This is a genomic window from Halorubrum sp. ARQ200 (genome assembly GCF_005435115.1).
Taxonomy (GTDB): Archaea; Halobacteriota; Halobacteria; order Halobacteriales; family Haloferacaceae; genus Halorubrum; species Halorubrum tropicale.
In genome coordinates, this window is sequence record NZ_SGTZ01000019.1 from 1 (window position 1) to 52,722 (window position 52,722).

The following is a 52,722-nucleotide window of genomic DNA, read 5'->3' on the forward strand; positions in this document are numbered from 1 at the left end:
CGACCGTCACACCGACTGTGTCCTCAAAGCCCTGGACGACGTCGCGAAGCCCCTCGATCGACTGCATCCCCTTCCCGGTCGGCTCTAGTGGGATCACAAGCGAACGCGTCGCGGCGATTGCGTTGTAGAGGTGTGGGCCCGCGGTCGCCGGCGGATCGACGACAATTGTGTCGTACTCGTCGGGGATGCCGGCGTCGAGTAGCACTTCTCGGAGCCGGTCCCAGCGGTCGAACTCCTCGCCGAGGTCCTCCGCCATCGACTCTGCCCGGCCGAGGAGATCGCCGAGATTCTCCAGCATGTTGTGGCTTGGTACGAGGTCGAATCCGTATGCTGTCTCCTCGACGAGCTCATGGAAGTCGCCCTTCGGCCGGTCGATAAGATGTCGGGCGATGTTGTCGGCGTCGCCGTCCTCACGTGGGGTATCGACGCCGAGGAGGTACGTGAGCGAGCCGTTCTGTGGGTCAAGATCGATCGCGAGGACATCGCGACCGTGCTGGGCGTGGGCGTCTGCGAGATTCGACGCGAGTGTCGTCTTCCCGACGCCCCCAGCCTCTGAGTACGTCGTGTACGTGAGCATGTTATACTAGTTGGACTGTCTGATAATAAAGACACGTCAGACAAACTATCTGGTCTAACTAGTTGTACTAACTAGTACAACTATATGGGAAAACAGTACAACTACTTAGTACAACTGTTCAGACTAACTGATTAGTGTGACTACTTCTGCTATGAATAGTGAATTGCCACTCTCACATTCGCTATCTCAATAGCAAGTCGTATAGGCTGTTCTGGCTCTGTTGAAATCCTATTCTTCAAACATATTTTCACATGAAACAGCAGGTTGATGAGATCCTCAAAGCGATCACATCTCGAACTGGGATAAGAACTATGCTCACAGGAACGGTCCGTTGAATATGGTCTTCGTACCGGATGAACTCCCGGATCAACTCCTAGTTGATTACGAAAACGCGACCGTGTATGGGGATTTGGAACAGGAGAAGGTGCTTCACCAAGGCAAGGTTCGTGTTCTCCCGAACGGGTGGGTTGCGTTGCCCACTGACCGGCTCCTGTCTCCCGATGCAGTACACCACATCGATCCGTAGAGGTCCTGTACTGAGCGATCAATGCTGTGAAGATATCAACTTCTGAGGATTTCAACAGAGCCGCTGTTCTTTAGATCATATCTACTGATGAGTGCGCCGCTGCGTGACATCAGATTGGTTCGTAATGGTGAGCAGCAGCGCGCTCCAAACCTCATCGGTCTCGACGAATCAGTTACCACGGTTGATGGAACACGATACACTGTCGTGGTCGCTGTTCGTACCGCCCGAGAGAACGATATCTCCCTTCTTCGGGCTCTGATTGATAATGACCTCTACCCGTTTGAGCACAAGTCATCGTCACTGCTCCGTTACGGCGGTGTCTCTCCACAAGGGCGTGCTACACGGGTTCAAGGACTTATTGAGGATCTTCGACATCTCCCGGTTTCTTGGAGCGCTATCCTTTGGGAAGGTCCGCATCGGGCTGCTGAACTCGCAACATGTGCGGTTACTGCTGCGAAAAAATCGATTACCAATCCACTGCAGACTGGAGACATCGCGCATGGATGTGGTCGGACAGCCTTTCTTCATGATGGTATCGAAGATTCTCACAGTAACTACTTCGAGCAACTGAAGCTACAGGTGCCCTCAGCATTCGACACTAGCTTCCAGCAGTCTATCTGCCCGGTCTTGCTGACATTCATGGAGAATGCTGATCGAACATATCCCGCGACGAATACTGCGGACTACATCGCTGGCCACATTGCCCACCAGCTGGAAAGCAGTCAATCTGACCTCCCGTCTCAAGTTCTTGAGTTCGACCCGTCATGGGTAGATCCAGCCCCCCAAGCAGAGGTCCCCTACCGACTCGACTCAGTGCGACCAATTCGCGAAGAAGGTGGTCGTTCCCGTGTACTCGCCTGGATTCTGGGAAAGGGCATTCCTAGAAACCCATCACCAATAAACAGAGACCCATTCCGAGACCATGTGGAACAAATTGCGGATGACGCTGTCCGATCGTATCTACTTGAGGAGTTTTAGATACAAAGACCGGATGTCGTCGGACCGTGAGCCACTACCTCACTATCCTAGCCGGGAGAGGCGGCGCGTTACGCTAACCCCCTCTCCCGCATCCTCACGTGTAGATACCCCGGTCTGAATAATAAGCATTGCGGCTTTGTTGAAACTATCAGCAGCTGATATTTTACACTACCAATCGCTCAGTACAGGGAATTCAGAGCCTACAATCCCTATTAATTACCTGGAGTGATCTGTACCCGAGTACAGCAGTTCAGTCACTCGTCGTGGTCAATATATCGGGCTTCCCATTCAACCCGAGCTTCAATCTCTCTCGTGCCTCGACGGGTGGTGCTGTACTCGTTGGTCCGTCGATCGCGCTGCCCCTTTTCGATGAGTCCCTTCTCAACAAGCGTATCGAGATTTGGATAGAGCCGACCGTGATGGATTTCTTTTTCGTAGTAGTCCTCGAGCTCGTCTTTGATCGCGAGTCCGTGGGGGTCATCAAGTCCGGCAATGACGTACAGTAGGTCTCGCTGAAAGCCAGTGAGGTCGTACATATCATATGTTACGTGTTCGAGTTTTGAAACACTATTGGTCTGGAGACCGCGTGTTCTGGAACCCGTCTCACACCCTCTAGGCGGTGATTTTGTCCGTTTGCTCTCACACTTGAGTCGGAGAATGAGCGTATTCCCGTCGCTGTCGTCGGGTGGATGCTACAACGTGGACCGGAACTCGGTAGAGAGCGTTTTCAGGTCTACCGTAGCGATTTTGTCAGTTGCGAGAAGCCGAAGGCGTGGGCGGCCAACATCTATTGGGACTTTTTCAGTCTCGATGAGGTCAGCGTCTTCGAGTGCTGATTTGGCCCGTGAGAAGGTTGCTTTCGAAGCGATACCCGCATCTTCTCCCCATTTCGAGATGTCGTAGAGGAGGGTCTCGTTGCGGGCTGCGAGGATGAGTATAATTTCGACGATACTGAGGTATTCGTTCCTCTTGGAAATGTCTTCAGCGTGTGCGAGGACTTCGTTGAGTTCGTCTGCGACGTCGTCGCCGATCTCTTCTCGGAGCGTTTCTTTCACTACTGAGAGTGCAGGTGTCCGGAGGTGATACTGCTCGGCGGCTTCGAATCTGGAGTCAAACTCACTGTAGACTGTTGAGACCAGTTCGGGGTCCGAGCTCGAGATACTGTGCTTGTCCATCACAGGAACGACAACCTCAGACTCGGTTGTGAAGATGGTATTCTGGACTGGCTCCGTGAGTGTCCGGAGGCTGAGTTGCTCCCGGTGGATGAGTTCGGCTATTTTTGATGCCGTGAGGAAGCTGTAGAGGGCGTCTTTGATTTCAGCTGAGTCTGCGAGGAGCCGGACCTTGGGCTGGTCCTCAACCGTTACGGCTTCCTCTGCGAAGGCTGCGATTTGTTCAGAGCGGGGGTTGATATAGAGTGCTGGCTCGTCTCGGTCGGAGATCATCTGTGTGAAAATATGTTGTTTGGCCATTTTCTGTTACTTTGCCGAGATATACTTAATAGATATGGTATCTGAGTGTTGGACTCTTTCGCCAGTTACGAGATGGGGCTGACTATCCTGTTTCGAGTACGCTCACAAGAAGCAGATTGTTGGTCGAAGTAGTGAACCTCGATCCGGGGTAGTAGACTCCGTGGTTCGACTACAAATCACGGTCTGAAAATCTAAACTGCTCGCATTGAGACGTGGTTTCACACGGTTGTCCGTAGGCTCGGCTCGCAAAGGCTACATCTCAGCCATCTGTTCACGCTCTACGTACCACTCGCGACGGTCGAGAACGTTCTGTACCGTCGCCACCGGGACATCGACTTCGTCCGCGATCTCCCGGCGGCTCTTCTCGGCGTTGTCAAGTTGGAAAATCTCCGTCACCGTGTCGAACTCTTCACCGGGCACCTGGTAGTGGCCGTTCGCGTCGTAGGTCATCCCAAACCGTGGTCGGCCGTGGTCGTACCCCTGCTGTTTGCGCCGCTCGATCGCGCGGCGAGACTTTTCGATCTCCTCCTCTTTGGTGTCGCGTTCGATTCTTCTTTTGAGATCGAAGGTGAGATCGTCTTCGTTGACCTCACCGGCGTAGACGATCTCGGTGTTACCCTGTCCAGCGGCGTATTGAATCACGCGTAGGTACTCGTCACGGCAAACTCGGCGATCGTCGAGTGCGATCAAATAGTCGAATCGACCAGACCGCAGCTCGTCGATGCGCTCGGTGACGCGTTCGTTCTGGTCGAGTAGGCCCGACTCGTCATCGCGGGTCATCGTCGAGAAACCAGTGTGGACCCCGAGATCAAGCTTTTCCACCTCGTCGGCCAGCTCGGCAGCGAGACCTGGCACGACCTCCCGCTGTTCTTCAAGGCCTATGTCGTCATCATCATCCTTCGACTTTCGGATCCACGCGAGGGCTCTACTCATCGACCACGGTCACCTCTAACGAACTCCCAGATTTGACTTTCCACTCAAGCCGTTTCCCATCGAGTTCCATCGCCTCCGCGAGTCCCTTCGGCACCGTCACTTTGTACTGCCCGTTCGCCCCCTGACTGACTCGCGTTTTTGCCATCTCAGTATAGGTCTATAGTTAGGCCTAGACTTAGTTCTAATTGTGGTGTTCAGAAAACCCCGGTTTTCTGGACACCATTTCCCGATCAGTTTCTACACCTACTCCTTCTCATCCTCTATCACTTCTTCATGTTCTGAATAATCCTGACTCTCAAGCAGTTCAATTGCCTCTCCTAGGTCGGAATCCGGGATTCCTGCTCTGAGATCTACATCTTTACCCAGATAAGTGATCTCCAGATCTGGAGTAGAAAACAAACTACCTTGTTCAGGAGTTCTAACTATTCCCCCTTGTTCAAGGGAGCTCACAATGTCACGCAGGGCCTTCTCATCTATCCCAGTAAGATAGCGTAATTCATTGAATCGGATCTCTTCATGTTCAGTTATTATGTCGAGAACTTCAGTATACAGCCGATGATCAGAAAGTTTTGAATTAGGTCCTGTATTGATATTTTTCGCCATGTCACCAATTGAGTCACTAATTCCCTCAATCCCCTTTCTGATCTTTTGCTCCTCGCTATCCCGGATGATCTGAGATTTGTTATCTATGAATGATAGAACGTCCAACTCAGATTCATTATAGTACTCCTCTCCAAACGGATTCTCAAAATCTGCCTCGACAACTACAATCCCCTCAGAATCGTGTTTCTCAATAAGATCTTGTATTTGATCCGTATTTAGTAGAAAACCGTCGCCTTCTCCGCCCTCTTGCGGAAGTCCAAACTCATACTCATCATCTGTTGATAGTACAGGAATGTGAAATTCGTAGGGCTCAACATCTGTATCCTTGAAATAGACTTTCCCGTTTACATTGTGTGCCGGGCTATTTCCTGTGTTTTGAATTAGAACGGTCATGTTGATCGGGCCGATGAGACCAAAACCACCCTTTACGACTGGTTGATTGCTTACTTTCCGTGTCTTTTCCATTTCTTCTGTCTGATCCTTGGTGAATTTCGTATATGCCAGAGTCACAGCGACCAGTGCCCCGGAGAAAAGAAGCTGGCTGAAACTCGCTGGGTTGTTCACCACCCAATTCCAGAGCCCACCGATGAATTGCTGAATCGAAACCAGAAACGTTCCAGACATACGTACGAGTCAAAGTCCTCTTGATTAAAACATACTTGTTAGATGATTTGTTTTTGATACTTACTTCTCAAACGCCGTCCACATGACTACGTATAGATTTTATTTGATCATGCGAAGCCACGACCGCCTGTCCCTCGTCTGACTTCCTCACTGTCCCCACCACCTGTTGGGACCTCTTCGCTGTCTCCTTCAATTTCTTCCAAGAATGAACCGAAGGCATTGATGAATTCGTCTTCAATTTGAGGAGCGTAGTGCCTGATCTGATTCACACTATCGTCGTACGACTCTATTGAGAGAGAGTCTGGGAAGAGCCTAGTATAAATAATAAATCCGTTGAGCAGATTCGTATCGCTGTATGACACCCAGTCTAACCGAACATTAACGTCGTCGATAATCTGCTCAATCTCTTCCATAGCTGCTCGTGTGTTTTCGTCGTCAAGGTCGGGGAGTTCTTGACGCAGATGTAGGTCTAGCGCTTCTGTTTCGTTGATATTCTGATTTACATTGCTCTGATGCTGTTTATGAATCTGTTCTAGACCGTCTTCATCAACAGTTCCCTGTGTCCTTGCTGCCAGAGTACTACTTAACTCAACACTGAGATATCCCGATTCCTGCGGCGATACAATAGAGATGATATTGTTGCTTCGGCTAATCTGAAATCCCTTATACAATTTTCCACCAGCTTGAAATTCGCGTGATTGGCGGATAGTGTCGTCGGAGGATAGGATATACGAGGCTACTTCACCGAGTGTTTCATGGTATTCGTCCATGTACGGTCTTTGATACTATCATACAAACATGTTTTCCATATATACTGGATGCTTGTGAAGGGCTTTTCTTCCTGACTTTGTGACTCTATTAGTAGACTCCAAAACCCGCCTGTTACGCCTCTTGGGGTTCACCCTTCCGGTCATGTTCTCGTGTAGGCCGATTTTGTTTATACCAGCACGGGTTTACACAGTTTTGCGAGAACCAGTACCTTTTGGAAACTGAATTTATGTGATTATGAGATAGTTTTGGGGACAACCCTCTCTGAATCTCCGGGATCATTCGCACTCATACCCAGCTACCGGATACTCTCAATTTGCTTTTCCCTATCAACTAAGTGGTGTGGCTGGTTCAAAATGTTATATGACTCTCCGTACCGACGGGAGGGGAGCGTCCCTACCGTCGCTCGACTCAACATTTCCTCACGACGAGGTTTCGATGGCGCTCACTAGATGCGGGCTTCTTGTGGATAGAGCAGAGACGCTCGCTCGGCTGTACGCCCAACATCGGGACTGGACTGTCGTCGAAGAGAAATGGATCAAAGAACGTTTTGACGAGCGCAGTACGCGTGGAAGTTCGAAGGGAATCTACCGCGCTCTCAGTTCCCGATTCAAGACCGCTGGTAGCGAACTGCCGTCTATTGTCCAACTACCCTCCGTCCTCGACCAGTGTGAGACGGAGCGCGACAAAGCGCAGGTACTGTACTTCTACTTGTTGGAAGACGACCCTCTTGTCAAGTACACCGTTCACCGGTACGCCGACCGGCTTCAGGAGTCCGGTGCCGAAGGATTGGATTTCGAACAAGAGACGATCGAGCGCCTCCTGAACGAGTTTCACTACGACGATGGGAGCGAGTTTGATTATGCAGAATCGACGACCCGGCGATGGGGAGAAGGGCTCCGATCGGTAATGCGAGAGATCGGTGTTCTCGACACACAGCAGGCGCTTCACGGACAAATCCCCAATCTCGGAACCACGCCACTACTCGTTGCGTCAGGGTACTCGTGGGAGCTTCACGGAGATGACTGGCTCTCCCAGCCAACTGGCTGGCATTACCTCTTCCAATCGGAACCGTACTGGGACTCTTTGGCCGAACGAGTGAGCGACGATCCGAACTGGGAAGCGAGCGGGATTCACGGTGAGCTCAGACTTCAGCCGGTGGACGATACATACGACTGGGCCGAACCATGGGAGGGCGAAGTGTGACTGACGAGAGCTGGTTCGCTGCCGATGTCGGGAGCGATTTCGAGGAGTCCGTCCGCATCGACCGCGAGGATAACGGTCGCGATCACCGGCTGGAGTCGATCGATACCTACCACGTGACGGAGGAATCCGAGGACTTCATGTCCGACTTCTGCTCGCGCCTGCTTGGCCGTTCCGAGGATATGCGGTCGGGTGCGAACTACTGGCTCTACGGGTACTATGGGAGCGGAAAGAGCCACCTCCTCAGCGTGCTCCGCGGACTGCTGGATAGCGAATGGCTTCGAGAGCGCGAGGATGTCTGGGGACAGTTAACTGATGGCCGTGAGTTGGACACGCTCGAGTCCACGTGGTCGTTGATTCACGATGAATACGAGGTCATCCCGATCTCGGTGAACCTTCTGAAACACCAGGGCCAAAAGAAACTGAGCTTCAGCGAGATCGTCCTCCGCAGTGCTCACACGTCGGAACGGCTCACCGGTACCGATGGGGGGCTCTCGTCGCAGCTCGACGTCGCCTTTTTCGAGGACTGGTATCGGATGACCGACGCATGGGATGACCGGACGACCAACACCCAAACGGCACTCCAGGGTACGGTTGCCAGTCCAGAGAAGTACGACTGGGAGAACGTTCAGCAGTACAACGCTCTTGCGGACGCTGTTCTTCCCACACTCTTCGAGCAGGAGACCGGCACGGTGGATGGTCTCGACGACCTGATGCCGTCCGATCTCGACCCGCAAGCGATGGTCGAGCGTCTCGAACAGTTGCGGAGCCATCGCGAAGAGGAACTCGGACGCCCAGTCAAACTCGTGCTGTTGCTCGACGAAGTCAGTCTCTTCATCGGGACGGATTTCGACCGCCTCACCGAGTTACAGACGCTCGCGGAGAGCGTCGACGAGACTGGTGACGGCGACATCCAACTGGTGGCGACGGCACAGGCCAAAATTGAGGACGTTCAGCCGCAGTTCGCGGCACGCGGGGCTGATTTCAGTATCGTCAAGGACCGGTTCCCGCACCGCTTTGGCCTTCCGAGCCGACACGTCGGCGAAATATCGACCCAGCGGTTGCTCAAAAAGACGGACACCGGAAGAGAAGACACGGAACGCGTCCTCGACCACACGAGCAACGAACCAGAAACACTGCTCGTGTACTCGGGTATCGAGCAGAACACCGACCCACCGCTCGATAACATCAACCGCGAACGTCTCCTTGAGTTCTACCCGTTCCTCCCGTATCAGCCACCGCTGTTTCTCGAGATCCTCTCGAACCTCCGGCAGGAAGCACACGACCCGGCGAAGTCGATCTTCTCGGGAACCGCACGGGCGATTTTAGCCCTCGTTCACGGACTCCTCCAAGAGTGGATCGCGGCCGGCGAGGAGACTAACGTCATCTCGCTGGTTGACTTCTATGACCTCATCGAACCGGAACTGGATGACATCACGCCACAGGATGTGGGGGTTATCGAGGAAATCGAAGAACGGCACGAGGCAGGCGAACTAGAGGCGCTCGACGTGGCTGTCGCGAAGGCCGTGTTACTCCTCCAGCATATCCCAGACACGATTCCGATGTCCGAGCGGAACCTCGCGGTCGCCGTGTTGAGTGACCTCGACGGCCCGACACAGTTCCAGATGGAGAACCGCGTCGAGGATTCGCTCCAACGGCTTCGGAAGTTCATCCGGCCGACGCACGACGAAACCGGGCCGAGGTACGCGTTCACGCATCCGGAGGAGCGCGAGATAATCGAAGCAGCCGAGGAAAACCTCGACAACCCGGACTGGCAGTCCATCATCGAGGCCGTGGACAGGTATCTCTGGGAAGACATCGTGCGCGACCTCTCACTGCCGACCTCGGCTGAGTACCCGGATACCGGCGAGCAGTACCCGGTTCGCTACAAATTCAGTATCGACGGGATCGAACTCGAAACGACCGTGGAGGCTGAGGACGCCCTCGATGTCGAGATCGCCGTCGAGGGGATTTCTCCCGCCGCAGCAGACGTTAGCTACGACGGTGACCCGCTCGAATGGACGATCGGACAGGACGGCCTCGACGATCTCCGTGATAGCCTCATCGAGTGGTGGTCGCTCAGAGCTGCCGTCGGCGACCACACGCTCCCACAGTCCGTCGAGCGTGACCTCTCCGACCGCGCAGCTCGTGTCCAGAGCAAACTCGTCGAGGCGCTCAAGAGCGGGACGTTCGATGTCAAGGATCGTGGCGACCAGATCGGGGGCATGGTTTCGGGAGTCGAAGAATATCTCGATGTCAACTACCCCGACGACTTCCACCCCGTAATGCTGCAGGTCGGCGACGAGCACTTACAGGAACTCCGGGGACTCTCCGCACAAGACCCGCTCCCGACGTGGGCCCAACAGATCGATGTCGCGACAGAAGACCCCGAAACGCACGAGGGGTCGATCCAGAACAACGTGCGCGCCTTCACCGGCCGACAGTTGAAGCAACGTGGCGGAAACCTCGCGATGGCGACAATCCTCGACGGCATCGTAAAGAAAAAGCCGATATACGAGGACGCTCGCCCCGCGCTGTGTGCGATTATTTGGGGGCTCTGCCGGAAGGGAGATTTCCTGCCCATCGACGAGACAGGTGACTCCCTCGAACTCGACGACGTAATCGATCTGAACAAACTGACGACGACACGTCTGAAGATTGCGAACGGTGACAGTGTCGGAAAGATCCTCCGCAAGGGAGGATTCATGGACTCGACGGAGACGGTTCCGGACGGCATCGTCAGGCTCCAGTCTGCGAACGACACGCTCGCGGGCCGACTGGGGAGTCTCGTGGAGGATGTCAGACTGGTCGCCGAGAGTGACATCCAAACGCGCGCCGTTCGCAACCTCCTCGAGTCGTTCCTAGAAGCGCTCGAAACCGAACAACAGAGCGCGATCGACCGACGAGAGGCCGTCAAATCACGTGACACCGACTGGGAGGCTGTCGTCGCAGCAACCACCGACGCTCAGGAGTGGTACGACGACGCCGAGGAAGTGTGGCGTTTGCGCCTCCCCGCGCTCACACGACTCGACTCGCAGTTGACTCTCGCCCAGCAGTCGTACAACTGGCTGCCCGAAGCGGTTGACACGGCCAGCCAGACACTTCGCGAGAGCATCGACAGTTACGAGGGTGAATGGTGGACACATGATGGCTGGGATCGGTTCAACGACGCCCAGACCACCTCGCCGGCGCTCGACGACGCGATCGAGAACGCATGGAATTCGTTCCGGGCGGAACCCGAAGTTGAGGCGTTCGTCGAGGCGTTGCGAGCGCATCCATGGATCCAGTCCCGAAGTGCGTTTGAGTCAAACGTTCGACCGGCCTTCGAGAGCACATACATCACACCCCTCCGTCGCGCGGCATCATGGTACGAGGATGTCTCAGACGCGGTCGCGACAGTAACCAGTGGAACGGCAAACGCCGAGGCTGACGACTTCATTCGCGCGACAAACACACTCCTCGACAGCGAACCACTCGCTGTGGTTGCCGGTAGCGACATCGATGAACTACGAGAGACGTTCGAGGAGCTACAGACACTCGTGGGAGATCAGTCTCCCACAGACATCACGGCGATCGGGGTTCTCCCGTCGGATCGCGAATCGCTGGACGCTGAACTGAAACGGCTCGTCGAACGCCATGATCTCAGCATCGAGCGGACTGAGACGGGGGTGACCATCCGATGACGACCGATCGCCCCTTCCACGACTTCACGGAGCGCCTTGCGCAGTTCGCCGACGGCCGACGCGGCATCCGAAATCCGTTCGTAATCGTCCCTGTCCAGCCGAAGTACGAGCACCGGGTTGCCGAACGACTCTCCGAGTGGGCGACGAACCCACATCGGACCAAGGAGTTCCCGGACGACGGAACCGTCCAACTCCTCCGACTGGACGAGCTGTTCGTCGACACCGATGTCTTCGAACTCGCGGTCGACCTCGGCGAGAACAGCCACCCCGCCACGATCACGGAGACGATGCAAGACCGATTGGCTGAAGAACTCGTTACGGTGATGGTCGAAAACATCGACGCACCAGCACAGCAGCGACACGTCGTTCTCCTCACGCACCTCGGGAGTCTCTACCCGTTCACGCGTGCGTCGGAACTGCTCGACGAACTTGACCGCCGTAACGTCCAGTCGACGATCGGTATTCCGTTCCCCGGCAACATCTATGGTGGCAATCTGAGCTTCTTCGGCGAGGAATCACGCAACTACTACCCGGCCCACCAGATCGAAGGCCGAATTACGGGGGACCATCTCCAATGAGCGACACACACATTCACGACCTCTTCCAGCAGTCACCGACCCGCGAACTCGAGGAAGTCCAGAAGGTCAACGCCAGAGCGCAGGCCGAAAACGATGTTCGCGAGTTCCACGAGACCGACAGCGCTCGCGACGTGCTCACGACGCTCGGGACCCTCGTCGACAAGTATCCACACGAGGAACCGCGCTTCCTCTACATTTCCGCGACGTTCGGGTCGGGGAAGACACACCTCCTGAAACTCATCGGGTTCGCTGCCGACACCCAATCGGAGTTCGCGGATCTCGGCGAGGAGCTGGCGAACAGTTGGCCGGGGTTCCTCGCATTTCGACAGAGCGTCGCTGACTCACACGTCGACCGGCTAAAGCCCGTCTTCCTGAACCTCCTCAACCGGGATGCGGCACAGGAACCGCCGCTTCCCTACCTCATTTACGAGGCAATCGGTCGTGAACTCGGGTACCCCACCGACCCGAATTGGCTACTCGAGTGGGCGTGGCAGCTCGATATGAACCACGGTGACTGCTGGGAGCAGCTACAGGAAATCGAGCACGACGGACAGACATTCGAGGATGTGTACGACGAGCGCGCGTCGCTGCGCAGCTGGCTCTACGAGGCCGTTCCGACACTCGATGACTCACCGTACACGTCTCGGGAGGCGGTCAAGCAGTCGATCGACGACGCCATCGAGGAGGTCGATCCTGACGAGTTCGACCCGGATGAGCTTGTCGAGCGCGTCGAAGCGGCGCAAGCGTCGCTGAGCACGCCGGAGACCGAAACGGAGTTGCTGATCGGGCTTGACGAGGTGGCGCTGTTCATCGGCGACGGCCGCCATCGCTACAGAGAGTTCCAAGAGACGATGGAAGCACTGACCGAGCTGGGCGTCGGGCCCAATCCGCCAGTCATCGGAACTGGACAGTATCCGATCGAGCGTATCCACGGCGAGTTCGACGATACCGCAGTCACGGAACAACCATGGTACGGTGCTCAAGAACCGCTTGAGGGGGCCGACACCGAGATCATCGTCCGAAAGCGGTGGCTACAGAAGGACGCCGCGGGGAGACAGGCCGTTGAGTCCGCACTCCAGGTGATGCCCGACCTGACGCTCGACGCATACACCGATATTGCCGGCGCCGACCCGGACGCCGTGGAGTCGTACCCCTTCCGCGAGTACGATCTCGGGTTGCTCCGGACGGTGATTCAGCAACTGATGCCGCGTGGACGCGTGACCGAAGAGGAGTACGTCCAGGGTCGGGCGTTGCTCATCCTTGTCCGCTCGCTGTTCACGCGGTTCGAGTGGGGCGACAAGCAGGTCGGCGCGCTCGTCACGTGGGACGAGTTGTACGATCTCCTGGTCGAAGAGACGACCTACATCCCGCTCTGGGTACAGGAAATGGTCGAGAACAAACTTGTCCCCTCGGCGGGCGGCGACGAAGATGCGTTCTCGGTTCGCGTTGCGAAGGCGCTGTATCTACTGAATCAGGTGCGTTCGGAGGTGCCGTCGACGCCGGCGAACCTCGCCCGGCTGATGGTCAAATCGGCTGACGAGTCGTTCGACTCCGTTAGGGGTGATGTCGAATCGGCGCTCTCCGACCTTCTCGAGGATCGGAAGGTGCTCACGGAGACGAACGACCGCGGCGACGAGGAGTACCTGCTGGTCTCCGAGGAACAGGAGGACATCCTGACGCGGGCGAAGACGCGCGCACAGCAGATTCCGTCCCATCGCCTTTCGGCCAAGTTGGAGAACTCCCTCCGGGAGGGCAGCAACCTTCTGCTCTCTGCGGGCAGTCGACACGAGGTGGACCTCAGGGGGGAGCGCAAAGTTCCACTCCGGTTTGGCTACTCTGTTCTCGATCCTATCGAGCAAGCACCGACGCCGGAGTTTGACGCTGTTCGTGTGCGGCTGGTCGCGGGCCGCGACGAAGAGGTGAGCGATCAGGTCGATGCGTGGCAGTCGACGAACGAAGGCCGGGACGGGGGCGAACACGTCCTCGTCGCCGTCGAGCTACAAGGGTCAACGATTGATCGCCTGCGGGACGTGATGGGCATGCAGGAGGTGCTGTCAGAGGAGACGGAAACGTATCCCGACTTAGAGTCCGATCACCGCGACGACCAGCGGGCGCTCGAATCGGCGATTCGCGAGCAGCTCGAGGACGCTGACGTCTACGTTCGGACGGGTGCGACGAGAGGACGATACGGGGACGTGTTCGAACAGGTCGTGGCAACGCAAGTTCGGTCCGTGTTCAGCGGGACGCGCTTCGTCCTCACCAACGGAATCACGGAAGTCGAAGACGCCACGCAGATGGCGCAGTTCTTCCGCGGCGTCGGCGACTGGCCGCTTTCGAGCGAGGACGCCGTCACGCTCGGTGTGGATACCGACCGCGCCGAACTTGCCGACGGCAGGTGTCAGGAATTCCTCAACGAACACGAAGACACCCAGTCGCTTCGCGCGGAGGACTTACTTGCCCAGACTGTCCAGCGCGGCGGCACGTATCGTGGGACACCGCAGGAATCGATTTCGGCCCTGCTGATCACGCTCGCAACGGCTAACAAAATCGCGCTACGGCAAGACGACGAGTACATCACCGAACCGGACGAGATCGGGCGAGCGGTCAGAAACAAAACGAATCTGACCGACGTACAGATTCGGTTCGAGTCACTGGACGGGATTGACCCCGACCAGATTCGGGAAACTGTCGAGACGCTGATCGGCGAGAAGCCGGACGGAACCGATCCCGACGCGTGGCTCTCGGAGTTGGCTAACTGGGTAGATGAGAACAGCGTGCTGGTGAAACGCGTTTTCCGAGGCGTTAGCAGAGAGTTCGGCGAAGGCGCTTCGCTGGGCGAACTCGAAACGGCTCTCCAGCCCGCAGTTGGCGGCGAGGCTCTCGAAACAGACGAGTTTGCGTCCGACGAAATCGCACGGCAGTCAGAGCTCTTCGCCCGGGCAAGAGATCTCTTCCAGTCGGCTGAGGATGGCGACTCCCTCTGGGAGCAGTTCAGCCAACGAACGACGGAGTTGCAACGGCTCTACCCCGGTGCGGACATCACAGGGGAGATGCAAGCGATCGTCGGCGGGGACGAAGTGCCCGATGCCGACCGGCTCCGAGAAACGATTGACGAAGCCGACGCGCACAGACGAACCGTCGTCCGCGAGCAGTACGAACGCATCACTGGAGAGTCGCCAGCGGACGAAGAGCCCGAGCGCGTGGTTTCCAGTTTCGTGACGTGGCTCTACGCTCACGACGGGAGCAGCAAGGAAACTGCCGACCGCGTCGCCGTCGAATTTGGTGGTGTGACCATCGACGACCTCTACGAGCTCTTCGAGACGGCGTGGAACGGAGACTCGTTCTCGGAGGAAGATCTCGTCGACCCAACGATCGTTCAACAAGCCAAACGGTACGAACGGGCACGGCGGCTCGTCGACGCTTCCGGTAGCGAGGCTTCGCTCTGGTTGCAGCTCCGGGAGGCATCGGAACGACTCGAGGAAGAGCGTCCGACCCACCCGGTCACAACCGACGTGAGCAAGATGCTCAGTCGATCGCAACCGCCGAGTGTTGGCGACGTAGAGCAACTCCTCGACGAGGCGGAGAACCCCTTCGAGGTCGACGAGCGGCTTGAGGAACTCGCCAGCGAACTACAGTCGGAGTATCCCGACCACGATCTCACCCAAGAGGTCGTCGATGTAGTAGAGGGAACCAGCCCATCGAGTGAGGAACGCGTGGGTGAATTGATCGAAGAGGCCGAGCAGTTGCTCGACGGGGTTGACGAGCAGCTGCGGCGGATTCGGGAGACTATGGATGAACTACCGGATGGCTCTGTGATGATAATCGAGTCGCTCGACTAACGGTCTGGTGTTGTAAAACACCGAATTCCTTTATGTTCGATTCGTAATTACGCAACATAGAGGCGTAATCACGATCGGAAATAACGTGCTTGTCTGAAATCGTACTAACCGCTTACCGGCGGCTCCAAAGGATTATCATGCGTCTGTGACTCTATCTTGACATCATGCTTAGAGTCGGGGACAAGGAAGACGTTTCCACGTTAGAAACGGTCTCCCTGAAAGACGAGGGATTTCGAGAGGACGACCTCCGTGAGTGGATCATAAACAGTCCCGAGAGCATCCTCGGTGAGGACTTCCGGCTAGTCGGTCGGGAGGTGTCTGTGATGCAGATCGGCGACGGAATTGACCTACTTGCCATCGACCGAGACGCCAACGTGGTTGCCATCGAACTCAAACGAGGCGCGCTGAAGCCGAAGGTCGATTTTCAGGGGCTCAAGTACGCCGCCTACACATCGCACTGGGATTACTCCAAGCTCCGCGACCAGTTCGAGAAGTTCAAGTCCACATCGTGGGGTCGAACGCTCTACGAAGAGGAAACCACGTTTACCGAGGTACTCGACGAGTTCTGTAACGAAGACTACACGCTCAATCAGGATCAGCGAATCGTCTTCGTCGGCGAGTCCGTCCGCGAGCGCCTGGACATCGTACTTCGGTGGCTCAGCGATAGATCGATCGACATCTCTGTCATCGAGTTCCAGCTCCTCAAGGACGACGACCGGCTATATCTCGATGCAGAGCAGACGATCCCGACGCCGGAGCACACCGTGACGGACGTGAGTCCGGACACCTCTGACGAGCCGTGGAAGGAAGACGGGCAGAGTTGGCACCTCAACGAGCGTTCAAACGAGCAAACAGCCGATCTGTTGGAAGACGTTACAGCCGCACTACAGGAACTGGAGTTCCTCAACGGGCCGGAGTGGGGACAGAAACACTACGTCGCGTTCAACAAGGGACGGAAACGTCGCATCGCGATCCGGACGAAACGGACGCTGTTCCACATCGACTTGTTCGACGTCAATACGGAATCCCTAGACGCTGCGGAGATCGCCGATGTGCTCGGGATCGACACTGAGTCAGTTGCGGTCAAAGAGGATATGCGAGGCAGTGGTCGAAGCGGAGTGAGAATCACCTGTAACCCGAATCAGGAGATCGATTTTGACGCGCTTGAATCACAGGCTCGGGAGATACTCGGCGAGACTACTGAGTGAGTCTATCCAGCATCTTGCTTTGAGAGCGAGATGTACTGCTCATTCGTAAGCGGCGAGTCGAGGTGATCGTCGTTGAAGAAGCGGAGAACAGCCCAAACATCTCGCTTGTCGTCCATTTTGATGGACATCTCTCCGTCACCGTTCTCCTCGAACTTCACGTCGGTATCGAAGTTGTCGCGGATATACGTCGCATCGTCTAAATCCATATCCTCGTACACGCCTCGTTCGTGTACCTTGTACATCAGTCTCAGCACACGGTTGTTCCCGTAAACCGCATCCTTGAACATATCAAAGTCGTGGAACGGAATATCCGTCTCCTCGATCCGGTCTAAGACGTCATCTGCGCACCGCTCATATTCTGCGAGATAATCGAATACCTTCTCGAACCGGGACTGGTCGAAAATGTACATCATTCCATCGTAGTAGATGGAATCCACGCGGTCGGGGATCGAGATTAGCGAGTCATCCACCTTCCTGTGTTTCTCGCTTCCGACCATCATACGGGCTCGAGACGTTCGACCCATAATCTGGCGGCGACTGTAGTTCAGAAAGGCGATCGCCATCTGGTCGTTGTCGGCATCTCGAATACGGATCGCTTGGAACTCGGGTTTCGGCGGCTCAGTATATGTCGTGTGACTAAATCGCTCCCCCTCGAGAAGGCGTTCGAAGTTCTCGAACTGAGGGATATTCTCCGTGGGTTCGTACTGAACGAAGGTCTGGTCACGATCTCGGTTTTCGATGCCGTAATCCGAGAATCGAATATTGTTGCTCTCGAGTGCGGATTGCTTGTTTTCGGCCTTTTCACGCACCAGACCTTCCAAATCTTCCGGGAGTTGTTGTCCTAACGGGATGCGATCAAAAGTGTAGTCATAGTCCTCGGCGCTCTCCTCGTCCAGACGAGCCAGTAGCAGGTCGATCCCAAGTTCGCTGGTATCGATGTCCTCGATCCGCTGGAGGAATGCGACCAGTTCGTCGAAGTGGTCTCGAGCGTCACCCCGGCTCGGTGAACTCATTATCTTGTGGTGATATAGACATCACTACTTATTCTTGCTGTATTGAGTGTCATATCATTCCCATCGAGTTGCTGCTTGGTGAGGAGGATTCGTCTGTCGTGCTCAGTTTCGATTTCGTAGACACGGTAGCGGAAGCCGATTAGAACCGGATTGACGAACAAGCGGTTAGAGCGGATCACGATCGCAGCGACCGTGAGAAATAGCACGAGAAATGCCGCTACATCGTATATGTTCGAGAATTCGAACACGATGAACGGGAAGATGTAGACCAAGAGGTACTCTGTGAACATATCTGACCGATTTCGGTAATGTTCTATTTCGCTCAGCTGGCCCTGCCTCGTGCGATTCATACGAATCATCAGCGCCAAGAAGACGACGCTAATCACGGTGAGAACCGAGAAACTGAGCGAAAGATAGGATAACTCAACAGGCCCGATTCCGACGGGCTCCAGTTGGTACCCGAAAATCGAGTGGGTCGAATCGTGGGCGCGGAGGGCGACGATAGCGAAGAGCGGGCTATAGGAGCTCAAGAACAGGACGATCTTCGCCCAGCTCGGAATGCGCCCCATTAGGTTCGCTATGTTCTATTCGGAGGTCAAAGTCAGTTTTGTATCCACTTTCCGGAGAAAATCACGGAAACTGACCCGGCCGCCGTCCGAGAGTGTATGGAAAATCTTCAAGACATCTTGCTGACTCTGCTTGTACCATCACGGACTCTCGTATGGACGGACAATCTACCCAACCCCGCAAGGCCCAGCTCGACAAGGAAGAACGCGAGCATCTCGAGGATGTCGTCACCGAGATGCGCGACCGCGTCGAGGCGAACGTGCGCTACCAGCTCGAGGACGAGCACGACCTCGACGAGAAGCCGGACGACGATGAGTCCCTGAGCGAAGAGCAGGAAGAGCTCGTCGAGGCTATCGAACTCGAAGCCGCCGATGGCCACAATTGGGACGAAGCCCACGAGCAGTACATCACGGGCGTCGGCTACACGATTGTCAATCGGCTGGCTGCGCTCCGCTGTATGGAAGTTCGGGACTTCATCGACGACGAGGTCACGGCCTTCCGCGACGACGGCCTCACACCGGCCGCCGACCGGCTGGTCACCGAGGAGTTTATGATCGAAGAGGAGGCCGTCCTCGAAGCGTACCGGAACGCGTGCGACGACCTCGCCGAGGAGATCGAGATTCTCTTCGACCGCTCGACCGTCTACAGCCTGATCGACCCCGACGACGATACGTTTGAAGACCTCTGCGGGATGCTCGATCAGGTCGCCGACGAGGTCTGGCGAGGAGACGACGTGCTGGGGTGGGTGTACGAGTACTACAACCGTCCCGTCGTCGAAGCGCTCGACGCGAAGAATAAGCTTGAACCGGAGGACGTGGGCCCGGCAAACCAGTTCTATACTCCGCATTGGGTCGTCCGGATGCTCACCGACAACTCTCTCGGAAAACTATATCTCGAAGCCAAAGGGCAAGAGTCGGAAGTACCCGAGCCGGAGGCACTTAGTCCCGAGGAGCGAAAGGAACGCTTGGTCACGCCGGAGGACAGCCCGTCCGTTCCCGAACTCTGTACGTACCTTATCCCCGACGAGGAGGCTGGCGACGCACCGGAGTTCGACCACCCTTCGGAACTGCGGGTCATTGATCCGGCCTGTGGGAGCGGGCACTTCCTGCTGTACGCGTTCGACGTGTTGGAGCGCATCTGGTGGGCCGAGACCGATCTCGACCGCGCCGAGATTCCGGCGAAGGTGCTAGAACACAACCTCTACGGCGTCGACATTGACTTGCGCTCGTGTCAGCTCTCGGCGTTCAATCTGTATCTGAAGGCCCGGACGCGTGCCGAGGAGGAAGACGGCCAGTTCGAGATGCCCAACGTCGACATCGTCTGTGCGGACGCCCGTGTCGCGGAGGTCGAGGAAGGCGCAGAAGTGCTTGATGAGATTACCGGCGAAGGGACTGATCTACGGGAGGCGCTCGACGAGATCATTGATACATTCCAGCACACGGAGGCACTCGGGAGCCTACTCGACGTAAGCGGGACACTCGAGGACGTGTTCGACTCCAGTAAGACACAGTCCGAGCTCACCGACTACAACGAAGGAGCTCATCAGTCGTTGCACTCCTTCTTGAAGTCACTCCGACGAGCTGTCGAAGAACGGACAAGCGATTCTTTCGGAGAACAGAACCTCAAGAGCTTCCTGAATTTGCTGGTGGTACTAACTCAGGAGTACGACGTAGCGCTGATGAATCCGCCATATGGAGCAAGTGGAAGAATGCCGCCAGATGTGCGGGACTATGTGCGAGACCACTATAAATACGCTGCAGAGTATTATATCAATTTCTTTGAAGCTTGTAACCGAGTTACTAAACAAAAAGGAAGGGTGAGTATGATTGTCCCTCGGACATTTATGTTTAAAAGCTCTTTTGAAGGGTTTAGGGAGGACTTCATTGGAGCGCAGGGGTCTTTCGATTTCTTAGCTGAATACGGTAACGACGTACTTGATAATGCAACCGTCCGAACTGCTGGAACGGTCGTCCGAGTGGGCAACTATGCCGATCAGGAATCGACAGGTACGTTCTTCAGACTTCACGATGTGAATTCTCACAGAAAGGAGGGTACGTTCCTAAATACAGCATTCGGGGAGGGAGATGACAATATCGAGCGTCTCTTTTCTCGTCCTCTGTCTGAGTTCGACAAAATTCCCGGTAGTCCGATATCATACTGGGCTCCCCCACAAATCAGATCCCTATATGCTTCTGATACTGTTCTCGACGCAGATAATGGAAGATTGGAAGACAGGAAGAGCTTGGGTGACGCAAAGCAAGGCTTGATAACTGGAGATAATGACAGATTCGTTAGAAAATATTGGGAAGTTGACAGCTACACATATTGGAAACCCTTTGCTAAAGGAGGCGAAGATGCTTGGATTCTCCCGCAAGTAAATCTCACAGTTGCATGGGGAGATAGTGGAGAAGAGATACGTAGGTATGAGGGTTCTAGGCCACAGAATACGCAGTATTTCTTCACGGAGGCTCTCACATATACATATATGAAAGAAAGCGGCCGAAGGTTTGGATACCTACATCCTGAATCAATATTTGGCCGTGCTGGCTGTGCATATATACCATCCCAGAGCCCGTGGAATGTTCTCTCATACACAAACAGCAACCTTGTTACTTATCTGATGATTTGTCAAACTCCTGACCGTCAATGGGAAGTTGGATATGTCTCGAAACTCCCATGGCGTGACGAACTAGGGAGCAACACCAAGCTCGAGAGTCTATCGCGAGAGATTGTGGGCCATCTGATCTCTAAAAGACGATATGATTTTGCATCTCCATATTACGAGTGTCCGGTCTTACTGGGCATTCTTGGAGAAGAGACACCACTCAAGAGATTTGACCACCCACATAAAGGACTTCGCGAGGAACTGGAACTCGATCAGCCTGACTTCTCCGCTAAAAAAGATAGCTCTCTGTCGAAGTTGGGGACTATAGCTGCGAAGCACCTCGAACAAGTTGAAGATAACCTTCAATCATGTGCGAGAGCAATTGATGAGGCCGTCTTTGACCAGTTCGATATTTCCGATCAAAATCGGGAAACTGTGCTTCAGGAAATTTCTCTTCGCACGAACGAAGACCCTCGTGAGCGCAAAGATCACGATCCGGAATCGATCACGGAACCTTCTGATGACTTCCCCGAACAAGTCAAAGACCTCCTTCTCCACTTCACGCTCCGAGCTATCCACGACACCGACGACGGCATCGTCCCACTCTCAGAAATCAACGGTAAAAACGACCTCCTGACCCACATCGAGGCAGAGTTTGAACGCGTCTGGGGCGATTACGCAACTGATCGCCTCGCGGAAGCCGACGAGGTACTCGGAAACCGGAGCGCAAGTGATGAGGCATATCCGAACCTTCGTGCGTGGCTTGAAGATGATCTGTTCGAGTACCACATCTCGAAGTTTGATCTGACGCCGAACCTCTGGCGGTTCTCGACTAAACGACTCGTCTCCGACCCAGAGGGCGAGGGCTTCGGTTGCCTTGTCGACTACCACCAGTTAGACGCCGGCATCTTCGACCGCCTGCAGAACCAGTACCTCGAGCCGCGACGGACGAACCTCCGCGAACGACAGGCGGCAGCAAACAGCCGTCGTAATGATGAATCGCTCTCTACCTCAGAGCGAGCTGACGCCGCCGGAGAGTACGAACGGTGCGAGAGCGGGCTTGAACAGCTCAGTGTGTTTGAAGAACAGCTGGGTGAACTTGCCGAATCCAACCCTCGCAAGTGGCCCGAAGAGGATAAGGAGCGCGCCGCCGAGGCAGCCGAACGCGTCGCGGAGTTCCGGGAGCGGACAGCGTCACGGCTGGGCACTCTCGAAGCGCTCGCTGATCTGGAGGACGTGGATATGGAAGACCTGTTCAGCCCCTCGTTCTATGAGACTGTACAGGAGAACAAAGACGAGTGGATCGACGCACTCGACGACCTACAGGCTGCCTTCGAGGCCTACGCCGGGGATGGTTCCGAACCCGTCGAAGCTCATCTCTACGACCTCTTCGAGTACTACGACGATCTCGTCGGCTCCTCCCACTACGCGAGCAACGGGATTCTGTTCATGACGTACTACTTCGACCAGTTCGAGGAGGCCGGGCAGGCACAGATCAGCGACGCAGGCGATACAAAACGCCCGGAGCTGCTCGCAGACCTCGCCGCTGACCTTGACGAGTACACACAACTGGCAAACGAGATCGCTGAAGACTGCGAGGCGGTCGCTACAGACATCCCCGCAGACTGGGAAGATCGGGCGCTCTCGGAGGTGACGACCGCGGGCTATCAGCCGAACCACAAACACGGCGTCGCGATCAACATCATGCCGCTCGCGGAGAAGAACGTCGTCCCCGAGATCGTCGATGACAAGGTATTATGACGTAGGGCCGGCGAGATCCCAAGATTGCGAAGATTAGAAAGGCAATATAAAATATTATCAATTGGATGTCCGATTTGGGACTTATGACTTCTGAAGAGGAATTCAAATCGTATGTTGAGTGGCGGTTGAACGAAAAAGGCCTCTTCGAACGTGGGTTCATCCAATCCCTCCAAGGAAGCTTCACTCAACTTTCCGTCGAACCACGTTCCGAATCCGCCTATCTCGCATCCTTCGCCTCGCTCGCTGGTGGATGGAACACCGATGTCGGGCGCACACTTATTGACGAAATCGGAGTACAGTGTATTGACGATCTCAACACTGTCGAACTGACTCCATTAACTGACTCTGCTGAGTACCATCCGCATCGGCATATGAATTATCAAGACGTCGATAGTGCAGTCGGCTCTCTGGATTCCCTCAGCTACGATGGCACTGCGATCTCCAGCATCTCCGAGTTTATCGAGCGGATGTATGAGAAAAAGCAGCTGGAGGGTAGTTCAGCAGCATTTGATGAAGCGATGTCCGGGTTACAGCGATTGGATTCTTTTGGCCGAATCGCAGCCTTCGATTACTTGGAGGTCTTGATTCGGGCTCATAATCACGATTGGATGACCCCCGACCAACTCCGGTTGTCGCACATTAAAACGAGCAAGCCCAAACAGATGTTCGAGAAGATTTACGATACTTCCGTTGACGACGCTGCCGCACAGCAGCATCTGGACAACCTACAGCGGTGGGCACAACTCGAACAAGGCATGTCCCGAACAGAAGCTGTATTTGATATTGAATCGTGCTTGTGTACTTTCGAATCAGATCTTGACGATGGCTGGTCAAGAAGTGACTGTGTATAGGATGACCGAGTACGGTAACGTCACAAGAAAACCCCGTACTTGTATCATCTCTGACTGAGTAGCAGGAACAAACTCTCGCTATGCAGGCCAAGCAAACCCTTCCAGATTCAGCGAAAGAAACTATCAGTCGAGAATTCGACCGCGCCGAGTCGTCCGACCCGATCGTCCTCTGGTGGGACGACGGAAACTACCTCGAGGACATCATCAAGCAGGCCTGCAACGAACTCGGCGTTCACCTGAAAGTCGCCGAGGAGACGCCGCTGGAACTCCGTGCTAATCCTGTTGACGGCGAACAGGTCTGGTACGTCCCACACGTCAAGGAGCCCGAAGACGCCGAGGGCAACTACGACTGGTTCCGCGACGTCGAGCACACGGGCGGCGAGGTGGAGATGAGCATCGAAGACCTCACCGTCCACGCGTTCGAGCGCGGGCAACTCAATGCGTGGGAGCTGAAAGCCGCGACGCAGGCAGACGACCCCGCAAAACGCCGTGAGATCGCGCGGATTCTCCACGATCAGCTCACCGGCGGCCAGCTTCCGACGCTCGAACAGCTCCGCACGCAGATCGTCACCGGCGGCTACACCGATCCGGTCGCGTTCGTGCTGGAGAACGGTTGGGGCGACATCGACGACAGCCCCGACACTATCGAGCAGATGCAGGACTTGCTGACCAGCGAGGGCGTTGATGCGGTCGCGAGCGAGGACGAACCGGCGGGAATCGTCGCCGCGACGCGTCGGTGGGCCGTCGCCGAGTGGCTGATCCACGCCGGCGCGGACGCCGAACGCTTCCCGAGTGAGTTCCGCGCCGAGACGGCCGGCGCTCACGACCTCCCCGAAATCAAGTCGCTGTTAAACAACACCACCTCGGCCAGCCTTCTCGCCGACCGCTACCTCGGCGAGGCGATCTGGCCCGAGCTCGTCGCGGCCGTCGACGATCCGTGGGAACTGGCGGACTGTATCGTCGACGCCGCGCTCGAACGTCGCCTCTGGGAGGAGTGGCACGCGTCCTTCGACGCCGGCGACTACGAGACGTGTCTCAAGCGCGCCGAGGAGCGGTACGACGCCCTCCTCGGAAGCGAGGACTTCCGCGGCACCTACCGCGGCGCCTACGGCCCGGACAGCCCGTGGACGCGGACGTGGGAGCAGGCCGCTGAGATCGCCCGCCTCGCGCACCAGATCCAGACGTGGGACGAGAGTGCCACCGATGATGTCGTCTCGCTGTACGCCGATCGGGACGACGGCACGTGGCAGATCGACAACGCGGTGCTCAACCTCGTCGTCGCCGGCGAGCCCGAGGCGGACCTTCCCGCCGATCATCCCGCGACCGTCGCGCTCGACGACCTCCGGATGCAGCTCCAGTCGGAATACGTCGAGTACCTCGAAGACCTCGGCGACCTCGTCACGGAGACCGTCGAAGCTGGCGCACCCTTCGTCGACGAGGATCACTCCTACCAGTTCTTCACCAAGGAGTCCGACGGTCTCGAAAGCGGCCAGACGATCGCGCTGTTCGTCATCGATGCCCTTCGGCTCGACCTTGGCCGTCGCCTCGCGGACGAATTGCGTGACTACGTGGCGACCCTCCCGTCCGATGCTCCCGAGTTTGCCATCGACGAAGACGTCTGGCTTGGGACGCTTCCCTCGGAGACCGAGTTCGGGAAGGCTGCGCTCACGCCGGGAGAAATACAGATGTTCGATGTCTCGCTAGTCGATGGCAAGTTACAGCCGATGCGAAACAACCGCGAAGTCGATACCAATCGACGCAACTCGTTGCTGGACGGCGACGGGTGGACGGTCACTCGCCAGGAGGATGACGACGGCTGGCAGTCGACACGTGTCGCCTACTTCAAGAACGACATCGACGACATCGGTGAGAAGGAACTCAGCGACCTCGAGGCGATGCTGGCGCGACGCGTCGACTCGCTCGCGGAGTTCATCGGGACGAAACTCAAACAGGGTGAGTGGGATCAGGCTTACGTGCTGACCGACCACGGATTCGTCCTGCTTCCGGACAACGCGTCGCCGGAGAGAATTTCTCGGCCGACGGAAGCGTCCGACTCTGGGCGCCGGTGGATTGCCGGAGAGGATGTGGACGAGGATTCTCCCGGCGTGCTACTCGACTCCAGCTCCCGACTGGGGTACCTCGACGCCAACGTCAGCATCCTTGCGAGCCCACTTAAGCGGTTCAGAAAGCAGGGGCTCGGTGACGCGCGATTCTACCACGGCGGACTGCTCCCACAGGAGTTCGTGCTTGACTTTATCAGCATCACGCAGGGGTGAATTCAGCTCATGACCCTCAAATCCGAAGTTCACGACGACGTCAAATCCGCTTGTAGGAGCTACATCTCATCAATAGAACAAGGTGAAGACGAAGTACCCACCGACACAGTCTACCGGCTGACTGGGACTGGATTGAGATTCAGAGAACCCAAGGAAGTAGATCGCCCTTCACTCGCACTAAGACAAAATCCGGGAGAGCACTATTCTTCCGAATTTGATTCTGTCTCCCAATATATTGCTGATGAGCTTGATTTTGAGATGGTTCCAGAAGTTGATATTGATGGTGAAGGCGATACACATGTTGTCAACGCCGAGTTATCGGGAAGGATTGAGGATAGTCTGAGAGATTTCACAGGACTCGTTATGGATTATTCCGGCAGCTTTGAGTTCACTGATGCAGCTTTTGAGGCTGCTTATGACAACCAGTTTGAACCAGATTATGCCGACAGGGAGGAGTATAAGATACTCGTTCCGCTAAAAGGTGTTCAAGCAGGATCGGACATCTCCCTAGGGACGAGTCTTCGGTTCGATAGTCAATTCGATGGCCCGTACCACATCTCGGACATAGCAGTAACAGACATTTCAGATACGGAATGGAACGGGATAGCGACATTTGACGCACCCTTCGACGCGTCAAACAACGTTCAAACTCCAGAAGTCGTTCAAGACTACTCTTACTCGAAAGTATTGCGAGTAACTATTGAAAGGAGACGGCAGAATATCCGAGAGTATATTCTGGAGAATCGGGGTGATGATCCCGATGAACTTCGTGCTGAATCCGTCTCTGTCTTGACGGTGGATAACCTCTCATATATGATCCATGACCATCTCGTGAGAGAGTTAGTAGATACAGTCGAAAGAACCTTCCACCATTACAAGCCACGGTGCGATCCCGGATTCGGAACCGGGTATATACTGTCTCCGAGTTGGATGTCATACCGCGACATTTCCGAGGACATCGTTGATGAATTGTATGTTGAGCGTGACGCGGGTCACGGTGAACTCGTACTTGAGGATGGTCAAAATGGTTTCAAGACATTTTGGGACAAGTATGCGTCGTACTTTACAGATCAAGACGCCCATTACGACAAGCCCCTTGTAAGGTTTGAAGAGATGTTCCACAAGAGGAGGAACGAAGATGCGATTCTCGATTGCTTGATCGCATTAGAGGGCACTCTTCTAAGAGGTACACAAGGGTCTTCCTACACATTCCGGCTGGGGCTACGTGGGAGTTTCCTCCTTGACGGTTCAAACCAATTGGCGTGGAACCGTGAGAAAACCCGAGAGTTCCTTTCAGGGCTCTATGCGATTCGAGGAGAGATCGTACATCAAGATAGATCACTCGAGGATGCAATTGATGAAGTCAATAACAGTGAACTCGAGAATTACAACGCCTCATCTCTTGCTGAAGAAGCTCGTGTTGTTTTTGCGAGGATTATACTCAGATACATCGACCACGACATCAATCACGGATTGTCGATTGACGAGGTGAATCAATATATGGATCAGGCAGCACTCAACGCGTCTTATTCGCCGGGGCCATGAGATTGGAACACTGCGTTGAATGTGCTATTATCCCATCTATGCAAAGAGAACCTCTTGTAGAGAATGTTACTCAAGAGATCATATCACAGGATAATCGAGGAGTCTCTCAGTGACAGATTCTACCCAATTCTCTCCGGGCCAACGGGTGATCCTCAACGGAGCGCCGGCTGAAGTCATCAAAACCCAAACGGTCGGGGAGATCGAGTATCTAAGAGCATACATCGACGGCGAGGGTGCCAAGACGGTCTGTCTCGACGATGTCGAGATTCAACCGCATCGATCCGGACTTGAGGAACTGTCCAATCAGCGAATCGGTGATCTTCATCCTGATCACGATGCGGTCTCAGCGCAGTGGTTCGACCTCCACACGCAAGCAACGAAACTCAAGCTCGCCCACGAGCAGGGACAGCTCCTGAGCATCTCGAACTCGCTCGTTCGACTGGAGCCCTACCAGCTCGACGCCGTGAACTGGGTGATGCAGAAGCTTCGGCAGCGAGCGCTCATCGGTGACGACGTCGGGCTCGGGAAAACGATCGAAGCCGGACTTATCCTGAAGGAACTTGCCGCCCGGAATCGCGCCGACCGCGTCCTGTTTGTCGTTCCCGCGCACCTCCAGAAGAAGTGGATCCGAGATATGGAGCGCTTCTTCGACGTCGATCTCACCGTCGCAGACCGGGCCTGGGTCGACGGTGAGCGTCGGCGGCTCGGCGAGGAGGCCAACATCTGGAACCAAGACCAACAACAGCTCGTCACCAGCATAGCGTTCCTGCGGCAAGACGAGTTCCGGCCCGCACTCCGGGACGCGTTCTGGGATGTCGTCGTGGTTGACGAGGCACACAAGACCGCAAAACGGGGTGAGTCGCCGAGCAAGACAGCAACCATGGTCGATACCGTCACGGGGAACTCCGACTCGCTGCTGCTGCTCAGTGCGACGCCGCACGATGGGAAAGGCGAAGCGTTCCGATCACTCGTTGAGTATATCGACCCGTTCCTTGTCGCCGAGAATCGGGAGCTCTCAAAGGAGACGGTCGATCGCGTCATGATCCGTCGCGGGAAGACCGATATCTACGACGAAGATGGTGAACGCGTCTTCCCGGACCGGGAGGTCAACTCGGTCTCGGTCTCGATGACGCACGACGAGCGGCAGTTCTACCGGGCGGTCACCGACTACGTCAAAAACGTCTACAACCGCTCGGAGAAGTTGAACGAACCCGCCGTCGGGTTCGCGATGGCGCTCATGCAGAAACGGCTGGTGAGCAGTGTGGGCGCGATTCACGCGACGCTCCGTCGACGGCTGGATGACCTCCTCGGCGAGGAGGCGGAAACTGATGGTCTCTCTGAGGAAGCACGAGCCTACCTCGACGGTGAGGATCTGGACGAGGATGACAAACAACACGCGGAAGACGAGATTGCTGGCCTGACCGTCACCAGTACCGACGAACAGCTGCAAGAGGAGATCGATACACTTCGCGACCTCGTCTCGCTGGCGGAGGATTTACCGGTTGACTCCAAGGCCCAGAAGGTCAGACGGTTTATCTCCCAGCTCCTCGAGGAACAACCGGACGAGAAACTTCTGTTATTCACGGAGTACCGAGATACGCTCGACTACCTCATCGAGTACGTACAAGACGAGCCGTGGGCCGACGAGATTCTCGTGATCCACGGCGACGTGGACAAGGACGAACGGGCGCGGATTGAAAACGAGTTCAATCATGGCCAGTCGCGACTCCTGTTCGCGACCGACGCCGCGAGTGAGGGGATCGACCTCCAGCACAGCTGCCACATCATGGCCAACTACGAACTCCCGTGGAATCCAAACCGGCTCGAACAGCGGATCGGACGCATCCATCGCTACGGACAGGAAGAGGAGGTCAAGGTCTGGAACTTCCTCTTCGACGACACCCGCGAGAGCGAGATCTTCGAGATGCTCCAAACTAAGGTCGAAGAGATCCGCTCTCAGCTCGGAAACACGGCGGACGTGCTCGGCATCCTCGACGACATCGACGTGGACTCGCTCATCATGGAGTCCATCGAGAACGACGACCCACCGAGTGCGACCAAAGAAGAACTCGAGGAGATGATCGAGGAGCGACAGCAGACGCTCGAGGAGTGGTACGAGCGGAGTCTCGTCGATACGAGTACGTTCGACGCGGAGAGTCGCCGACAGATTCAGGAGGTCGTCGACGAGTCAGAGGACGTCTACGGAAGCGAGGGAGACATTCGCGAGTTCTTCGAGCGAGCAGTCGAAGCCTTCGGAGGCGAATTCGAGAAATGCGGTACCAACCTGTATCAAGCCGAGTTGCCGGACGGAATCAATTCACCCGGCCAAGACGCGACGTTCGGCCCGTTCACGTTCGACCGTGACTTCGCGATGGATCACGAGGACATCACCTATCTCGCTCCGGACACAGATGTCCTGCAACGCCTCATGGCACGCGTGTTGGAGGACGAGCGCGGTGAGGTCGGACTCAAACTGCTGCCGTTCGTCGACACGCCGGGGATTACCTACAACTATCGCGTGGCATTCGAGGACGGTACTGGCGATGTGATTCGCGAGGAGACCGTCCCCATCTTCGTGGAGGCTGCGCAAGAGGATGCTCAACAGGCGCTCGGTGAGCGTGTCGTCGAGGGCAACTCGGTAGCAGCAAAGCCCGATGCCGACGACCTGCGAACTGTTCTCGACAAACAATCCGACCTACGGACGGCTGCTGACCGGTATGTGAGCGTGCGGGTCAACGAGATCAAGAACCATCTTCAGGAGAAGCGTCACGAGGAGACCGCTCGGGAGCTGGAAAACCTCGAGGAATACGCACAGGCGGAACGAGAACGGATCGAGTCCTTCATCGAGGAGTATGAGCGCAAAGCCGACGCCGGCTCGGACATGGACATCGCGATCCGTGGCCAACAGGAGCGGCTCGGACAGCTGGAGAATAGAATCGAGACACGTCGCAATGAACTTCAACGTCGAGAGCAGATCATCTCACTTGCGCCCGAGGTAGAAAATTACTGCCTTACACTTCCTCTCTGAATTCCGGTATCTGACACGGGAGCGCTGTCGAGAGAATTCAGAGATGAAATCTTAGCAGAGAGCATGAAATTGATATCACCAGGGGGATCGATCCAACTCCTCAACGACAATGAGCAAGATAATCACATTTCAGGGGTATTGATACCGTACTGTCATCGGATTCGACGGATCACTTCCCACCAATGATTTCCATTCAAGCATGACCGGAATCGTGATCCTCCCCGCTGGTCGCGACGACGCGTTTGAGGACTACAAACAGTTCATCCGAGATGGGCACCCAATTGCGGATATTGAGTCCTACCTCAATACAAGTATGAGATTTGGCGACTAAAGGCCGCCAGAAGCCCTCGAGAAAAGAGTCACTCTTCCTCGTACGTGATGTTCATCAGCCATTGGGAGAAGGCGTCTGCCTGCGGATCGACCTCTTCTTCACCAATGAATGGCGAGAGCATGTCACCCGCCATCAGCAGTGAAAAGTCACGATCGGATGCTGTTGGTTCGAGATAGTAGGTCCGCTGACCTTCGTACACCGTTTCCTCACGCTGGATCAGCTCGGCACTCTCAAGCGCTTCGACTAGTCGGCTTCCTTTTCGCGAAGAGACATCTAGCTCTTTCCAAAAGTCGCTCTGGTGAATCCCACCTGTCTCACGGACCAGTTCAAGACCCGCACGTTCGTCCTCCGAGAGATCGACTTCACCCTGTGACGCACTCATATTCCAACAGCTAACGTGTATTCATTATAATCGTTCTTTCTGTCGCTAACACTCGTTATGAGATTGGCCGTGATTGCTGTGCTGATCAGGTCGATCCACCGGAGTGAATCCCTCAATAGTCCCCGGCAGAGTCGAACACGTCGGTAAAGTCCTGAAGAATATCTTGTGACGACTTTCCATCAGCACGAGATGGAATTGGATCCTCCCAGCATTCGACCTCGAGTGTTTGTGCATCCGATATCTGATGCGGATCAGTCGTCACGTTGAGAATTGCCGTGTGATAGATAGCAAGGAGTCGGTGATCATGGACACTCACGTGATCGATGCCAGCTCGATTCAGGACTGCTGGAATATCCGTGGGACTAGAGAGAGATACCGAGACGGTTGGAGAATCCGGGTCACCCATACCAACGATTCTCACATCAGACAAATAAACTACCCGTGCTGGAGAGTCTCGAGGGACTCGCGTCGACCGTTGAGAAACACCCACGTTCGGGCCGACGTCGACCGTAACGTGTCTCGCCCCGTCACGTCGCCAGACGGACTCATCGGTCGGCATTCGAGCGTGTGTGGTACGACTGTCCAGACTTGAATTCGGTCAGTTCCTCGATCCGCGATTCCAGCTCTTCGACTTCGTCGCGAAGCTGGTCGGCGTCGTCAGCATTGCTCGCCGCAAGTTGGTCTTTCAGCCCTTGGAGTCGCGTCTCCTTGCGGTCTTCGTCCACCTCGGCTTTCCGAACGTACTCGGTTTCTTCAATCTCGTAGACGTCGCTTTCAGCAACATCAGTCACCTCGAGGGCATCGTCAACCTTCCCGCGATCAACGCTCACCACCCGATCACGGTCGATCCCGGCTGATTCGAGCGTGTCCAGTACCTCCTCGTCGGTTTTGAGCGAGCGGTTCGTCCGAGCAGTCCGCTGGACCGAGCCATACGATCCCGAGACCGGTCGGTCGTGATGGAGTCGGTCTAAGAGCGTGTCCGCGATCTCCTTGCGGAGGTCGTTGGCGTTCCGTTGAACATCCGAGAGCAAGGTATACAGATCAATGAGCGTCCCTGTCTCGACCCCTTCGAGCGCTGTAACCTCGTGGCGTTCCAGCGCGTCGACGAGCAACAGCGCATCCGCGTAGACGTCGAGATCGGGTTCTGTCCGTTCGTCGGGAGCAGGCTCAGAGGATGGGCCCTCGTCCAGTAACAATGAGGTGGTTGGCGCTTCGGTCTCGATGATCACACCTCGGTCGTCGTTCACCTCGAATCGTGGATGGAGACTCAATACCGTCGGGTATGGATCTGCATCGGGTGGGAGTCGATCAAGGTCGAACCCATCGGTAGAGTCGGAGGCACGTCGATATAGTGTCTCGAACTGGTCTTTTTGAAGCGGTCGCGACTCACCGCTATCCGAGAATCTGATGATGACGCGGTGTTCCTGGACGCCAGTTATCTGAAACCGGTCGTTCGAGAGTGGTGTCCGGAGCGTCGCTCCTTCCGGGAGGTCATCTAACCGCTCAAGGAGATTGTGCCAGCTGACCCGAAACGACATATTCGTACTCAGACCGTTGGACGCTAAATGCTTGAGGCTGCTTGTAGAACTCACAGCTGTATCCGAGTGCGTGGATGCTAATTGGATGAATTCGTAGGAGGACTCTCACATGGGACCCATGACAATTGCCAGTTACCCGCTTTTGAGGGTGTAAACCGCCTGAATGCGGGTACCGCGACGAAATGACAGTAATTGTATGTATGTCTGACGCTCGCCGTGAGTATTAAGACGGAGGCCGGCGCAACATCGCAGTATGCACGGCTAGGCGATGTTTAGAAAGGGGGGAAGTTCCCCTGTTGGCAGCAGGGGCCGCTTGGGAAGGGACAGGATGGCACCTGTCCGAGGAAGCTTTCCTATTCCTCATTTCTTCCGAAGTGGTCTTAATGGTTGCGGTGGTGAGAGTCATCTCCGGCTTTCGCCGATAACCCGTTCTGCTGTCTCTGAAACGGCCGATTATCCGATTTCGGCCGTAGCGTCGAGCACGTGCGCGGAGAGCGCACTATGCAGGACCACCCGGCTCATGGAGGTGTGCCAGCGGCGTGAGTCGCTTCGCTGTCGTTGGCTGTTCCAACTGTAGCCAACACTGGGTCATCGAGGATGCCGTCAGTAGTGGCGCTGCTAACGCTCGTGAGTGCCCTCGGTGTGGGAGTCAGCATTCAGATGGCCAGTTGCGACGTCGAGCAAGAGCCGACACGTGGGAGGACGCTGTTGAGCAACGGGCGGCGCTTCTCGCGAACACTCGTAACGCCGGCGCTGAGTTCGACGAGGTTGGCCACTACGCCGATCTTGAAGAGGAATGGGACCGCAACCTCGTCGGCCAACCACTCGGCGTGCAGGTGCTTACAGGTGCCTTCTCAGACGATCAGCACCTCGACACAGCGAATCGAGAGACATCCAACAAAACCGATCACAGCTCTCGTCAGCTTGGAGATCTCCGCTGTGATGAGGACGCGGGTCTCTGGGTGGTTCAGCAGTACCCGGCCGTGTCGTCTGGGACAGTACGCCTCGACAAAGAGAGCCGACCGGGTGAACTCTGGCGGCGTCTTGTTGGGGTCCTCGAAGCCGATATTGCGCTCGCCGTGCGCGAACTCGTCGGTGGTGTCGCTGATGGGGCCGCCTGGCAGACGCTTGAATCGATTATCGACGACCAGCTCGGGACAGTTGACCGAGAGGCGCTTCCAGACGCAGAAAGCCTCAACGGGTCGATCGTTGCGTCGACGCTGTTGAGCTTGTGTAAAGACGTCGAGTCCGAGCAGCATCAGCAGGCGCTCGAACTGCTCGAGAGCTTTGGGAGCGCAGAGTTTGGCCCGCTTGGCATCGGGTTCCCTGGTGAGCTTGCGGATGTCCGCCGAGTTGTGAAGCCGTTGCTCGCAGCCGCAGACCATACGCCGACACTCACTGTGCGGATCGATGAGTCATTCCGGGAGATTGGCCACGCCGACCAACGCCGGCAGATGGTCCAGCTGCTCAGTTGGCTTGGCCACGGTGTGGACGTCCGGATTGTGTTTGAGTCGTCTATCTGGATGCGGCGCTTCGCTTGGAGTTATGATCCGGAGATCGATGTCGACGAGCTGGATGGGAACGTTCCGGACGTGGCAGCGTTCGATGTGAGTTCTCAATGCGATACAGGCCAGCGCGCTCACGGAACTGTCGACGACCACGTCGCGGCTGCGTGTGAGGCGCTTGAGACGGACGGTGAGGTTGTCGCAACCCTCGAGCGTATCGGCGCGGAAGCCGGCCAGACAGCTGGCTACGAGGCGCTCTATGAGGCTGCTCCGTACGATGACCCCGACCAGTCCCGGAACAACGTCGCGTACCACCTGCGCCAGCTTCGCGAACACGAACTCGTGACGGATCGTATCGCGACCAGCGACGGGAGCAAAGTCGCAATTCGCCCGGCTGGCGTGCGTTTCCTCGACGAAATCGGCCGATCTGGAACGCAGCAGAAACCCCTTCAGAATTTTGTGAGTCGGACCGGAAAATCCGACGACAATTTGGAGTCTAGACCCGCGCACACACGTGAGGGGGGGACCGGGTGGAGCCGCGACCGCCTCCCAGCACTCCACAGCATCCAACCGCTTCCTCGCTCTACGTATCAGGCCGCCGCCGCGGCGACCCCCGAGAATGGCGTCGCAACTGTCGATGCGGAGGTTTCCGAGTGGGACGATCGAGCAGCTCCCCGGCGCTACATGGACTGGGACAATAATCGACTCGCTGTGGCCGCCGAAGTCGACAATCCGATGCAGTGGGCAGTCTGTACTGCTCGCTCGTTGGGTGACACGTTTGTCTGGGACAATCTGCTCACTGACGAGCGACTCGACGAGAATGGTGAGTTCCGCCGGCTGCTCCAAGAGGCACCCGATATCCTCCAGAATAGTGCGTGCCTCGGATGGATTGCTGACGAAGACGAACTTGTCGACGATGTCGATGAGTTTGGCGACCGAATACAAGCTGTTCTCGAGGAGATTTGCGAGATGACACGGGACATGACTCACGGCGAGTACCGCGAGTACAGCTCTCGGACGGCGTTTCGGACGAAGATTCTCACGGAATCACTCGGCGTGATCGGCGTGATGACCCGATTACTGGACTTCGTCGGCGTCGACATCCTCCGAATCGGTCGGATACCCCGGTTCAAGAACGATTTTGCCGACGAGAAGCTCTCAGCTATCGCGAAGTTCGTTGGAATCAACTCGGCGATTGGGTCGAAATACGGGATGGCGTCGGTGTTTCGGCAACTGTTCGAGGACCGTGACGAGGTCCTCCGCTGGTCACTGGATGTCGATGTCAACGCCGCAGAGCCGTTCGGTGAGCTCATCGGCTCGTGGTGTCTGTTTGCTGATTACGGCGACCGCCAGGAAGTGTTCGCTGAGAAGCTTCGATCCAACGTCTCGCCGAGGGACATCCGGGATGATGCCCCCGAGATCGGTGTCCGCGTCCCCGTCCAGATGTCGACGAGTCGGGCCCAGTACCGGGATCTGCTTGAGGAAGCGCTCGAGGCGAAGAATCTGCTTACAACTCCAGAGGCGGTATCGGTGCTCCACGGGCTGTGTCGGTCACCGCTCGCTATCACGAACGGCGTCGCTCGTGCCTTGGAGCCGGAAGCCGAGACGCGACATATCCGGTCTGTAGAGCTCCGGCGTATCATCGCAGCACTGTCCCCAGAGCAGGTACTCCGAGATGCGTCGTCAACGCCGCGAAAAGCCCTTGTGGCACTCGCCGACGCTGAAGAATTCCTGACGCAGTCAGCACTCGCCGAGAGAGCCGGTGTGTCGGCTCGCTCGCTTCGTGAGCACCTCCCTGATCTCGTTGATGCTGGAATCGTCGCGAAGGCCGACGCTGGCTACCGACTCCAGCTGTCGTTTGCGGAAACGGACCGGGACGACGGAGAACTGCCTGAGCGGTACCAGGATATCTACCCGCAATGGGTGAGCGATCCAACCGTCAGCAACGACGTCCACGCTGCGGCCGGAGCATTACGGACAGCTCGGGAGCATCACGGGCCAGATGGACCCGTCTCATCAGAGGACGTCGGGTTCGCTGGCGATGTCTTGCTAAAACTCACAGAACCATGGCCGTTACTCGATGAGGTGCTGCCAGCGCTGTGGGCAGTGACTGCGAGAGCGTGCTATCGAGAGGACGCCACTGTTGCCGGTGGTGTCCTTGTTGAATGTGAGACTGAGGTAATGGGGAGACGCCCACGCCAGTTGAGCCTCCAAGAAGCAACCAGTGGGGAGCTTATCGGATGAGTTCTAGAGGAATGAAAGCGTCTGTCACCGGTGATTTGTAGAGACTTGGTATACTGTTCTCGTCATCATATTTCTTGACGAGACCATTGGGCCACTCATGCTGTTCCTAGGGTGCCATAGAAGAGTTGCCACGACATTTATTTCGCGAACTCACAGCCGAATCAGCCGATAGAACGCGCTTGCGTATTGAAAACCGGGAGTTCTACCGCATGAGGTGGTCATTCAGTGACCACTGATGTGTCCTCCAACTTCACCCAAGGAATGATTGAGAAGATAGTATCCGAAGTTCAGATCGTCGAGTTAGAAAGTTATCTCGGGGGGTTGAACCGGTCACGAACCTGTTCGAATACCTCGTTCGAGGAGTGTGTATACCCTTGGGTAGTTCTAGGGCTCGAGTGGTTCGCCACCATCTGTCGATACGTGAGATTCACACCATCGTTCTTCATCAGCGTGAGACACGAATGTCGAAGTGTGTGTACGGTAACCCGGTGCCATTCACGTTGTCGGTTCCTACTATCAGTGGCATCTTCACAGAGTGATACTACCCGTGATGTCCCGAGTGTATCTTGGATGCCTGCCCGCTCAGCAGCCTCCTTTACCACTCGATTTAGACTACTGTTGGCCTCGATCTTGGTTCCATTCTGACTCGGGAAGAGATACTCACAAGTTGTATTTGCGACGAATCCTGCTCGATGGTGGCGGATCCAGTAATCTATCTCGAAGGCAAGATTATCTGTGATTGGAACCTCATACGACTTCGAATTTTTGGGGTTATGGACGTGTATCTCGCCAGCATCCAACGACAGGTCTTCTAACCTGATCCCCCGGATATCTGAGTTCCTCAGTCCAGTTTCTACGCCGACGACTGCCATAAGACGGTTCCTGTAGCTATCGAAGGCATCGAAGAGCTGGCGAATCTCAGCACGCGAGAGGGCTTCGCGTTCAATCGGCTCCGGTGTGTTGTATTCGCTGAGATCGATAGTCCTGATTCGTAAAGGGTCAAAATTTAGCATATCTCTGTCTTCCGTGTACAGTCGAACATGGCGGTAGAGCCCTCCGATCGTAGAAACCTTCCCCCCAATGGTCCCTTGACGGTTCCCGATACGGACACAGTGAGCGATAAAATCCAGTAGGTCGTCGAACTCGGCGTCTAACATGGACTTGTCTCGATCTTGGAGGAATATTTCGTACTGTCTCAGGTGTCCGTCGTAGGTCCCAGCTGTCGACGATTTTAGCCTGACGCCGTCACTACGTCTTAGGTATTGCCGTGCATGTCGATCCTGTACGCGGTAGTCCCGAGTCGTGGGGTGGGCTTCACTCATCGAAACCACCCCCGAAAAGGTCGTTGCCAACTGCCCAGAACCGGTGTCCGTTGGTCCCCCGATCGTGTGCGAGGCCGTGGTCAACTAGACTCCCGAGTGCAGAGTGAAGGGTGGGTAGATTCTTATCTAACCGATCTCTAAGATCATCGATCCGCAGGCCTTCGTCGCTCTTTTGCAGTTCTCGGTACACTTGCTCTACTTCACGACCAAAGTGACCGCCATTGGCCGAGTTCGAGGGTTTCTTCGTCCCGATCTCATCTTCAAGCGAGTTGATTTGGTCGAGTACTTCAGACTGGCGCGCAGCCACTTTGTCGACGTGACTAAGCAGTCGTCCAAAGGCAATCTCTCCCTCTCCGTTGAGGGTCTGTTTGTGATCCTCGAATGCGGCCCGAAGACAGAGACTGACGTTACCCTGATAGTGCTTCTCCGCGATGCGAACTAGTTCATCGTCAAGACGGCGAGGTATGGTGAATTTTCTTCGTGTGAACTCAGACTCACCTGACTTATCTCCCATGTAACTCACCTCCTACAGTACCGTGCCCATCTTGAATCAGCCTCACAGTCTCTCCCCCTTGATTTCTCCTAGGGGGAGGAGTGGGTGAATCGACATCCAGACCTCCCACAGTTGGGTAGTGGAATTAGAGAGAGTCAGCTCCCCATACTCCGTTTCAGGTGGCAGAGGGCCTTCCACATCTGTAGCAAGTCCTTTTTTTGAGAGAGATTGGCCGAAATACCGCTCCAACTGCTCATCGAGGGAAAGGTGACGAAATCCGCGCAATGAGGGTGATTTCTCCATTGAGGCTTCGACTAGCCTTGCTCTCAGCCGCCTGAGGGCCGTTCGTGACGGAGTGATGAGTAACGGTTCGCCATTACGATAGCGTTCGAGTTTCTCGAGCAGTTCCGTCAGAACACCTGATTCGCTCTGCACATCGACACCCACCTTACCGGCATGGGACCTGACAGTTTGAGTTGCATTACCGACGACGAGCTCCCACCAGTCGATGACGGACTCTCCACCGCTCCCTGTCCCGATTTCTAGGAGCAGCCAGTTCTCCCGCTGATCGTCGAGCCGATGACCACTACTGGACATCTTCTTGCCCCTCTGCGTGGATTTGTTCGCCTGGGTTTGGGCCACTTAGCCACCCTTTCTCTTCGTTGTCTCGACATTTTGGACACCGGGGAGCACGAGATGACGAGGGAGGATTGATGTCGTCCCAATCATAACTCGCCTTACAACTCGAACACGACCATTTATACGCGCCATATTGTTCAACGAGCGAGGGATGATGGTGCGCTAAGGTCGGCGTCAGCTTTGAATCGGGATGTGAGTCGAGGTATTCGATGACTTTCTGTCGAGGGTACTCAGCAAAGACAGGAAGCAACCCGACCGGACCAGCATCTGAATACTCTCTGTCGCCCCGACCGCATCGTTCACGGTAGGAACAGAAATTACACTCCCAGTCGTGTTTCGGCTCTGCTGGTGGGAGAACGCCGTATGTCCGATACTTCGTCTGAATGGCCGCCCACTGAAGCACAGTGTCCTTCCAGAATGTTCGATCAAACTCCACCTCGAATGCCTCAATCTCTAACGTGGAACGACTGCCATAGACGACTGCCGCTTGCTCGATGTCGACATCGTACTTTTCCGACAGCCCGTACATGTACGCGTGTAATTGCGCCCGATGGTGGCGGTTAGGCTCAGATAGGTTATCTATCGACTGCTTGGTCTTGATTTCCAACAGTAGAATCGGGACTGAGTTTTTGTCGACTATTACCGGGTCGGTCTCTCCTTTGATCCGAACCTCTCCATGCTCGGTATCAACTGTATAGTCAACCCAGAGAGAGTTACAAGCGTAAGTATTCTCATCAGTTACCATATCTGTGAGGTACGGCATAATCAGGTCCTCCTCGAACCGTGTGCCAAACCAGAATATTCCTCTAGGTGGTCCGTCTTCCTCGGGCGAATTGAGGTGACTATACCACGACTTTCTGTGACATTGTAGTAGTTTACTCGGGCTGTGTCGGGAAGTTGGTTGGACTTTCGATGGTCCGTTGAAGTAGGGCCTACCTTCCCGGATATTCTCGGAGTATACTCTGTCCCGGTACCATTTCTCGAAGGGGGAATCCTCCAATCTCTCAAAGACCACTCTGGGAGATGCTTTGTCGCCCGCGTCCTCCTCCGATGTGCTTCTCAACTCGGGATTATCCATGGAAGAGGTTCGCACCACAGGGTCTTGCTCAATCGGTCATTATCTGTTCCCCCATCCGTTGCTCCGGCTGATCGAAGAGCAGGGTAACTGTGGGCCGTGTCATCTCGATAATTATGTAGGCTACAGTGAGATTCGGACCCGCAGAGATTTTCTGCCTCTTTGGGTCATAGATTATGACTCCTGTAGAGGAAAGAGTAGGTAGATGGGTCTGAGACAGTGCATTGTACACGTTCCGATACGGCTCGCCGGAGGCAGCAGCGGTAGGGATACTGTGTTCCTCAGCAGCGATCTCGCGAGCAAGCGATCGCACCGGGATTGTCGCTTCCTCGGAATTGGTAAGAAGGCTGACGACCGTTCGGCGTCGAGTCGCTCTGAGTGCGTGATGCAGCTCAGAGACCGGATTCTCAAAGGACTCCGTGCCAGTCATAATGTTCCTCCGAACTGGAGTTCGATTGTTGTGTTAATTCCATCTTGTTATGAGTTGTCACGCTCATACCCTCAACACGGCGTTCATCTGTAACGGTTCTTTCGAAGGAAGTGATAATGATGTCCTTCGAAGGAATAAATACCTAACAACCCGCACATCAGGAGTTTAGCCAGATGACTGATCGACCGGGGCCAGACCCCACCGTTAGCGACAAGCAGATTCTAGAGCTGTTCGGCGAATCTGTAGACCCAGTGCTAACTGCATCCGAGATCGCGGACCAAGTGGATTTGACCAGGCGAAACGTTCTAAATCGACTCAAAGATCTCGAATCAGAGGGATCGCTCAAGTCGAAAAAAGTAGGTGGACGAAGCACTGTCTGGTGGTTACCCGGAGAAACTTCGACAAGTCGAGAGCGCTAGTGTCTGTGGCAGCAAAGCTGCTCTGGCGGAAGAATAGTAGATCGGCGCATTTCCTCTCGTCGGTAGTGTCGCTGTCGGAGTTGTTTTTGAGCATAGAACCGCCAGTCAATGGATCCAGCTGTAGCGGTTGCTCAGTGGTGCTGAAAACAAATCGAAATAGTAGTGCTACTCGTCGACGTTGACGATGGTCGCTCTTTCAGGCGATGCGATCTCGAATTTAGCAGCGCCGCGCTCGATCTCCTGGGGCGTCGTCCCCTCAGCATCGGCGAGCAACTCGGTGAGCTCCTCGTCCGAGATTATGTCGGCGTCAGGAGGTTCACGGCTCATACTACGTTCTACCCGGCATGAAGAATAAACGTAGGTGTCGACCTCCGGTAGGTCAGTTCTCCCGCTCCCACCATTCGTCTATTTCTTGCGCATTAATGTCGACGGTTGCGGTGACCCCACACGAACAGTGGATGCCGACGGTGCCGGGGTGCGTCGTGATCGGGCCCTTCTCCTCTCCACAGCCCGGGCAGTTGACGCGGAAGATCTCGCCCATACACACCGATCCGTGTGGTCCGGGAAAGCCGCTCTGCTCTGTTTTAACCAACGACTGGTGGTAGAACTGCCGGTTGTTGGTTAAGAATGAAACCGCAGGACAGTGGGGGGTGATGGGGTCAGTGTTCTAGATAGTCGTTCTAATCTGTTCCAGATAGGCCTCCTGCGAACGTGACCGACTGATTACCATCAACTACAGAGTACACACATGTCTCGGTTGTTGAGTCGATTCTACACGGTATGTTCGATTAGCGGCCGAATGCTTATGACGCCGCTCAGGTAACGTGGTAGTAATGAGCACCGAAACGAGTACGAACGACGACGTCCGGAGTGGGCAAACGATTACGCTCACTCAGGCGGACGACGGCTGGTGGGTCGCCCGCGACGAGGCGACGGGTGTCGCAAGCCAGGGTGAGACGCGGGAGGACGCTCTCGCCAACCTCGACGAGGCAGTCGCACTTCACAAAGGAGAGATCGGCGAGTCGATCGACACCTGGGAGGAAGAGAAGGAAGCACTCGACGACCTCGGAATCGACCCTGAGGAGGTACAGCAGGCTCGCGATGAGCACGATGGGCTCCCCGACTTCATGTAGTAAGTCGGATGGGAGCGCCTGATTTTTCCGGACGCGATGTCGTCAAAGCACTCACGAAAAATCGCTTTGCTATCGTTGATCGGACCGGCAGCCACGTCAAGCTGCGATACGAGCACCCAACGAACGACGACGATATCCGTGTCGTCTCCGTCCCGCAACACGATCGGATCCGAACTGGGACTCTCCGCAACATCGCAGACCAGTCTGGGGCGGAAGACTTTGAGAAGTGGTGTCAGTGGATCGACCGGCAGTGCTGATAGGTTACCTAACTCATGACCAGTACTGGCTCGAATATCGCTGTGTGGGACTACTGTTCTGGATAGCCTGAGTTATCTCGCATTCTAGCACTAAAGTCACCGGAAACCTGGTGTCTGGCGCGTTCACACCCTCGAGGAGGTTGATCCTCTTGTCTCGAAGCCGGGGTAAACACGCCTCAATCCGGGATCGATCAGCGGGAACACCCCGTTATCGAAGTGAAGTATATCGCATCTCGCTATATGATATCTGACTCTTGTGGGTTGCGAATCCCTCCCAAGAGGTTCATGGGATCGACCCTAAACGGCCAGATCTCGCCGAGAATTACCCGTCAGAGCGCCGAAGAAATCATCAGAATACGAAGAATACCATTCTACTTATCGATGATCGGCAAAAATACGCGACCACAACGAGTGATGCCTCTCACGAAGGGCGAGCCCGGACCGGATTCTATATGAGTGCGACCAACTCCTTGTCCAGCCATTTGAGGAACCGTCTGAGCGTTATCTGCGGCTTCTTCCGCGTTTCAATCTCCCCGATTCGTTCCTGTGTCAGAAAATCCACCAGTAACCACATGTTGTACACCACACAGCCGAATGCGAAGTGGAACCACCGGACCTCGAATTCCTTCGACGTCGTCCATGCAGCTGCATCTTTAATCGACGAGTATGAGTTCTCGATTGCTCCCCGATCGCTGTACTGTTCAATCTGTGTTCTCGCCCACCGACGATCCAGCGCAAGCTCATCGCTCACATCAAGACTCGTGATGAACGGTTGTGGTAACCCATCCTCGTTTGCATCATCGTCTTCATCCGGAGGGAGCACCACGACGTTCGTGTAGACCTTCGTATTCGACACCTCTCCTTTGACCGCACCATGAATTGGGAAATCCGTCTTTACGTACAGAGACGTATCATCCGGCTCATTGTATCCCTGTTTTAGCTCTTGGAACTGATCGCACATCGGTCCAATCCGATGTTTGTCTTTCCGGGCAGGGATTACGTAGTCGATATCTCTCGCAGTAAGCGTCTCTATCACGTCGGCCGCATGGAACTCCCGATCAGCGTACACCATCCTGATGTTGACGTAGTCATCAGCGATCGAAATGAGTCGCCGTGCAACATCCCCGACGTAGTATGATCTATCTTTTCCAGCGTAGTCATCCGTCGCAGCGTGTTCAGTACTTCCAAGCGGGTGGACTCCCACGACGTAGTGAGTGTTCTCACCGACGATCACAGCCGTCGCAAACTTGTGGCACCAAGAATACTCCTTATCCTCTGGTGCGCCCTGTACCCATTCCATCTCGTCACGATCGCCATAATAGGCGACGTAGGTCATGTCTAGCGCGACTTCCGCTCTCGTCCCGAACCGCGAGCCATTATCGTGTTCGAGTTCGTTCAGACGGGGTTTCGCACGCGTGTATGTTTTCTGAATAACAAAATTCAACACTGTCGAAATTTCTTCGATGGACATCTGTTTGATAGCGTTTATGAGCGTTTCACCCGATGGCCCATCTTCATAGAAGGGATCATCAAGATCCGGATCTGGATTCAGTTCATCTCCCAATGTGACCCCTGCACTGTTCGCTGCCTGCTGTTCGATCGCCGCAAACGCCTCCACCGTGAGCAGTTCCTCTTCATCATAAATCGGGTCGTCAGGCCGTGGAATGGACATGGAGGGGAACGCGACTGTGTTCAACTCTTCAAGCACCTGCCGGCCTTCCTTCCGTAATGAGCGTTGAATCGTGCGATGTGACGGAGGGCCTGAATCATCATCTTCGCCGTTTTGTAGCTGGAAGGGACCACACCCAATTGGTGACCCTCGTCTAGCTGCAAGTTTCCGAATCTCTTCCACCGCACCCTCAACCGTTGATTGAAGATCCGCGAATCGGTCGTCTTCTAACCGAGACGGTTTGAACGTGCTCTCTGACGGCAGATCATTCGGCTCAAAGCCCATCGCAGTCGCCAGCTCCGGATTCGTTTCGAGTCGGTCAGGAATCGTCGATAGCGATATATCTTCCACTTTTGCCCACAGGTAGGCACAAAACATCGGACCGAACGGTGTCGCAGTATGCCACTCTGGATAGCTATCTCGGCCTGTATACAGACAAGTGTCGAGCTCAGGCAGCAAATCAACCCATTCAGTCTCTTGATCGATGAACTCGTCTGCTTGCTGTCCAAGTCTCGTAGTTGGTGTAGAGAGGGAGTCAGAGTAATCCATAGTATGAGAGTCAAGTTACCAACTAATTGCTCAGATTCTGAGTAAAGCGGAGGGGTGCAGTTTCCGAAACCGAATTCATACAAAACACGACGAAGGGATGGATAAAAAGCAGAAATCGCTGAATACACTCTGTCGCTGATGGCACTCAACTGGTGACCTCGCTCCGCATCAGACTCTACTCAGATTCTGAGTGGAATCAACATCTTAGTAAGTGTCCGCTAATCGTTCCAGTGATGGAGAGCCAGCTGGAGAAGTTCTTTACGAAGGAGGGTTCTATCGGGCTGATACTTGCGATCGGCCCCGACGGAGCACGATTCAAGGAGATAAAACCACAAGTAGCTGTGAGCCACGATACAGTCTCCAATCGAATCGATGAAGCCCGCAATATTGATTTAGTTAATACTGAACCCACCTCCGATGTAGGCACCACGTTCAGAAACACGCTCTCAGAAGCCGGGCTGGTTTGCTATTCAGGGATGGTTGAATTGGGATTGGATAAAGCACATGCTGAGTATGTAGACGCGATCAAGAAATACAATAATTTGTCAGAGGAGTACACCGACAAAGCCGGGGACAAAAGGCAATGGTTCAATTGGTTCGTTGAGAGTGATGCACTGGCTAACTCGCTGTTAGATAATGCGGAAAACAGCACTTTCCAACGTTATGCGCCGGGTATGATTTTGCCGGAACCGCTTCAAGACGCTCTCTCGCGAGGTTCGATTGAGCCTCTCCTCACATCTGAGAGTGATGATATCGATATCTTATTATGGAAATTCATGTACTATCCCCCCAAACCGGATCAGGAAGATATCGAAGAATTCGATTCGGAGAACTCTGGGGGATCGGCAGACGGCATTTGATTTCAGTGTTTTACGGGTCGCTAGCTCTGCTGAAATCCTCAGCAAGTGACATATTCTGACCCAATCGCGGTCAGTACAGGGGACTCACAGATCGCTCAGTACAGATGATGTAGTCAGCAGTCAGTTATTGTCGGCTTCTTACGTTCTTGTGGCTTTGTTGAAATCCTCAGGGAGTTACATGTTCGCCGTGTAATTCGATGAGATGAAGGCCCTCCCGAAGTCGCAGATTCTCCGGTTTACTGAGAAGGCGATCCATCTGGCCCGCCGAGCAGTTTCTCGATACTCTTCGAAGTTCTCCAAACATCGCTATACACTCCCGCAGCACGTTGTTCTGCTCTGTCTCAAAGTTCGGAAGAACACGACCTACCGTGGCCTACTTGACGAACTGATCGAGATGCCACGCATCCGTCGTGTTCTTGGATTAGTTGAACTCCCTACACCGTCAACGCTCTGTAAGGCGTTCAATCGGCTTGATATGGCTGTGTGGCGTGTCATACTAACTCTCTCAACGGCGCTACTCCCGACGAGCGGAGTTGTTGGCATTGATGCGTCAGGATTCGACCGCAGCCACGCTTCGAAACACTACACGAAACGTGCTGAACTCACGATTCAGCAGCTCAAGGTGACGTTGCTGGTCGATGCGAAGGTAAACACAATTCTCGATCTACACGTGACGACGACACGAAAACACGATAGCCAGATCGCTCCGTCGTTGATCAAGCGCAATCCCGAGGACATTGACATTCTGCTCGGTGACAAGGGCTACGACGACCAGAAGATCAGGCGGCTTGCCCGTCAATCCGAGGTTCGGCCACTAATCAAGCATCGTGAGTTCACATCACTCCACAAGGCATGGAACGCGCGCTTAGACGCTGACCTCTACGGCCAGCGGAGTCAATCAGAGACTGTCAATTCAACGATCAAGCGGAAGTACGGTGCGTTCATCCGGTCACGACGCTGGTGGAAACAGTTCCGTGAACTCACCATCGCCTGTCTCGTTCATAATCTCGACCGGTCACTCTGAGCGGTCTATACAGACGGTGAACTGGTCGGTCTTTGATTGTGTAGTTAGTCACATGCAGCATAAGTGTCTACAGTAGGCTCTCGATCTTCTATGGTGATCGCCAATCCACCACCGTTTGGGACCTCGATTTGTTGAGGCCCATACTCAGTACCAGACAAGCTGATTGTCACAGAATATGTGGTTTCAGCTTCTAACTCTACATCAATTTGTATTTGATCATTGTCACCGTTAGATTGATCTACGCTGTATTCTTCAGACAACACAGTTTCTCCGTCTTTTTCAATAAGAACATCAATATCATACCGCTGATTGTCTTCGTTAAAGATGGTAGGAGGGGCAGTTCCATTGCAATGGGGCTCCTGAGGAGTATCTGCATCAGTCAGACATCCTGAAATCCCAACTGTAAGTACGGCTGTCGTAGATAAGAACAACTGACGGCGATTCATTCCATCAATTTCGAATTTCTATCCTTATAAGAATTAGGCAGTTTAAATCGTTACACGTTGTATCTCGCACGGCTTCCGGAACTCCTATTGAATTGATTGACTCTTCGGTGGTCAATATGTAGGTCTCATCGATCGTCTGTTTCAGGCGAGAAAATGTCTGAAGAATAGGATTTCAACAAAGCCTAACATCCACTATTGCGTATGTGTTGCGGCGATATACCCCGAATCTACCACCTATAGCATCTGAAGAAAAATAAAAATATAATCGATTCCGTTGGGCTCTTCAGTAGGTGATAGGTGTCACTCCCGCTGCGGTCATCACAGGCTGTTGAATAGTCAAGCCGATCGTATACGCGTCGCCATCCATCTGATGACGGATCCCGCAACGTAGCCGGTCGTTCCGACGATGACCGCAAGCGCCAGCCCAAAATTAACGCTTGTTTCGAGTCCTCCAAGTAATTCGGCGCGGGCAGAGCCGTATGCGAACCCCAGCATTCTCGGCGAGGTGTACCGGCCTGCTCCCATCCACTCACCAGAGAGATACCCGACGAGTGGTGGAAAGGCGTATCCCCAAAGACTAATCAGCCACAGTGAGCCGACAGTTGGGACGAAGCCCGCACCGAGAATCCCCGCAATGACGGCAGTTCCCGGAACAATCACAAGCCAGCCCCAGAACTCATAGAGGCGAACACCCATCCCGAGGAGGAACGCGACAGATGCGAGAGCCAAGAGACCGACAACAGAACCGATAACAGCCCAACGAGAGAGACGGTTCCCGAAGAGGTGCCCCCGGACTCGACCTCCGTCGATATATTCCATACCTGTTGTTTTCCTACCGTATTGTTAGTTTTTGGGCCGAGTACGCAGTTCTCAGTGACCGGATATTTTATTCTGCTAATTTCTAAAATCGGTCTCAGAGCCGAATCGGGCAGAATTCACTCTTCGAGATTCTCTCCATCGAACGCATAAGTGCCATATTCTGGTCTCCCGAATCCCGGTGCCTCCTTGTAAAATCGCTCTATAGTAGAGGACCATAGAGTACCAGCAGAGCTGTAGGTATCCGGGTACTGTTCGTACAATCGTTCCCTGAGATCGCTGGCACTGAGTCGGCCTTCTTCCTCAAGAATCCGGGCAGCCTCAAGTATAATGGAGCGCGCATCCTCACTCTGCGGGCCTTGATCCTCAAGCCATTGCTCAAGTGAGGGAGAAACCGCCTCTGTCGGACTTCCCCCACTATCCTGTGGTTCGGAAGGAGCGGATGATCCGCTCGATGAACGACCCTCAGCTGGCGCTGAACGGATCTCATCAACGTCTCCCTCGAGAGAAGCGAGCCGCTCTTCCAAGTCCGAGACCTGCCGTGAAAGTTCCCCGAGTTGTTCTAAGTCTTCGATACCGGATGTAGTCTGATCGGTTTCGATCAGGGTGGCGGATACGATCTTATCCCTATTCTGGAGCAAGTGTCGGATGTATTCTGACCGGCTACTAAAGCCGACATCTTCCGCTTCTGTATCCAGTGTTTCAAGCAGATCTGAAGGAAGTCGTAGTGTGATTGGTTCCATACCGGATCGACTACTCTATGATGATCCGCCCTTCGTGATAGTAGTGTGTAATGGGATTAGTACCGGATCGAATACATAGATGGCTTTTGATATTTTCGCCCAGATAGGGAAAGTCCCTGTCACGGAACGGGAGGAACCTACCACGGCCGTTACCGAATATTACGACCTGTACTCCTAACTCTCGCCAGAGAAGAGATCGTGACGGGTGTGTCACTTGTGTATTCGGCCAGCCCGATTAGTTTGAGACCTTATCAGGCGGTGAAGGGATACTATACCCTATTTCGCGGAGATGTTTTCAGTAATTGAATCGGTATCGGATCAACTACAATGAAGAGACGATCCGAACTGACATAATAGGTATAGTATCATATTTTTGTTAGTCGGTTGTGATCTAGTGAAAACAAGTCATGAACATTCTGTGTCGTTCGCAACCCAACTGACTCTCTGATGTTCCACAACCTCGGAGGATAGATTTGATGCGTGCCTTTCATTCTCTACATGTGGGTGTGAAATAGGAGCAGTCGGGGGATTTGGTTTTCCTTTCACTCAGAAAACTTTTCTAACGTACATACCCGATGTCAATTCGAAAAGCACCAGACAGGAGCCTAACCAGCCTCGTTCGACGTGAAATTAAGCCACGCATCACAACCCAAACTCCGAAACTCTGGAGCGATCACGCCATCTACTCGCGTCGTTATCTACCCATGTGGCATCACCTCATACGTGTGGCCGGAAGATGATTCCGAAACGCATAGAGGATCGGTTCGGGAAATGACATCCGTTGCGTATGCCCTCCACCCACGACGAATCCGCCATTCTGGCGACCGATCTCCGGAAGACCTACAGCTCAGAAGTCGCCCTCGACAGTCTCACGCTCGACATTCCGCACGGGACCGTCTACGGCTTTCTCGGCCCGAACGGTGCGGGGAAGACGACGACGATGCGGCTCCTTACCGGTCTCAGCGATCCGGACAGCGGATCGGTACGCGTCTGTGGCGTCGACCCGAGCGACCGGCGTGCGATCGCCGGTCGGGTCGGCTATCTCCCTGAGACGCCGCCGTTGTACGACGAGTTCAGCGCCCGCGAACAACTCGAATACGTCGCCGATCTTCGCGACATTTCGCGGTCCGTTGCCCGAGAGCGCATCGGCGAGTACCTTGACCAATTCGGCTTAGCCGGTGACGCGGATAGGCGGATCGACGGGTATTCGAAGGGGATGAAACAGAAGACTGCGTTCATACAGAGCGTCCTGCACGAACCGGATGTCCTGTATTTAGACGAACCGACATCGGGGCTTGACCCCCGAGCGGCGCGCACTATCCGGGAATCGATCATCGCGTTTGCCGACGCAGGGACCACGGTGTTCCTCTCAACACACATTCTTCCGGTGGTCGAAGCCGTCGCTGACGAAGTCGGGGTGTTGTTTGACGGAAGACTCGTCACCGAGGGGACCCCCGCTGAAGTACAGGCCCGTGCGGAGACTGGCGAGAGTGGATCCCTCGAAGACGCGTTCCTCGCCGTCACGAGCGAACCCGAAACGGACGCGGCCTCTCGGAGAGAATGAGCGTCCGACAGGACGTTCGCCACGGGCTCCGAATTGGGCGAGCGGAGTTCGTCCGAAGCCTCCGTGGGTACCTCGGAAACCCTCGTCGAGTCCTTGGACTCCTGCTCACGGCACTGTTCTTCAGCGGCGCACTCCTGTTCGCGCTGCCAACGGCGTATGTGCTCGGGCAAACCGCGCGCTCCGTGGCGGCAGTCCCGTTCTTTGGGCCCGCTGCGACGCTCGTTCCTCTCGGTCTCCTGTCGGTATCGGTGTTTCGGACCCTCGAACGACTCGGACACATCGACGGTGCGGATTTCGTCCTGCTGGCGGTTCACCCGCGAGCAGTCGTTATCGGGCTCATCACAGCGGAGGTGGGACGGCTTTCCCTGTGGTTCGGGATCCCGATCGGGGCAGTGGTCGTCACATTCGCACTCGGAATGGGCTCGCCGCTGCTCGTTGCTTTGGGCGGGGCGGTCACGCTGCCGCTCGTTTGCTGTGCCGCCGTCTGGGGGTACGCCGGGGGAATTGCTGTGCTGCGACTCCTGCGGAAACTCCCAAACCTTCGCCGTCTCCTGAAAGGGGTCGGTATCCTCGCGATGGTCGGATTCGTCGTCGCGTCGCAGTTCGCCGGGCAGTTCATCGTTGAATCCGACCTCTCAGTGCAACGGCTGTTGTCGACAGTAGCGTTCGATCCCCTCGTGGAATACGTTGCACTCGCGTTCGTCGGAACACCAGTCTCCAGACCGACTTCCCTAGGGGCGGTGGCGGTGCTCGCGGCGTTAATCGCTCTCACGCCGGTCGGTCTCGCCGTCTCGACCAAGCAGGTTTCTACGCTCTGGTTCACCGATTCAGTCGGTAACAACGAGTCGACGCAGGTGCGGCGATCGAGTGGCGGATTCTCTGCCCCACAGCCGTTCGCATGGACTAAACCCAGTCGTATCGCGTGGGGGATTCTCGTGCGCGGTCGCCGTGATCCGGCGGAGTTGAGTCATCTCTTGATTGCCGTCTTTTTTATCGCACCCTTTGGGACGATGTTTCTCGAGTTTTCGGGCGACGCCCTCGGACCCCTCATCACTGGAGGCGGCGTCGTTCTCGCAACATACCTCTCAGGCGCAACCTTTGGGTTGAACCCGCTTGGTGACGATCGGCCGCAACTACCGTTCCTCCTTCTCACCGAGACATCATCCGCGGCTCTCGTCCGTGGAAGGCTCCTCGCCGGTGTTGCGGTTGGAGTGCCGATCGCTGTTCTCAGCTCGTTCGTCTCGATCCTTTTCGGGATAACGGTGCTTGAGGCGGTGGCGACCGCCGCCGTCGGAGTTGTGATGTGTCTCGCTGCGTCAATGTTCGCGGTCGGCATCGGCTCGGCGTACCCCATCTACGAGGAGCGCGAGTTCTGGGGGACGGAAACGGTCGTCCCGTCGACGCTCGTCATGATGGTGTACCTGTTCGTTGTGGGGGGCGGAACGGTTCTTGGGCTGTTCGTGACGTGGTTCGCAGTCACCGGAAACGTCGTGTTGACGCCTGTATTCGGCGTGCTCTTCGGTACGTATCTACTGTTGACAGGCGGCGTTTCGTATGGTTCCTACCGCTATGCGCTCCGGCGGTACCGACGTTATACCCTGGCGTGACCACGCCGTTTCAGATGGGCTCTCCGCCGAGCACACCTGCTGTCAAGCCGATTGATGACACACCGGTGGGACATTCCACCTTGTGAGCCCTGCGAGGTCAACAGCCTCGGGGTCAAGCCCCGTGGCATCTGCCTTGTTGATCTGTGAACTGTTCGGCGTCCCCAATTGGGGCGCGCTCGGTGATATCCCTCTAGAGTGATAGCACGGGCCGTACTGATACCGGTCACTCGATGTCGTAGCCCCACTCTCGAAGGACATCGGCGACTTCGTCTAGATGTTCCATTCCGACGAGATACGCCGCCTCTCGGGCGTCAGTGAGTTCGACATCGTCACCAAGTCGTTCTTCAAGCGCAGGCCGGAGCTCCCGACGTTCCCGCTTTACGGTGTGTTCTGTGTAGTGGATCGTCTTGTGGTCCCGATCGTCTTTCACTCCATCGCGACGGTGGATCCACGGCAGCGTCGCCTCGACATCACCGGGATGATCTGGGACGCCCGGCATCGCTGTCGTCGAATCTGGCTCTCCGGTTTCCTCGTGGAGGTCCTCGTGGTGGGGCTCAGGAGCCGGATTCGCAGAGTCTTCGTCAACGTTGTCCTCCTGATCGTCATCGTCTGCGAACGGGTCATCGCCGGCACCGGACTTCATCCCATTCGGCATCAGGCGCTCACCTCCTCAAGATGTCGTGCCAGCGTGTGGAGCTGCTCAAGCGTCTCCATCTCGTGATCGCGCTTTCGGTCGCGGACCTCATCGACGTACGAGAACGCCGTCCGCTGGGCGTCCCAACACCCCTCAAACAGTGACGCCCGCTCACCGATCGCGACCGGCGCATCGTAGCCGAGTTCGCGGATCCGTTCGAGGTAGCGTTGCTGGTCCGCGGTCCGACCGACGCCGTTCGGAACGACCGCAAGGACGCCGACCGTCACACCGACTGTGTCCTCAAAGCCCTGGACGACGTCGCGAAGCCCCTCGATCGACTGCATCCCCTTCCCGGTCGGCTCTAGTGGGATCACAAGCGAACGCGTCGCGGCGATTGCGTTGTA

The 52,722-nt window shown here is 55.4% G+C and carries 43 protein-coding genes; 19 read left to right on the forward strand and 24 right to left on the reverse strand.

The window, feature by feature from the left end; genetic code table 11:
- On the reverse strand, positions 1-577 hold a 577-nt coding region (locus EXE50_RS16170), incomplete at its 3' end, for a ParA family protein (RefSeq protein WP_137705557.1).
- 337 nt (positions 578-914) lie between these two features.
- Between EXE50_RS16170 and EXE50_RS16175 the strand changes: the two genes are divergently transcribed.
- Entirely contained in the window at positions 915-1,103 is a 189-nt protein-coding gene (locus tag EXE50_RS16175; protein ID WP_137705558.1) for a hypothetical protein, read from the forward strand.
- Positions 1,104-2,335: 1,232 nt separating this feature from the next.
- On the opposite strand, the gene EXE50_RS16180 is transcribed toward EXE50_RS16175, so the two are convergent.
- From EXE50_RS16180 to EXE50_RS16200, 5 genes are all read right to left on the reverse strand, one after another.
- Positions 2,336-2,617 (reverse strand): PadR family transcriptional regulator, encoded by a 282-nt coding sequence (locus EXE50_RS16180; protein ID WP_137705559.1) that lies wholly within the window; start codon positions 2,615-2,617, stop codon positions 2,336-2,338.
- Positions 2,618-2,773: 156 nt separating this feature from the next.
- Entirely contained in the window at positions 2,774-3,553 is a 780-nt protein-coding gene (locus EXE50_RS16185) for a DUF5821 family protein (protein ID WP_137705560.1), read from the reverse strand.
- 252 nt (positions 3,554-3,805) lie between these two features.
- Complete coding sequence (locus EXE50_RS16190; RefSeq protein WP_137705561.1) at positions 3,806-4,486, reverse strand: recombinase family protein; 681 nt, start codon at positions 4,484-4,486, stop codon at positions 3,806-3,808.
- Between the two features lie 243 nt (positions 4,487-4,729).
- Positions 4,730-5,713, reverse strand: a complete 984-nt coding sequence (locus EXE50_RS16195) for a hypothetical protein (protein WP_137705562.1) — start codon at positions 5,711-5,713, stop codon at positions 4,730-4,732.
- Positions 5,714-5,820: 107 nt separating this feature from the next.
- Positions 5,821-6,483, reverse strand: coding sequence for a hypothetical protein (locus EXE50_RS16200; protein ID WP_137705563.1), 663 nt, complete (start codon positions 6,481-6,483; stop codon positions 5,821-5,823).
- 361 nt (positions 6,484-6,844) lie between these two features.
- Here EXE50_RS16200 and EXE50_RS16205 point away from each other — a divergent pair, with 361 nt between their 5' ends.
- From EXE50_RS16205 to EXE50_RS16225, 5 genes are all read left to right on the forward strand, one after another.
- Positions 6,845-7,687, forward strand: coding sequence for a BrxA family protein (locus EXE50_RS16205; protein ID WP_137705564.1), 843 nt, complete (start codon positions 6,845-6,847; stop codon positions 7,685-7,687).
- Positions 7,684-11,367 (forward strand): hypothetical protein, encoded by a 3,684-nt coding sequence (locus EXE50_RS16210; RefSeq protein WP_137705565.1) that lies wholly within the window; start codon positions 7,684-7,686, stop codon positions 11,365-11,367. The genes EXE50_RS16205 and EXE50_RS16210 overlap by 4 nt, the downstream gene beginning before the upstream one ends.
- Positions 11,364-11,945, forward strand: a complete 582-nt coding sequence (locus tag EXE50_RS16215) for a BREX protein BrxB domain-containing protein (protein ID WP_137705566.1) — start codon at positions 11,364-11,366, stop codon at positions 11,943-11,945. Before EXE50_RS16210 ends, EXE50_RS16215 begins: the two co-directional genes overlap by 4 nt.
- Complete coding sequence (locus EXE50_RS16220; protein ID WP_137705567.1) at positions 11,942-15,784, forward strand: hypothetical protein; 3,843 nt, start codon at positions 11,942-11,944, stop codon at positions 15,782-15,784. The genes EXE50_RS16215 and EXE50_RS16220 overlap by 4 nt, the downstream gene beginning before the upstream one ends.
- Before the next feature lie 164 nt (positions 15,785-15,948).
- Entirely contained in the window at positions 15,949-16,992 is a 1,044-nt protein-coding gene (locus tag EXE50_RS16225; RefSeq protein WP_137705568.1) for an endonuclease NucS domain-containing protein, read from the forward strand.
- Positions 16,993-16,994: 2 nt separating this feature from the next.
- Here EXE50_RS16225 and EXE50_RS16230 read toward each other — a convergent pair whose 3' ends face one another.
- Together EXE50_RS16230 and EXE50_RS16235 are read right to left on the reverse strand one after the other, a co-directional pair.
- A complete protein-coding gene (locus EXE50_RS16230; protein ID WP_137705569.1) occupies positions 16,995-18,005 on the reverse strand; it encodes a Kiwa anti-phage protein KwaB-like domain-containing protein in 1,011 nt (336 codons plus the stop codon).
- Positions 18,005-18,574, reverse strand: a complete 570-nt coding sequence (locus EXE50_RS16235; protein WP_137705570.1) for a hypothetical protein — start codon at positions 18,572-18,574, stop codon at positions 18,005-18,007. The genes EXE50_RS16230 and EXE50_RS16235 overlap by 1 nt, the downstream gene beginning before the upstream one ends.
- 152 nt (positions 18,575-18,726) lie before the next feature.
- Here EXE50_RS16235 and pglX point away from each other — a divergent pair, with 152 nt between their 5' ends.
- The 5 genes from pglX (at position 18,727) to EXE50_RS16260 (ending at position 30,638) form a co-directional block, all read left to right on the forward strand.
- A complete protein-coding gene (pglX, locus tag EXE50_RS16240) occupies positions 18,727-22,938 on the forward strand; it encodes a BREX-5 system adenine-specific DNA-methyltransferase PglX (protein ID WP_137705571.1) in 4,212 nt (1,403 codons plus the stop codon).
- An 83-nt stretch (positions 22,939-23,021) separates the two neighbouring features.
- Entirely contained in the window at positions 23,022-23,789 is a 768-nt protein-coding gene (locus EXE50_RS16245) for a hypothetical protein (RefSeq protein ID WP_137705572.1), read from the forward strand.
- A gap of 80 nt (positions 23,790-23,869) precedes the next feature.
- Complete coding sequence (gene pglZ, locus EXE50_RS16250) at positions 23,870-26,065, forward strand: BREX-5 system phosphatase PglZ (protein WP_137705573.1); 2,196 nt, start codon at positions 23,870-23,872, stop codon at positions 26,063-26,065.
- Between the two features lie 9 nt (positions 26,066-26,074).
- Complete coding sequence (locus EXE50_RS16255; RefSeq protein ID WP_137705574.1) at positions 26,075-27,610, forward strand: hypothetical protein; 1,536 nt, start codon at positions 26,075-26,077, stop codon at positions 27,608-27,610.
- A 109-nt stretch (positions 27,611-27,719) separates the two neighbouring features.
- On the forward strand, positions 27,720-30,638 hold the full coding sequence (locus EXE50_RS16260) for a helicase-related protein (protein ID WP_137705575.1): 2,919 nt from the start codon (positions 27,720-27,722) through the stop codon (positions 30,636-30,638).
- 359 nt (positions 30,639-30,997) lie between these two features.
- On the opposite strand, the gene EXE50_RS16270 is transcribed toward EXE50_RS16260, so the two are convergent.
- The 3 genes from EXE50_RS16270 to EXE50_RS16280 form a co-directional block, all read right to left on the reverse strand.
- Entirely contained in the window at positions 30,998-31,351 is a 354-nt protein-coding gene (locus EXE50_RS16270; protein WP_094519341.1) for a MarR family transcriptional regulator, read from the reverse strand.
- Positions 31,352-31,463: 112 nt separating this feature from the next.
- Positions 31,464-31,757, reverse strand: coding sequence for a hypothetical protein (locus EXE50_RS16275; protein WP_137705576.1), 294 nt, complete (start codon positions 31,755-31,757; stop codon positions 31,464-31,466).
- A gap of 139 nt (positions 31,758-31,896) precedes the next feature.
- Positions 31,897-32,889: a hypothetical protein gene (locus EXE50_RS16280; protein ID WP_137705577.1), complete on the reverse strand. Its 993-nt coding sequence runs from the start codon at positions 32,887-32,889 to the stop codon at positions 31,897-31,899.
- 539 nt (positions 32,890-33,428) lie between these two features.
- On the opposite strand from EXE50_RS16280, the gene EXE50_RS16290 reads away from it, so the two are divergent.
- A complete protein-coding gene (locus tag EXE50_RS16290) occupies positions 33,429-36,638 on the forward strand; it encodes a DUF5817 domain-containing protein (protein WP_394347761.1) in 3,210 nt (1,069 codons plus the stop codon).
- 308 nt (positions 36,639-36,946) lie between these two features.
- Here EXE50_RS16290 and EXE50_RS16295 read toward each other — a convergent pair whose 3' ends face one another.
- The 5 genes from EXE50_RS16295 to EXE50_RS16315 all read right to left on the reverse strand — a co-directional run bounded on the left by EXE50_RS16295 (position 36,947) and on the right by EXE50_RS16315 (position 40,597).
- Entirely contained in the window at positions 36,947-37,795 is an 849-nt protein-coding gene (locus EXE50_RS16295) for a site-specific integrase (RefSeq protein WP_158293673.1), read from the reverse strand.
- A gap of 157 nt (positions 37,796-37,952) precedes the next feature.
- A complete protein-coding gene (locus tag EXE50_RS16300; RefSeq protein WP_137705579.1) occupies positions 37,953-38,474 on the reverse strand; it encodes a hypothetical protein in 522 nt (173 codons plus the stop codon).
- 42 nt (positions 38,475-38,516) lie between these two features.
- The gene (locus tag EXE50_RS16305; protein ID WP_137705580.1) at positions 38,517-39,095 is read right to left on the reverse strand and encodes a hypothetical protein; all 579 of its coding nucleotides are present in this window, start codon (positions 39,093-39,095) and stop codon (positions 38,517-38,519) included.
- Positions 39,040-40,170 carry a PD-(D/E)XK nuclease family protein gene (locus EXE50_RS16310; protein WP_137705581.1) on the reverse strand — a complete coding sequence of 377 codons (1,131 nt, stop codon included), beginning with the start codon at positions 40,168-40,170 and terminating at the stop codon, positions 39,040-39,042. Before EXE50_RS16310 ends, EXE50_RS16305 begins: the two co-directional genes overlap by 56 nt.
- A gap of 28 nt (positions 40,171-40,198) precedes the next feature.
- Positions 40,199-40,597, reverse strand: coding sequence for a hypothetical protein (locus EXE50_RS16315; protein WP_137705582.1), 399 nt, complete (start codon positions 40,595-40,597; stop codon positions 40,199-40,201).
- 173 nt (positions 40,598-40,770) lie between these two features.
- Between EXE50_RS16315 and EXE50_RS16320 the strand changes: the two genes are divergently transcribed.
- Positions 40,771-41,016: a winged helix-turn-helix domain-containing protein gene (locus EXE50_RS16320; RefSeq protein ID WP_137705583.1), complete on the forward strand. Its 246-nt coding sequence runs from the start codon at positions 40,771-40,773 to the stop codon at positions 41,014-41,016.
- 165 nt (positions 41,017-41,181) lie between these two features.
- On the opposite strand, the gene EXE50_RS16325 is transcribed toward EXE50_RS16320, so the two are convergent.
- Positions 41,182-41,343 (reverse strand): hypothetical protein, encoded by a 162-nt coding sequence (locus EXE50_RS16325; protein WP_238992140.1) that lies wholly within the window; start codon positions 41,341-41,343, stop codon positions 41,182-41,184.
- A 52-nt stretch (positions 41,344-41,395) separates the two neighbouring features.
- Positions 41,396-41,557, reverse strand: a complete 162-nt coding sequence (locus EXE50_RS17240) for a hypothetical protein (RefSeq protein ID WP_158293674.1) — start codon at positions 41,555-41,557, stop codon at positions 41,396-41,398.
- 292 nt (positions 41,558-41,849) lie between these two features.
- Between EXE50_RS17240 and EXE50_RS16330 the strand changes: the two genes are divergently transcribed.
- Together EXE50_RS16330 and EXE50_RS16335 are read left to right on the forward strand one after the other, a co-directional pair.
- Positions 41,850-42,149, forward strand: coding sequence for a type II toxin-antitoxin system HicB family antitoxin (locus tag EXE50_RS16330; protein ID WP_137705584.1), 300 nt, complete (start codon positions 41,850-41,852; stop codon positions 42,147-42,149).
- Positions 42,150-42,157: 8 nt separating this feature from the next.
- Positions 42,158-42,406, forward strand: coding sequence for a type II toxin-antitoxin system HicA family toxin (locus EXE50_RS16335; protein WP_089309240.1), 249 nt, complete (start codon positions 42,158-42,160; stop codon positions 42,404-42,406).
- Between the two features lie 448 nt (positions 42,407-42,854).
- Here EXE50_RS16335 and EXE50_RS16340 read toward each other — a convergent pair whose 3' ends face one another.
- On the reverse strand, positions 42,855-44,624 hold the full coding sequence (locus EXE50_RS16340) for a transposase (protein WP_137705585.1): 1,770 nt from the start codon (positions 44,622-44,624) through the stop codon (positions 42,855-42,857).
- A 233-nt stretch (positions 44,625-44,857) separates the two neighbouring features.
- Between EXE50_RS16340 and EXE50_RS16345 the strand changes: the two genes are divergently transcribed.
- Positions 44,858-45,484 (forward strand): hypothetical protein, encoded by a 627-nt coding sequence (locus EXE50_RS16345; RefSeq protein ID WP_137705586.1) that lies wholly within the window; start codon positions 44,858-44,860, stop codon positions 45,482-45,484.
- 202 nt (positions 45,485-45,686) lie between these two features.
- A complete protein-coding gene (locus tag EXE50_RS16350; RefSeq protein ID WP_137705587.1) occupies positions 45,687-46,508 on the forward strand; it encodes an IS5 family transposase in 822 nt (273 codons plus the stop codon).
- Between the two features lie 44 nt (positions 46,509-46,552).
- Here EXE50_RS16350 and EXE50_RS16355 read toward each other — a convergent pair whose 3' ends face one another.
- The 3 genes from EXE50_RS16355 to EXE50_RS16365 all read right to left on the reverse strand — a co-directional run bounded on the left by EXE50_RS16355 (position 46,553) and on the right by EXE50_RS16365 (position 48,513).
- On the reverse strand, positions 46,553-46,954 hold the full coding sequence (locus EXE50_RS16355; RefSeq protein WP_137705588.1) for a hypothetical protein: 402 nt from the start codon (positions 46,952-46,954) through the stop codon (positions 46,553-46,555).
- A 336-nt stretch (positions 46,955-47,290) separates the two neighbouring features.
- Entirely contained in the window at positions 47,291-47,773 is a 483-nt protein-coding gene (locus EXE50_RS16360; RefSeq protein WP_199241365.1) for a hypothetical protein, read from the reverse strand.
- Between the two features lie 116 nt (positions 47,774-47,889).
- Entirely contained in the window at positions 47,890-48,513 is a 624-nt protein-coding gene (locus tag EXE50_RS16365; RefSeq protein WP_137705589.1) for a ribbon-helix-helix protein, CopG family, read from the reverse strand.
- A gap of 787 nt (positions 48,514-49,300) precedes the next feature.
- Between EXE50_RS16365 and EXE50_RS16370 the strand changes: the two genes are divergently transcribed.
- Positions 49,301-50,077: an ABC transporter ATP-binding protein gene (locus EXE50_RS16370; RefSeq protein WP_137689034.1), complete on the forward strand. Its 777-nt coding sequence runs from the start codon at positions 49,301-49,303 to the stop codon at positions 50,075-50,077.
- On the forward strand, positions 50,074-51,684 hold the full coding sequence (locus EXE50_RS16375; protein ID WP_137705590.1) for a hypothetical protein: 1,611 nt from the start codon (positions 50,074-50,076) through the stop codon (positions 51,682-51,684). The genes EXE50_RS16370 and EXE50_RS16375 overlap by 4 nt, the downstream gene beginning before the upstream one ends.
- Before the next feature lie 223 nt (positions 51,685-51,907).
- Here the strand turns inward: EXE50_RS16375 and EXE50_RS16380 are convergent, their stop codons facing one another.
- Both EXE50_RS16380 and EXE50_RS16385 read right to left on the reverse strand, forming a co-directional pair.
- The gene (locus EXE50_RS16380) at positions 51,908-52,339 is read right to left on the reverse strand and encodes a hypothetical protein (protein ID WP_238992139.1); all 432 of its coding nucleotides are present in this window, start codon (positions 52,337-52,339) and stop codon (positions 51,908-51,910) included.
- The coding region (locus tag EXE50_RS16385; protein WP_137705591.1) for a ParA family protein at positions 52,339-52,722 on the reverse strand (384 nt) is incomplete at its 5' end. The genes EXE50_RS16385 and EXE50_RS16380, both read right to left, overlap by 1 nt.

Bases quoted from the DNA above. Each gene is read 5' to 3' on its own strand.
- EXE50_RS16350 (WP_137705587.1), top strand. From the start codon at position 45,687: ATGAAGGCCCTCCCGAAGTCGCAGATTCTCCGGTTTACTGAGAAGGCG.
- EXE50_RS16225 (WP_137705568.1), top strand. From the start codon at position 15,949: ATGCTTAGAGTCGGGGACAAGGAAGACGTTTCCACGTTAGAAACGGTC.
- EXE50_RS16220 (WP_137705567.1), top strand. From the start codon at position 11,942: ATGAGCGACACACACATTCACGACCTCTTCCAGCAGTCACCGACCCGC.
- EXE50_RS16335 (WP_089309240.1), top strand. From the start codon at position 42,158: ATGGGAGCGCCTGATTTTTCCGGACGCGATGTCGTCAAAGCACTCACG.
- EXE50_RS16345 (WP_137705586.1), top strand. From the start codon at position 44,858: ATGGAGAGCCAGCTGGAGAAGTTCTTTACGAAGGAGGGTTCTATCGGG.
- EXE50_RS16310 (WP_137705581.1), bottom strand. From the start codon at position 40,170: ATGGATAATCCCGAGTTGAGAAGCACATCGGAGGAGGACGCGGGCGAC.
- EXE50_RS16175 (WP_137705558.1), top strand. From the start codon at position 915: ATGGTCTTCGTACCGGATGAACTCCCGGATCAACTCCTAGTTGATTAC.
- pglZ (WP_137705573.1), top strand. From the start codon at position 23,870: ATGCAGGCCAAGCAAACCCTTCCAGATTCAGCGAAAGAAACTATCAGT.
- EXE50_RS16190 (WP_137705561.1), bottom strand. From the start codon at position 4,486: ATGAGTAGAGCCCTCGCGTGGATCCGAAAGTCGAAGGATGATGATGAC.
- EXE50_RS16255 (WP_137705574.1), top strand. From the start codon at position 26,075: ATGACCCTCAAATCCGAAGTTCACGACGACGTCAAATCCGCTTGTAGG.
- EXE50_RS16360 (WP_199241365.1), bottom strand. From the start codon at position 47,773: ATGGAATATATCGACGGAGGTCGAGTCCGGGGGCACCTCTTCGGGAAC.
- EXE50_RS16235 (WP_137705570.1), bottom strand. From the start codon at position 18,574: ATGGGGCGCATTCCGAGCTGGGCGAAGATCGTCCTGTTCTTGAGCTCC.
- EXE50_RS16185 (WP_137705560.1), bottom strand. From the start codon at position 3,553: ATGGCCAAACAACATATTTTCACACAGATGATCTCCGACCGAGACGAG.
- EXE50_RS16325 (WP_238992140.1), bottom strand. From the start codon at position 41,343: ATGAGCCGTGAACCTCCTGACGCCGACATAATCTCGGACGAGGAGCTC.
- EXE50_RS16320 (WP_137705583.1), top strand. From the start codon at position 40,771: ATGACTGATCGACCGGGGCCAGACCCCACCGTTAGCGACAAGCAGATT.
- EXE50_RS16365 (WP_137705589.1), bottom strand. From the start codon at position 48,513: ATGGAACCAATCACACTACGACTTCCTTCAGATCTGCTTGAAACACTG.
- EXE50_RS16370 (WP_137689034.1), top strand. From the start codon at position 49,301: ATGCCCTCCACCCACGACGAATCCGCCATTCTGGCGACCGATCTCCGG.
- EXE50_RS17240 (WP_158293674.1), bottom strand. From the start codon at position 41,557: ATGGGCGAGATCTTCCGCGTCAACTGCCCGGGCTGTGGAGAGGAGAAG.
- EXE50_RS16355 (WP_137705588.1), bottom strand. From the start codon at position 46,954: ATGAATCGCCGTCAGTTGTTCTTATCTACGACAGCCGTACTTACAGTT.
- EXE50_RS16295 (WP_158293673.1), bottom strand. From the start codon at position 37,795: ATGTTAGACGCCGAGTTCGACGACCTACTGGATTTTATCGCTCACTGT.
- EXE50_RS16275 (WP_137705576.1), bottom strand. From the start codon at position 31,757: ATGGGTGACCCGGATTCTCCAACCGTCTCGGTATCTCTCTCTAGTCCC.
- EXE50_RS16195 (WP_137705562.1), bottom strand. From the start codon at position 5,713: ATGTCTGGAACGTTTCTGGTTTCGATTCAGCAATTCATCGGTGGGCTC.
- EXE50_RS16215 (WP_137705566.1), top strand. From the start codon at position 11,364: ATGACGACCGATCGCCCCTTCCACGACTTCACGGAGCGCCTTGCGCAG.
- EXE50_RS16315 (WP_137705582.1), bottom strand. From the start codon at position 40,597: ATGACTGGCACGGAGTCCTTTGAGAATCCGGTCTCTGAGCTGCATCAC.
- EXE50_RS16280 (WP_137705577.1), bottom strand. From the start codon at position 32,889: ATGTCGTTTCGGGTCAGCTGGCACAATCTCCTTGAGCGGTTAGATGAC.
- EXE50_RS16230 (WP_137705569.1), bottom strand. From the start codon at position 18,005: ATGAGTTCACCGAGCCGGGGTGACGCTCGAGACCACTTCGACGAACTG.
- EXE50_RS16205 (WP_137705564.1), top strand. From the start codon at position 6,845: ATGACTCTCCGTACCGACGGGAGGGGAGCGTCCCTACCGTCGCTCGAC.
- EXE50_RS16300 (WP_137705579.1), bottom strand. From the start codon at position 38,474: ATGGGAGATAAGTCAGGTGAGTCTGAGTTCACACGAAGAAAATTCACC.
- EXE50_RS16375 (WP_137705590.1), top strand. From the start codon at position 50,074: ATGAGCGTCCGACAGGACGTTCGCCACGGGCTCCGAATTGGGCGAGCG.
- EXE50_RS16200 (WP_137705563.1), bottom strand. From the start codon at position 6,483: ATGGACGAATACCATGAAACACTCGGTGAAGTAGCCTCGTATATCCTA.
- EXE50_RS16180 (WP_137705559.1), bottom strand. From the start codon at position 2,617: ATGTACGACCTCACTGGCTTTCAGCGAGACCTACTGTACGTCATTGCC.
- EXE50_RS16330 (WP_137705584.1), top strand. From the start codon at position 41,850: ATGAGCACCGAAACGAGTACGAACGACGACGTCCGGAGTGGGCAAACG.
- EXE50_RS16245 (WP_137705572.1), top strand. From the start codon at position 23,022: ATGACTTCTGAAGAGGAATTCAAATCGTATGTTGAGTGGCGGTTGAAC.
- EXE50_RS16340 (WP_137705585.1), bottom strand. From the start codon at position 44,624: ATGGATTACTCTGACTCCCTCTCTACACCAACTACGAGACTTGGACAG.
- EXE50_RS16270 (WP_094519341.1), bottom strand. From the start codon at position 31,351: ATGAGTGCGTCACAGGGTGAAGTCGATCTCTCGGAGGACGAACGTGCG.
- pglX (WP_137705571.1), top strand. From the start codon at position 18,727: ATGGACGGACAATCTACCCAACCCCGCAAGGCCCAGCTCGACAAGGAA.
- EXE50_RS16380 (WP_238992139.1), bottom strand. From the start codon at position 52,339: ATGCCGAATGGGATGAAGTCCGGTGCCGGCGATGACCCGTTCGCAGAC.